49 protein-coding genes and 1 pseudogene (1 of these 50 running past the window's edge) are annotated in these 57,671 nt (G+C 45.2%); 27 read left to right on the top strand and 23 right to left on the bottom strand.

Translation table 11 applies throughout. The annotated features are described in order from the left end of the window. The 3 genes from R8O10_RS11355 to R8O10_RS11345 all read left to right on the top strand — a co-directional run. On the top strand, positions 1–924 hold the 3' portion of the coding sequence (locus tag R8O10_RS11355) for a porin (protein ID WP_318191410.1). The gene continues 54 nt to the left of window position 1, outside the view; only the last 924 of its 978 coding nucleotides appear in the window; its start codon lies off the left edge, out of view; its stop codon occupies positions 922–924. Between the two features lie 464 nt (positions 925–1,388). Further along, entirely contained in the window at positions 1,389–2,246 is an 858-nt protein-coding gene (locus R8O10_RS11350; protein ID WP_005375542.1) for a DMT family transporter, read from the top strand. A gap of 43 nt (positions 2,247–2,289) precedes the next feature. Next, positions 2,290–2,904, top strand: a complete 615-nt coding sequence (locus R8O10_RS11345; RefSeq protein ID WP_005385185.1) for a glutaredoxin domain-containing protein — start codon at positions 2,290–2,292, stop codon at positions 2,902–2,904. 127 nt (positions 2,905–3,031) lie between these two features. Here R8O10_RS11345 and R8O10_RS11340 read toward each other — a convergent pair whose 3' ends face one another. The 3 genes from R8O10_RS11340 to R8O10_RS11330 all read right to left on the bottom strand — a co-directional run bounded on the left by R8O10_RS11340 (position 3,032) and on the right by R8O10_RS11330 (position 5,017). After that, positions 3,032–3,166: a hypothetical protein gene (locus tag R8O10_RS11340; protein WP_017635854.1), complete on the bottom strand. Its 135-nt coding sequence runs from the start codon at positions 3,164–3,166 to the stop codon at positions 3,032–3,034. 133 nt (positions 3,167–3,299) lie between these two features. Then, complete coding sequence (locus tag R8O10_RS11335) at positions 3,300–3,647, bottom strand: hypothetical protein (protein WP_005375501.1); 348 nt, start codon at positions 3,645–3,647, stop codon at positions 3,300–3,302. A 176-nt stretch (positions 3,648–3,823) separates the two neighbouring features. Continuing rightward, entirely contained in the window at positions 3,824–5,017 is a 1,194-nt protein-coding gene (locus R8O10_RS11330) for a multidrug effflux MFS transporter (protein WP_318191409.1), read from the bottom strand. A 105-nt stretch (positions 5,018–5,122) separates the two neighbouring features. Between R8O10_RS11330 and R8O10_RS11325 the strand changes: the two genes are divergently transcribed. Next, positions 5,123–6,010: a LysR family transcriptional regulator gene (locus R8O10_RS11325; protein ID WP_025768470.1), complete on the top strand. Its 888-nt coding sequence runs from the start codon at positions 5,123–5,125 to the stop codon at positions 6,008–6,010. Positions 6,011–6,193: 183 nt separating this feature from the next. Beyond that, complete coding sequence (locus R8O10_RS11320) at positions 6,194–8,014, top strand: putative bifunctional diguanylate cyclase/phosphodiesterase (RefSeq protein WP_318191408.1); 1,821 nt, start codon at positions 6,194–6,196, stop codon at positions 8,012–8,014. Between the two features lie 106 nt (positions 8,015–8,120). Here R8O10_RS11320 and R8O10_RS11315 read toward each other — a convergent pair whose 3' ends face one another. Further along, positions 8,121–9,404 (bottom strand): peptidoglycan DD-metalloendopeptidase family protein, encoded by a 1,284-nt coding sequence (locus R8O10_RS11315; RefSeq protein WP_025768471.1) that lies wholly within the window; start codon positions 9,402–9,404, stop codon positions 8,121–8,123. Between the two features lie 124 nt (positions 9,405–9,528). Continuing rightward, positions 9,529–10,158: a hypothetical protein gene (locus R8O10_RS11310; RefSeq protein WP_318191407.1), complete on the bottom strand. Its 630-nt coding sequence runs from the start codon at positions 10,156–10,158 to the stop codon at positions 9,529–9,531. 201 nt (positions 10,159–10,359) lie between these two features. On the opposite strand from R8O10_RS11310, the gene R8O10_RS11305 reads away from it, so the two are divergent. The 4 genes from R8O10_RS11305 (at position 10,360) to R8O10_RS11290 (ending at position 15,714) form a co-directional block, all read left to right on the top strand. Beyond that, on the top strand, positions 10,360–10,761 hold the full coding sequence (locus R8O10_RS11305; protein WP_025768472.1) for a GFA family protein: 402 nt from the start codon (positions 10,360–10,362) through the stop codon (positions 10,759–10,761). 153 nt (positions 10,762–10,914) lie between these two features. Beyond that, the gene (locus R8O10_RS11300; protein WP_005375484.1) at positions 10,915–11,586 is read left to right on the top strand and encodes a YoaK family protein; all 672 of its coding nucleotides are present in this window, start codon (positions 10,915–10,917) and stop codon (positions 11,584–11,586) included. A gap of 455 nt (positions 11,587–12,041) precedes the next feature. After that, positions 12,042–13,406 (top strand): YjiH family protein, encoded by a 1,365-nt coding sequence (locus R8O10_RS11295; RefSeq protein ID WP_017635848.1) that lies wholly within the window; start codon positions 12,042–12,044, stop codon positions 13,404–13,406. Positions 13,407–13,842: 436 nt separating this feature from the next. Then, entirely contained in the window at positions 13,843–15,714 is a 1,872-nt protein-coding gene (locus tag R8O10_RS11290; RefSeq protein WP_025768473.1) for a methyl-accepting chemotaxis protein, read from the top strand. Between the two features lie 144 nt (positions 15,715–15,858). On the opposite strand, the gene R8O10_RS11285 is transcribed toward R8O10_RS11290, so the two are convergent. The 3 genes from R8O10_RS11285 to R8O10_RS11275 form a co-directional block, all read right to left on the bottom strand. Then, complete coding sequence (locus tag R8O10_RS11285; protein ID WP_017821612.1) at positions 15,859–16,206, bottom strand: hypothetical protein; 348 nt, start codon at positions 16,204–16,206, stop codon at positions 15,859–15,861. 232 nt (positions 16,207–16,438) lie between these two features. Beyond that, positions 16,439–17,596 (bottom strand): amino acid permease, encoded by a 1,158-nt coding sequence (locus tag R8O10_RS11280; protein WP_136976483.1) that lies wholly within the window; start codon positions 17,594–17,596, stop codon positions 16,439–16,441. Positions 17,597–18,319: 723 nt separating this feature from the next. Then, positions 18,320–18,631 carry a hypothetical protein gene (locus R8O10_RS11275; protein WP_005375472.1) on the bottom strand — a complete coding sequence of 104 codons (312 nt, stop codon included), beginning with the start codon at positions 18,629–18,631 and terminating at the stop codon, positions 18,320–18,322. Between the two features lie 141 nt (positions 18,632–18,772). Here R8O10_RS11275 and R8O10_RS11270 point away from each other — a divergent pair, with 141 nt between their 5' ends. Continuing rightward, the gene (locus R8O10_RS11270) at positions 18,773–19,105 is read left to right on the top strand and encodes a helix-turn-helix transcriptional regulator (protein ID WP_318191406.1); all 333 of its coding nucleotides are present in this window, start codon (positions 18,773–18,775) and stop codon (positions 19,103–19,105) included. 111 nt (positions 19,106–19,216) lie between these two features. Here the strand turns inward: R8O10_RS11270 and R8O10_RS11265 are convergent, their stop codons facing one another. The 3 genes from R8O10_RS11265 to R8O10_RS11255 form a co-directional block, all read right to left on the bottom strand. After that, on the bottom strand, positions 19,217–19,597 hold the full coding sequence (locus R8O10_RS11265; RefSeq protein WP_005375467.1) for a hypothetical protein: 381 nt from the start codon (positions 19,595–19,597) through the stop codon (positions 19,217–19,219). 167 nt (positions 19,598–19,764) lie between these two features. Continuing rightward, positions 19,765–20,151, bottom strand: coding sequence for a heme-binding protein (locus R8O10_RS11260; protein ID WP_318191405.1), 387 nt, complete (start codon positions 20,149–20,151; stop codon positions 19,765–19,767). 9 nt (positions 20,152–20,160) lie between these two features. Further along, positions 20,161–21,129 carry an aldo/keto reductase gene (locus tag R8O10_RS11255; protein WP_318191404.1) on the bottom strand — a complete coding sequence of 323 codons (969 nt, stop codon included), beginning with the start codon at positions 21,127–21,129 and terminating at the stop codon, positions 20,161–20,163. A 167-nt stretch (positions 21,130–21,296) separates the two neighbouring features. Here R8O10_RS11255 and R8O10_RS11250 point away from each other — a divergent pair, with 167 nt between their 5' ends. Continuing rightward, positions 21,297–22,172, top strand: a complete 876-nt coding sequence (locus R8O10_RS11250; protein ID WP_318191403.1) for a LysR family transcriptional regulator — start codon at positions 21,297–21,299, stop codon at positions 22,170–22,172. Positions 22,173–22,181: 9 nt separating this feature from the next. Here the strand turns inward: R8O10_RS11250 and R8O10_RS11245 are convergent, their stop codons facing one another. After that, a complete protein-coding gene (locus R8O10_RS11245; RefSeq protein WP_025768478.1) occupies positions 22,182–23,939 on the bottom strand; it encodes an SgrR family transcriptional regulator in 1,758 nt (585 codons plus the stop codon). Positions 23,940–24,504: 565 nt separating this feature from the next. On the opposite strand from R8O10_RS11245, the gene R8O10_RS11240 reads away from it, so the two are divergent. Both R8O10_RS11240 and R8O10_RS11235 read left to right on the top strand, forming a co-directional pair. Further along, positions 24,505–25,044 carry a redoxin domain-containing protein gene (locus R8O10_RS11240; protein ID WP_005385152.1) on the top strand — a complete coding sequence of 180 codons (540 nt, stop codon included), beginning with the start codon at positions 24,505–24,507 and terminating at the stop codon, positions 25,042–25,044. A gap of 512 nt (positions 25,045–25,556) precedes the next feature. Further along, the gene (locus R8O10_RS11235; protein WP_138939625.1) at positions 25,557–26,240 is read left to right on the top strand and encodes a hypothetical protein; all 684 of its coding nucleotides are present in this window, start codon (positions 25,557–25,559) and stop codon (positions 26,238–26,240) included. Positions 26,241–26,435: 195 nt separating this feature from the next. On the opposite strand, the gene R8O10_RS11230 is transcribed toward R8O10_RS11235, so the two are convergent. Together R8O10_RS11230 and R8O10_RS11225 are read right to left on the bottom strand one after the other, a co-directional pair. Beyond that, positions 26,436–26,801, bottom strand: a complete 366-nt coding sequence (locus R8O10_RS11230) for a winged helix-turn-helix transcriptional regulator (RefSeq protein WP_005375456.1) — start codon at positions 26,799–26,801, stop codon at positions 26,436–26,438. A 167-nt stretch (positions 26,802–26,968) separates the two neighbouring features. Continuing rightward, a complete protein-coding gene (locus R8O10_RS11225) occupies positions 26,969–27,553 on the bottom strand; it encodes an NAD(P)H-dependent oxidoreductase (RefSeq protein WP_017635228.1) in 585 nt (194 codons plus the stop codon). A gap of 270 nt (positions 27,554–27,823) precedes the next feature. Between R8O10_RS11225 and R8O10_RS11220 the strand changes: the two genes are divergently transcribed. Both R8O10_RS11220 and arsB read left to right on the top strand, forming a co-directional pair. After that, the gene (locus R8O10_RS11220) at positions 27,824–28,165 is read left to right on the top strand and encodes an ArsR/SmtB family transcription factor (protein WP_005375451.1); all 342 of its coding nucleotides are present in this window, start codon (positions 27,824–27,826) and stop codon (positions 28,163–28,165) included. 85 nt (positions 28,166–28,250) lie between these two features. Continuing rightward, a complete protein-coding gene (arsB, locus tag R8O10_RS11215) occupies positions 28,251–29,306 on the top strand; it encodes an ACR3 family arsenite efflux transporter (protein ID WP_042521522.1) in 1,056 nt (351 codons plus the stop codon). Between the two features lie 36 nt (positions 29,307–29,342). Here the strand turns inward: arsB and R8O10_RS11210 are convergent, their stop codons facing one another. Together R8O10_RS11210 and R8O10_RS11205 are read right to left on the bottom strand one after the other, a co-directional pair. After that, positions 29,343–30,122, bottom strand: coding sequence for a helix-turn-helix domain-containing protein (locus tag R8O10_RS11210; RefSeq protein WP_005375447.1), 780 nt, complete (start codon positions 30,120–30,122; stop codon positions 29,343–29,345). A 19-nt stretch (positions 30,123–30,141) separates the two neighbouring features. Then, on the bottom strand, positions 30,142–30,675 hold the full coding sequence (locus tag R8O10_RS11205; RefSeq protein ID WP_318191402.1) for a YbhB/YbcL family Raf kinase inhibitor-like protein: 534 nt from the start codon (positions 30,673–30,675) through the stop codon (positions 30,142–30,144). Between the two features lie 187 nt (positions 30,676–30,862). On the opposite strand from R8O10_RS11205, the gene R8O10_RS11200 reads away from it, so the two are divergent. The 4 genes from R8O10_RS11200 to R8O10_RS11185 all read left to right on the top strand — a co-directional run bounded on the left by R8O10_RS11200 (position 30,863) and on the right by R8O10_RS11185 (position 34,840). Further along, positions 30,863–31,654, top strand: a complete 792-nt coding sequence (locus tag R8O10_RS11200; protein ID WP_042521526.1) for a PhzF family phenazine biosynthesis protein — start codon at positions 30,863–30,865, stop codon at positions 31,652–31,654. Positions 31,655–31,861: 207 nt separating this feature from the next. Continuing rightward, positions 31,862–32,812, top strand: coding sequence for an HlyD family secretion protein (locus R8O10_RS11195; RefSeq protein ID WP_412035164.1), 951 nt, complete (start codon positions 31,862–31,864; stop codon positions 32,810–32,812). Between the two features lie 4 nt (positions 32,813–32,816). Continuing rightward, positions 32,817–33,743, top strand: coding sequence for an ABC transporter ATP-binding protein (locus R8O10_RS11190; RefSeq protein WP_054822160.1), 927 nt, complete (start codon positions 32,817–32,819; stop codon positions 33,741–33,743). After that, positions 33,743–34,840 (top strand): ABC transporter permease, encoded by a 1,098-nt coding sequence (locus R8O10_RS11185; RefSeq protein WP_017635233.1) that lies wholly within the window; start codon positions 33,743–33,745, stop codon positions 34,838–34,840. The genes R8O10_RS11190 and R8O10_RS11185 overlap by 1 nt, the downstream gene beginning before the upstream one ends. 109 nt (positions 34,841–34,949) lie before the next feature. On the opposite strand, the gene R8O10_RS11180 is transcribed toward R8O10_RS11185, so the two are convergent. Both R8O10_RS11180 and fdhF read right to left on the bottom strand, forming a co-directional pair. Next, on the bottom strand, positions 34,950–35,321 hold the full coding sequence (locus tag R8O10_RS11180) for a hypothetical protein (RefSeq protein WP_005375433.1): 372 nt from the start codon (positions 35,319–35,321) through the stop codon (positions 34,950–34,952). A 377-nt stretch (positions 35,322–35,698) separates the two neighbouring features. After that, positions 35,699–39,937 (bottom strand): formate dehydrogenase subunit alpha, encoded by a 4,239-nt coding sequence (gene fdhF / locus R8O10_RS11175; RefSeq protein ID WP_213916951.1) that lies wholly within the window; start codon positions 39,935–39,937, stop codon positions 35,699–35,701. 304 nt (positions 39,938–40,241) lie between these two features. Between fdhF and R8O10_RS11170 the strand changes: the two genes are divergently transcribed. The 7 genes from R8O10_RS11170 to R8O10_RS11140 all read left to right on the top strand — a co-directional run bounded on the left by R8O10_RS11170 (position 40,242) and on the right by R8O10_RS11140 (position 50,389). Beyond that, positions 40,242–40,664 carry a hypothetical protein gene (locus R8O10_RS11170; protein WP_205461304.1) on the top strand — a complete coding sequence of 141 codons (423 nt, stop codon included), beginning with the start codon at positions 40,242–40,244 and terminating at the stop codon, positions 40,662–40,664. A gap of 135 nt (positions 40,665–40,799) precedes the next feature. After that, positions 40,800–42,191, top strand: coding sequence for a TolC family protein (locus R8O10_RS11165; RefSeq protein WP_065275409.1), 1,392 nt, complete (start codon positions 40,800–40,802; stop codon positions 42,189–42,191). A gap of 146 nt (positions 42,192–42,337) precedes the next feature. After that, a complete protein-coding gene (locus R8O10_RS11160; RefSeq protein ID WP_318191401.1) occupies positions 42,338–44,056 on the top strand; it encodes an efflux RND transporter periplasmic adaptor subunit in 1,719 nt (572 codons plus the stop codon). Positions 44,057–44,058: 2 nt separating this feature from the next. Next, positions 44,059–47,238, top strand: coding sequence for an efflux RND transporter permease subunit (locus tag R8O10_RS11155; protein WP_318191400.1), 3,180 nt, complete (start codon positions 44,059–44,061; stop codon positions 47,236–47,238). 76 nt (positions 47,239–47,314) lie between these two features. After that, a complete protein-coding gene (gene copI, locus R8O10_RS11150) occupies positions 47,315–47,881 on the top strand; it encodes a copper-resistant cuproprotein CopI (protein WP_318191399.1) in 567 nt (188 codons plus the stop codon). Positions 47,882–48,205: 324 nt separating this feature from the next. Further along, positions 48,206–49,057, top strand: coding sequence for a carbenicillin-hydrolyzing class A beta-lactamase CARB-42 (locus R8O10_RS11145; protein WP_005375420.1), 852 nt, complete (start codon positions 48,206–48,208; stop codon positions 49,055–49,057). A 282-nt stretch (positions 49,058–49,339) separates the two neighbouring features. Next, positions 49,340–50,389 (top strand): sensor domain-containing diguanylate cyclase, encoded by a 1,050-nt coding sequence (locus R8O10_RS11140; RefSeq protein ID WP_213915536.1) that lies wholly within the window; start codon positions 49,340–49,342, stop codon positions 50,387–50,389. A 112-nt stretch (positions 50,390–50,501) separates the two neighbouring features. Here the strand turns inward: R8O10_RS11140 and R8O10_RS11135 are convergent, their stop codons facing one another. Then, positions 50,502–50,654 (bottom strand): hypothetical protein, encoded by a 153-nt coding sequence (locus R8O10_RS11135; protein WP_005375418.1) that lies wholly within the window; start codon positions 50,652–50,654, stop codon positions 50,502–50,504. Positions 50,655–50,900: 246 nt separating this feature from the next. On the opposite strand from R8O10_RS11135, the gene speG reads away from it, so the two are divergent. Beyond that, a complete protein-coding gene (gene speG / locus R8O10_RS11130; RefSeq protein ID WP_005375417.1) occupies positions 50,901–51,440 on the top strand; it encodes a spermidine N1-acetyltransferase in 540 nt (179 codons plus the stop codon). Between the two features lie 47 nt (positions 51,441–51,487). Here speG and R8O10_RS11125 read toward each other — a convergent pair whose 3' ends face one another. From R8O10_RS11125 to vmeP, 4 genes and pseudogenes are all read right to left on the bottom strand, one after another. After that, the gene (locus tag R8O10_RS11125; protein ID WP_213893310.1) at positions 51,488–52,285 is read right to left on the bottom strand and encodes a hypothetical protein; all 798 of its coding nucleotides are present in this window, start codon (positions 52,283–52,285) and stop codon (positions 51,488–51,490) included. Positions 52,286–52,461: 176 nt separating this feature from the next. Then, entirely contained in the window at positions 52,462–53,547 is a 1,086-nt protein-coding gene (locus R8O10_RS11120; protein WP_318191398.1) for an OmpP1/FadL family transporter, read from the bottom strand. A gap of 120 nt (positions 53,548–53,667) precedes the next feature. Further along, on the bottom strand, positions 53,668–56,808 hold the full coding sequence (gene vmeQ, locus R8O10_RS11115; protein WP_005459706.1) for an efflux RND transporter permease subunit VmeQ: 3,141 nt from the start codon (positions 56,806–56,808) through the stop codon (positions 53,668–53,670). A gap of 10 nt (positions 56,809–56,818) precedes the next feature. Next, positions 56,819–57,607, bottom strand: a pseudogene (vmeP, locus tag R8O10_RS11110) (efflux RND transporter periplasmic adaptor subunit VmeP); the annotation flags it as partial. Between the last annotated feature and the right edge of the window lie 64 nt (positions 57,608–57,671).

Below are 57,671 nucleotides of genomic sequence, written 5' to 3'. Positions count from 1 at the left end.
TCATTCGCAGCAACTGTATACAAAAACGACGGTACTGAATTAAAAGTTGGCGGCCGCGTTGAGTTTCGTGGTGACTTCATCGGTTCAGACGGTGCTGAAGTTGAAGGTTCCATGGAAGATAAAAGCCGTGCTCGTCTTAACCTAAAAGGTAAAACAGACATCGGCAACGGCCTTTCTGCTTTCGGTGTTTACGAAGCCGAACAAAAAACGGGCAAGAGTGAATTCAAAAACCGCTACATGTATGCAGGCGTCGACTCTGATATCGGTGCTTTCTCTGTAGGTCGTCAAGACATGGCTGCAGTCATCATCTCTGACATGACGGATATCACTGAATTCTCTGGTGTTCAGCAAGTTATTGATTCGTCTTCTGATAAGCAAGACAGCGTTTTCGCATACCGTGGTGCGTTTGATGCACTACAACTTCAAGCAACCTACCAAGCAAACTCTAGCGATAACGAAGATAAATACGGCATCTCTGGAATGTACTCACTACCAATGGGCCTCGACTTTGGTCTTGCATACTCTGGTGGCGATGTAGATAAAGATAACTCTGAAGATCAAATTCTAGGTGGTATCGCTTACTCGATGGACAACCTTTACCTAGCAGGTACTTATTCTCAAGGTTCCCTGACTGACTCTGAAGACTTTACGGCTTACGAGCTAGTCGCAAGCTACAAAGTAGCAAGCAAAGTGACACTTGCAGCTCTATACACAGCTCAAGAGAATGATCCAGACAACGGTTCAAAGTACGACACTGTTGAAGGTATCGAGCTTGTTGGTTACTACAAACTAAACAGCAACTTCCGTACTTACCTGTCTTACTACATCAACCAACTCGATGAAAAGAAGGATGTAGTAGATGGTAAAGTGAAAGTGGTTCAAGGTGAAGACACACTACGCCTAGGCGTACGTTACGATTTCTAATTCACTCTTGTCCTAAGAGCGAGTCCACTTGGCCAGCACCTTTGCTGGCCATTTTTTATGTACCCCAACACAACTCGATAAGTTTTCACACTATCCAAGCATCGCTCAGCAATGAAAAACGACCGTAACGACGCCTACTTCTGCCCTCTTTTAATGCGATTGATCACTAAGTTAGTGCATTTCATCTAATCGACAACATAGAAAAACCAAAAAACCATTTAAAATCAAATATATAAAAGTTGGCACGTGTTCTGCAATATTATTTATGCAAATGCATGGCAGCGTTTGTGCTTCTCGTTCTTTGTACCTGTTATAACAGGCACGTCCTTTGAATTGGTAATGTCGCCTCCCTCTGGGAGGCATTTTTTTATTGGCGCGAAAAACAATAGGACGTATGATCCCGCCACCTCTATCAAACTGGAATTTTTCAATTGAATCATCATCCTGTTCAAGGTGCGTCCTGGATGCTAACAGCTGGCTTGGCATTCGCCATAGTGAACAGCTTCGCCCAAATTGCTAGCATCAACTTTGGTGTCTCTTCCACCACATTTGCGTTATTCCAATATGCAATCGCCTTGTTTGTTATTCTGCCCTACCTACGTACACTTGGGATTAGGCGTTCTTTAAGAACCCAACACTTTGGCTGGCATGCATTCCGCATTTTTCTCTCTGTTATCGGGATTCAACTTTGGTTATGGGCTCTCGCTTACCCAGTTCCAATTTGGCAAGGCATTGCACTTCTCATGACCTCTCCGTTATTTGCCACAGTTGGTTCTGGCTTGTTACTCAAAGAGAAAGTAGGTACTGCACGCTGGCTCGCTACGTTGACGGGGTTTGTTGGTGCCATGATCATTCTTGAGCCTTGGGCAGACTCATTTACATGGGCGACCCTGCTCCCTGTTGGCGCCGCATTTTTCTGGGCAGCGTATTCATTAATGGTTAAAAAAATGTCGGTAAACGATCCGCCTTCAACCATGGTCGTCTATTTGTTACTGCTGATAACGCCATTTAATATCTTGTTAGCGATACCGACGTTTACTATGCCAGATACGTGGACGATATGGGGTGTGCTTTTAGCCGCAGGTGCACTTACAGCACTCGCTCAGTGGGCTATCGTTAAAGCATATGCAGTAGCAGACGCCTCATTTGTGCAACCATTTGATCACGCCAAACTGCCTTTGAATGTTGTTGCTGGTTGGTTGGTGTTTGGTTGGGTGCCACCTGGTCGTTTATGGTTAGGTGCTGCGATTATTATTGCATCTATTGCGTTTATTACGCATTGGGAAGCGAAAAAGACAAAGTTAGTTGAAAGAAAAATCTAATTTAAAAGTTCTATATTTTCAGGAAAGGAAATGAGGAACCCATATGAGTCAACCAATCAAAATTACACTGTATCGCTGGGCTGGTAGTTGGGGCCCATTCAAAGTCAATATTCCTTGTGGTGAATGTACATTAACCAAGGATATTTTAAAGGATACTTTTGAAAACGAACTAGCCGATGTGCCCGTTGAACTTGAAGTAAAAGATTGGTTATCGCACTGGTGGGAACCATTAAAAGCTGGTGCTTGGCATGCACCCATTCTTCTTGTCGAAGGGAAAGTTATCAGTCAAGGAGAAGCATTGAATCGGGGTGTGCTTGTACAGTCTGTTATTGCTGAGTGGGTAAAACGCGATGAGCTAAAAGGCAACATTGTTTATGGTAAAGCAACTTGCCCTTACTGTGTCAAAGCCAAACAATTACTTGACGAGGCTGGCGTTCAGTATGAGTACCATGATGTAGTTAAAGACAGCGCCGCCTTATACCGCATGATTCCTGAAGTAAAAGCCATCATTGGCGAAAAAACACCGGTAACAGTGCCGCAAATCTGGTTAGATGGAAAATATATTGGAGGCGCTGACGATTTAGAAAAGTGGTTATCAGCAAAGGGGCTAGATAAAGTGCCTAACAATGTTGTGGAGATACCAAGCCAATCCGCGTAATTCTAGATTTAAATGTCATCAGTCTTTGAGTAGCGTTTTGCCAATGTTGTGCAATATGTTGGCTACTTACTAACAACAAAACAGAGAAAAGCAAAAAGCCCTGATTTTTCAATCAGGGCTTTTTAAATTATTTCGCCAGTTTTTTAATAACACGAGCAAAAACAGAAGCTTTTTTCTTCTTCGCTTTACCGTAAAGCGCTTTGTGCATCGCGTCTTTTGCAATCATCTGGCCAATATAAGCACCACCAAGTTCGTTACCCATGACCTTCTCCTGAATGTATTGACTTAACTATGTTGTAATTTTACACCACAATTAGATAAAAACAAGACTCCAGTCACATTTATTTTGTAATTAACTTTCAGTTTGATTTTCGTGGATTTCTTGAAATGAGCGTCTATCGCTTAGGTTGTTGGTATGTTTTACCCGCTGCGACGTACGTATCTTTCTGTTTGATTTCAAAGAATGTTTCAAAGAACCACGCAGCAAACTTGATCAAGTGATCGCCTTCATTCATGACGTGCTCTACGTATTCTTGCTCTTCTCCGGACTCATCTTCTTGAGTGGTAATATGGTAAATACGTTTCTCACCATCAACTTCTGCAAGGCCAAACTGACCCGTTAGGGATTGCGCCGCTTGTGCAACTTCTTCTTCCTCACACGCCTTCAAGATTTCAAGTGCCTTTGGCATGCTTTCTTGCTGAGTAATTTCTTTTACCAGTGTTTCAAATTCGTTTTGTTGCATTCTTTCACCTAACGATTAGAGATCGGATAGCCATTGGGCAGAAATGTATTCCAAGCTTGAGAGAAGTATCAAGGTTCGCCCTCTTCCTTTCAAACCAAGTCATTCAGTATACACAACAGGCCAGACTTAATTTAGCTGCGCATTTTAGAAAGCCGACCTTCTGGTTGCAAGTATATTCAGATGGAAGTTTCTGCTTGAACCGTCCCTTCTGGCACTTTACGAAATTGGCTTAGTACAAGAACAAAGCAAGAAAGTAACGCAATAAACAAATAAAACACCCCAAGCTGCTGCTGATTCGTAACCCATGAGTCTACTAAGTACCCACCAAACAAACCTGCTAAACACATTTGAATAGAACCAGATAGCGCAGAAACCGCGCCTGCCTGTTGCTTATGTGGTGAAAGTAGCAAACTGATCGATACCGGGAATGACATTCCTTGAGCAAAACTTAAACACGTGAATGCCGTCAGCAATGAAAATACACTGAAGGGGATAACCAACAACATGAAGCCTGCAACAGCAACAATCGCGAAACTCATCAGCAAGATTTGCTGAGCTTTGTAACGAGCATTGATCAAGTTCAGCACTAAGCTACCCGTCAGCAAACCAACTGATGGTATGATCATCAAAGAGCCGTAATCTGCCGCCGTTAATCCTAACTCTTGTTGCATTAAAAATGGATACAAGGAGAGAGTAACCAGAGCCGATAAATAACTAAGCCAGTTGTAGCTCGCACTACCAATCACTTGTGTATTCGTTAACAGACGCAAATAGTTCGCGCTTACTTCGCCTACTTTAAATTTTCTCTTCGGATAAGGCAGCGTTTCTGGCAGCACCAATAAACCAAGTGTAAAAATTGCCATTAAGTAAATCAGTACAAACACGAAGACAGCATGCCAACTCAGGTGAAAAGCAATCCAGCCACCAAACAGCGGAGCAATAATTGGCATCACAGATGCCGTGACTGAAATATAAGATAGCGCTTTGGTTAATTGCATACCGTCATAACTATCACGCAGTACTGACCGACCAAGTACCGAAGCGCTGCCCGCTCCTAGGCCTTGCAGTAACCGTCCCGCTTCAAGGGCAACAATGTTGTCCGAAAACGCGATGCAAATAACCGTACCAACTAGATATACACTTTGCCCCAGAATAAACACCGGCCGACGACCAATCGCATCAGACAATGGGCCGTAAAAAAGCTGAGAGATACCGAAGCCAACGAGAAATAGCGTGACGAGATTCTGAATCGAATGTTGCGGCAAATTCAAGTCATGACCAATCAACGGCAAAGAAGGAAGATAAATACTAACGCCAACTTGGCCTGTGGCAATGATCATCATCGCTAATAACAATGGTGTTTTACGCAAACGTTCCTCCTACTTTGTGACAGATTGATGGCAAACAGTGTATATTTGATACTCAAAGATGATAATCAGCTAAGTTGGAAAGGAATTAATTCCCAAGGAGATACAATGGACTGGATTCAGAGCGTGAAGAGTTATATTCGTGTGGTCGAAGAAGGTAGCTTTAATGCAGCAGCGCGGAAACTCAATACCACCAGCTCAGCTATCAGTAAGCGAGTTCAATGGCTAGAAGATAAAATTGGCGTTCAACTACTCAAACGTACGACCCGCTCAATTAGCCAAACTGAAGCTGGTGCGCTGTTTTATCAACGAGCAAAAAGTCAGCTTGATTCATGGCAATCGGTATTAGATGAAACTCGCTCAGTCAACCAATCACCAGCGGGGCTATTAAAAATTGGGGCAACGCTGGCCGTTGGTTCTAAATTTCTAGTTCATTATCTTGATGATTTTCTTGATAAATATCCAGACATCACACTTCAATTAACAACAACGCTACCAGGCCAATTGCCAGAGCTAAGCTTAGACCTGTTTATTAGCCGGGAATTAGAGCAACTGAACTCTCTAAGTTTCAAAGCTACTGCACTTTTCGAACATAAAGCCCAGTTTTACGCCGCGCCTAGTTATCTAAAGAAATATGGCACACCACAATGCGTTGAGGATCTGACAGAGCATAATGTCCTGATTTGGGGAGAAAAACCCTCACGAGAAATCAAAACAAATCGAGGCAAACGTATCAGCTTGTCCGGTAACTTTGCCACGACCAACCCAGAAGCGCTGTTTCATGGTGCCAAAAGAGGCATGGGTATTTTGATGACGAACAACGTCATGATCAAAGATGATCTCAAATCCGGCGCGTTAGTCCCTATCCTGCCCGATATCACAGCGGATAAAGCCACTGTATATGCCTACTATCCAAAGCTGGATTATCAGCATACCCGAACTAAGCTATTCCTCGATTATCTCAAATCACGATTGGAAGAGGAGAAGCGCGCCTAGCTTAGCGTTTTTATCGTTATAGCTTTAAAAGGTTCAAGCATAAAAACATGAAAATAATGATTTGTTCGTTCACAAAATTTGAAAAATCTGCCTTAGTAACCGATAGTTTATTTGATGCATATCAAATAATAATTCGTCGTGTCTTACACGATATGTTAATAACAACGCTAGGTGAAATGCTCAATGGGTCAGGTACAAATCAGTTTCCACAAAATTGATGAGATATTGAAGCTAAACGGCACGGCTCAGCTAAACCGAGTCACGCTAGATATTCATCAACACTTGCAGAGCCATTGCACTTGCGTTGTAGAAGTTGCGCATCTTCAGCATTCGGCTCATACCATCTCCTTCGCCAGCAATGGAAAAATTACAGACAACCTAAGCTACCACCTTTCAGGCACCCCCTGTGAAAAAGTGGCGAAAGACATTGGCGAACATATTTTCTATCAAGACCAGGTATACAAGCGTTTTCCTGAAGATCAGATGTTTCAAGAAGATGGCATTCAAGCTTACATTGGCCTGCCATTGAAGACACAAAATGGCGAAGTTCTGGGAATTTTACTGTCTACCTTTACCCGAAGCATCCACGCGAAAGAAGCGCAAGATATCCTCGACTTCCACCGATTTTATGCCAATGTCATTATTCATAGCTTACGTGAAAAGTGGGTCAGTGAACGTTCAGATAAGCTTCTTAATCAGCTTAGCTATGAGGTATCGCATGATAACCTAACTGGACTGCTCAACCGTAGCTGTTTAGCTGATACCTTGGAGACATTAACGCAGCAGGCGACTCGCCCATTCAGTTTGGCGTATCTTGATATCGATAATTTCAAATCGATCAATGATATCAACGGAAACTATATCGGCGACCAAATCATTAAGTTCACAGCTAACGCCATTCAACAGAGCTTGTCGTCGCCAAACAATGCGTTCCGTGTTGCAGGAGATGAATTCGCCTTCATCACGTACGACGAAGATCCTGTCGCCGTGTGTCAGGAAGTACTCGACAAAATTGAAAGCGGCTACAGCGACAAATCTAACCGGATTTCTTTCACCGTTAGTATTGGTATTGCACGTGCCCCAGTACATATGTTGAACAGCGATGAGCTGATTTTGAATGCCAGTCTCGCTCTCAAAGATTGTAAAAAACACCGCGATACACGGATTCAGCATTACGACACACACCTTAGTGCGTTATACCACCGTAGGACGCAGCTTATTGAGGCAATGCGAATCCAGCTAAGTACTGATATACAAGACAGCGATGAGTTATATGTAGTGGTTCAACCGATCGTCGATATCACGAGCGACCGCTGGAATTACTTTGAAATTTTGACTCGTTGGAATAGCAATATCTATGGAAATATCTCTCCAGCGGAGTTCATTGAAGCTGCCGAGCAATCAGGCCTGATTATCGAGTTAGGTGAACGGATTATTGAACTCGCGTGTATCGCAAAGCAAGAACTCGAAGCGAACCTAGGCTATAAAGTCAAACTCTCCATCAATTGCTCAGCGTATGAGCTGGTTGATTCCAACCGTTATATTAATCACTTAACCAACATGGTTGAAAAGTATCAGCACGAAGCAAAAGACTTTGTTATAGAGCTCACCGAGACCGTCTTACTCTCACAAAGTGGCCGTGAACAGATGGTACTTAACTCGTTGCGATACTTGGGTTTTAAAGTCGCACTGGATGATTTTGGTACGGGATACTCAAGCTTGAACTATATACACAATTATCCGATTGATAGCATCAAAATCGATGCTACCTTTGTGCAGAACGTGCTCTCAAATACAACCTCTGAACAAGTAGTGTTTTTGATAGCGCAATTGGCAGAGCTGCTTGATGTGGATTTGATTGCCGAAGGCGTAGAAGACGATAGAGCACTACAAAAGTTAATTGAAATGGGCTGCCACTACATCCAAGGTTATTTTTACTCTCGTCCACACAGTGTTGAAGAAATCGTACACCTGATAAATGAACGTGAAGTGCGGAGTGCCTAACGTACTGAACAGACTGCTGTCATAGAATTCAAATCTAGTTAATGCACAAAGTAAAAGAGACCAAGCTATGCTTAGTCTCTTTTTGTTTTTTGAGCGAAGTACTTTATTACAGCACTGCTTTCTCTTTATCGCGTAATAGTCTATCCATTTCATCTCTGTTCGCGACAAAAGTAGCCATCTCTTTCTTAGGAACAGAACTCGCCATTGGGATATTTGCTCGCATAGCGTTAACTGGACGGCCGTATTCAATCAACTCATAGTGAAGGTGTGGCCCAGTCACTCGACCTGTTTTACCAGAAAGACCGATACGCTGGCCTCGAGAAACCTTTTGCCCTTTCTTCACCAAAATCTTACTTAGGTGTAAGTAACGGGTTTTGTATTTGCTGCCGTGCTCAACAACCACGTAGTTACCCGCATAAGGGTGTTTACGAGTCATGATCACTGTACCATCACCAGTAGAAACGACTGGTGTACCGGTTGGTACAGCAAAGTCAGTGCCGTTGTGCGGCGCAACACGCCCCGTTACTGGATGTAAACGATTAGGATTAAAGCCAGAACTGATACGCCAACGGCTACTTACAGGGTAACGCTGGAATGCGCGCTGTAAGCTTTCACCTTTGGCATTGTAGAATTGACCATCAGTATGAAGGTAAGCGGTGATCTCGCGGCCGCGATTATAAATCTTAATCGCCTCAATTTCGTTCTTACCTGTTGGTACACCATTGATGCTTTGTGAGCGACGAACAACTTCAAATCGATCACCTGCACGAAGATCACGTCCAAAGTTAAGTTGTTCTTTGAGTAAGCTTACGACTTGACTCACTTCCGCCGACGTTAAACCTAAACGACTCGCAGAAGAAGAAAAACTGCCTTGAATAACGCCAACTAAAGGTTCTTGGCTCCACACGCCAGGAATGGAAATATCAGTAAAGTCATAGCTACCATCACTATTCAGCTTGTAGACCACTTTATCTGCAATAGAAAATTGCAGTTCCATTTTCGCTAACTCGCCTGTCGCATCATCACGCCAGAAACGGAGCGTATTGCCCGGCTTAAGTGTATCAAGTGCCAAGTAGTTCAAATCCGTTTCCATTACTTTCATTAACGAGCTGTAACCGAAACCGAGCTGACTAAAAATAGTGCTTAGGTTGTCACCTGCTTGGATTTGATATTCGAAGTTCGGGGGAGTGACAACTTCGGCAGTTGTCGCATCAAGAATTTTTTCAACGACCTGAGATTCAGGTAGGTTCAATGCGATGGTTTTGGTTAAAGATGACTCTTTGAGAGAGTGAGAAACACCAATCGCAACTAAAACTGGCAAGGAGTATAACAGCAGCGCTCTACGACTTGTCAGATTCGGCAACCGTCTTGTAATTTCATTTGTAGACACGGGAATTACTATCTCCTTTCAAACAAGGCTCATAGCTTATGCATTCCCGAATAAGAAATCACTAGGAAATTTCGAGATCTAGCGCAGAAAATACTGAATTTTTACAGAACTCAAAAAAAATTCATCACTGTTGCATATGTAAGTTATTCCCTACACGCTGTAATGTGGATGAATTGAATTGATTTGGCTTGTCTGCCATTGCTTGATCGTCACCGTGCGCTAAATATGAAAGCGTGATAGTTGTATCACTTTTCCATTCGAGCTGAGTAAATTTCACGCGGTCACCAACAAAAATACTGTCTAAAAGGACAACTCGGCTCGGCACGGGGTCAAACTTGAACAAGCCAACATAGTTAAACGAACCGCTACCTTGTGTCGTTACAATCATCGGTGCAACAACCCATGAAACACCTTCAATCTCACGCTGACTAATCGACGCAGTTGGAACAAGTACCTGACCTTTCGTCGCACCTGCATCATAGTCACCTATCAAATAGCCGTTTTCTTTATCCCACTCATCAAGAAAAGTGACCGCACCCTGCTCGGGGACTTGTATCGTCCAAGGATTACGTGCAGTGATACCAAGCGTCTCTTGCACAATAACGTTCGTTTCTACTTTTGTTTGAGGAAACTTAGCCATGATCTCGTCATCAGACAAACTAAAACGATAAACACCTGCGATCACAACCACAACTAATAAAACGATTGGAATAAGTAGAATAAGTGGTATCGGCAGGATTTTTTTGTGAGTCATGAAAGCTTCCTTGTTTCAAGGTATAAACGAAAAAGCGAGTATACCATTGTATACCCAAATGATTTCACCTCTTCAAGTGTTTCAAAATTAAACTAAACTGATTGTATCCAAATAGTTTCAAGTCCAGAGCTCATAACGAGCTAGTGACACAAGCTCTGTGCTCTAGGTCTATTGGTGTATTGGGACAAATAGGTAATCACGATGACAAAAACCATTCATACATGCGAGTGCGCCTGCGGTTTAGTTGAGATCCGTTGTAAGGGAGAGCCCACCCACACGTCTGTCTGCCATTGCTTCGAATGCCAAAAACGAACTGGCAGTGTTTTTGGGGTACAAGCTCGCTTTGAAAAAGAGCACGTCACTTTAAACGGTGAAGTCACTAGCTATACCCGAATTGGCGATGATGGCAGTGAGGTTCAGTATGACTTTTGTCCATCCTGCGGCACGACAATGAGGTTGTTCGTTGCTGCATACCCAGAAATCATGATCATTCCTGTCGGTCTATTTACCGATAAAGAGTTCCACCAACCTACCGTTTCAGTCTATGAACAAATGAAACACGGGTGGGTGAGTTTCGAATGCACAACGGAACACATCTGCTAGCGGGCAATCCACGTTCACATATTTACTTTGGCTCGGACAAACACCCTATAAGTGAGATTTTTTTGAGAATGATCAATCGAGTTTTACTGTAAAGGGTTTCGTAACTCGGTGTGAGCGTTATAATCGGCTCCTAATATTTGGTGGGGGTTTATTGTGATTTCCAGACTTCCTCGTTGGGTGGAATATGGCGCGTTTCTACTAGCTCTTCTCGCGGGCTGCGTCAACGCCGTTGGTCTTCTCGGCTTTCAACACCAAGCGATAACTCATCTTTCGGGAACCGTAACTCAGCTAGGGAACAGCTTGCTAACAGGTGTGGATAGCTCCATTCACCTGCTCTTCATCGTATTTAGCTTTTTGATTGGTGCTGCCTTTAGCGGCTTTTTTATTGAAAGCAGTGCGTTAAAACTAGGGCGAAGATATGGTGTTGCACTGTGCATAGAAGGGAGCTTGCTCTTACTCAGCTTGGGCTTTTTGGTACAAGGGGATTTGTACGGCCAATATCTAGCATCAGCAGCATGTGGACTACAAAACGCAATGATCACCACGTTTAGCGGCGCAGTAGTCAGAACCACACATATGACCGGAATCATCACCGATCTAGGGATTATGATTGGAGAGAGCTTGAGAGGTCGTCAATTTGACCGACGTAAAGCAAAATTATTCCTATTCATTTTCTTTGGCTTTTTGTTTGGCGGCGTCGCGGGAGCGGCTCTATTTACGGTATATGGTTTATATACGCTGGTTTTCCCAGCAATATTGGCTTTTTCTACGGCTCTGATTTACTGGAGTTACCTATACATACTTAGCCGTCAACAAAAAGCATAAAATTTCGATCCGATTGAAGCGACATGCTTCAATCGGATTTGGCTCAATAGGTTCACACTGCAACGGTACAAGAAACGCTGAACGGTATTTTGACACCACTAAAAACCTTAGAATAGATAAGGCTAACTGAATTTCTGGCTAAGAAGTTAGTCAGATCAAAATCACATTTGTTTACCATTTTATTATTCCAGTCACAATGCGCCCCATAATTCACTGCGCAATTCGCCCCTCGTGCTACAATTTTCTAACACAAGCAACATATTCGCATACACTTAGACGTTATTTGACCAATTACCCGACAAATCGGCTGAATAACTAGATGTATTTAATGAATAGTATTGCAATGGATGCAGTTTGCGGGTACCCTCCGCAAAACTGTGATTAAATACGGATGTTTAGTGAATATTTATGTCATGGAAATGGCAAGTATTGACTAGTAGTAACACGAGACAACTATGCATAACACCACTAATGCTACCGAAGCTCCTAAGGGCAACTTTTGGATGTTTTTCATCCCTTCCCTAATTGGTCTTCTACTCTTTATGGCTCCGATCTCTTACGATGGCGGCCTAACCATTCCCGTTGCAGTGATGGCAAAAGTCATCCCAGCGGTGTTAGGCGATACCTTGATTGCTATCGTCACCAGTATCATCGCTTTCATGGCCGTTGCTTCTGTTCTTTGCAAAATTTTTAAGCCAGCTGCAATTTTACGTAATGGTTTTTTAAACGGTCTCTTCAACCCATCTCCACTTTGGCTCGTTGTTCGTTTAATCGGCGGCGCTGCCGTGTTAATGACGTTCTTCCAAGTGGGTCCAAAAGCAATTTGGGAAGAGAACACTGGCGGGCTTGTTCTTACTGGTCTTCTACCTACTCTGTTTGCCGTTTTCATTTTCGCGGGTTTACTGCTTCCGCTTCTTTTGAACTTCGGTCTTCTGGAGCTATTTGGTGCGTTACTCAGTAAAATAATGCGTCCGGTATTCAACCTACCTGGCCGCAGTGCAATTGACTGTATGGCATCTTGGTTAGGCGACGGAAGTGTTGGTATCTTGCTAACCAGCAAGCAATACGAAAATAAGTTCTATACTCAGCGTGAAGCGGCTGTTGTCGGGACCACTTTCTCAGCAGTATCGATCACGTTTAGCTTAGTTGTTATCGCTCAGGTAAAACTAGAGCACTTATTTTTGCCTTTCTACGGCGCTATCTGTCTAGCTGGTATCGTAGCTGCGATTATCATTCCTCGCCTGCCTCCGCTTAGTCTGAAGAAAGATCGCTACATTGACGGCAGCAACCCAGATAAAGACGCAGATGCAGTGCCAGAAGGCCACACCACATTCTCTTGGGGTATGGATCTAGCTCTTAAGCGTGCTGGTCAAGTCACATCGGTTCAGTCTGTATTTAAAGAAGGCGTACACAACGCAGTCGACATGGTATTTGGCGTACTACCTGTAGTTATGGGTCTTGGTACCGTCGCATTGGTGATTGCAGAATACACGCCTGTATTTGCAATTCTGGGTCAACCGTTTATCCCATACCTAGAGCTACTGCAAGTCCCTGAAGCTGTTGCAGCATCACAGACAATAGTTGTTGGCTTTGCAGATATGTTTATTCCAGCAATTTTAGCGGCCTCAATCGATAACGAAATGACACGTTTTGTTATTGCAGCAATGTCAGTAACTCAGCTTATCTACATGTCGGAAGTAGGTGCCCTACTGTTAGGCAGCAAAATTCCAGTAAACATTGTAGAGCTCTTCGTAATTTTCATTTTACGTACGTTAATCACGTTACCTGTGATTGCTGGCGTTGCTCATCTTATTTTCTAAAATCGAGACGTCAATTAACAAAGGCTCCGCATCGTCGGGGCCTTTTTTATACCTAAAACTCCGTCCACATTAGGCTTTTAGTAAAAAGCTCATAATTTACAAAGACAAAACTTAAACAAAACACCTGTCAGCACCAACAAAATTTTCATCACCTCACCTGTAAAACCAGTTGATACCACTGTTTGTTAAGCAATTCTTTTCATTATGACGATTTCATTAATCGAGCTCGCAAACATGATCACACTCACAAGTTTTAACGTAAATTGTCGGTTTGTTTAAATTTAGTTAAAAAAGACGACAAATGAGTTCATGTTTTTGACAAAGATGTCGATAAAAATATAACCAAACACAATAGGTTTCTCTTTATGCCCAATTCGCTCGGTTTAAAAGAGGCGAAAGCAAAGTGGAACCAACCGGGAGAATCAGAGGAAAGCTCATGAAATTCAGACATAAGGTTGTCACAGCCTCTTCATTTTTGCTGCTAATTACCGTGTCGTTATTGTCGACACAACAAGTTATGACCATCCGCTCCCAAACTCAGGAGCAAATCGACTCAAGTGTAAACGAGATATTGACCAGTGTTGGTAACACTGTGCAATCAGAAATGAATGCAAAGAAGGATCTCGCTCGCTCCATTACTGAAGTGATTGAGCTTGATCCCAGTTCACATAGCTATGTTCAAAACATACTTGAAAGACCGACGCCAAAAAGCAGCTTCCTTGCCATCGGTTTTGGTTATGAAAGTAATGGCTTTGTGATTGAAAATGACGACGGCTGGGATGCGGGTCCAGACTACGACCCACGTCAGCGTCCTTGGTTTATTGCAGCTAAGAGCAAAGGCGATTTGGTCGTAACCGATCCGTACGTCGATGCGTCTTCGAAAAACGTTATCATCTCTGTTGGTACGCCAGTAAAAGAAAATGGCCAGTTTTTAGCCGGTATGTTTTATGACCTCGAATTAACTACCCTTTCTGATCTGGTCAACCAAGTGAATCTGTTTGATGCTGGTTACTTATTTCTGATCACCGCTGATGGCACAACCATTGCTCACCCTCAAAGTAAGTATAACGGCGAGAAGGTCGGTAGCTACCTCCCGCAAATCGAACTTACGCAATCAGCACAACATGTTGAGATTGATGGCAACCGCTACATGGTTAACCTGACTCACATTCCTGGCGAGAACTGGTACGTAGGTTCGGTGATCGATGAAGCTGTTGCCTATTCTGCCGTAGGAGAGCTTCGTAACAACGCTATTATTTATTCAATCATTGCCGTGATTGCATCTATCATCGCCCTAACTCTGTTGATTCGCACTCTCATGCGTCCTTTGGACACGCTAAACAATGCGATTAAAGATGTAGCATCAGGGAAAGGCGACCTTACACAACGCCTCGAAACAGATACTGACCAAGAGTTTTCTGAGCTTGCCACAAACTTCAATACGTTCATGGAGAACTTACAACAGCAAATCATTGAGTCGAAACGTATTTCTGATCAAATTTTAAACGGAACTCAAATCACCGCTGAGGGCGCAAAAGACTCGGCAGGCGCAATTCACACTCAGCTGCAAGAGCTAGAACAACTTGCTACCGCGATGCATGAGATGTCTGTCACCGCGACAGAGGTTGCTAATAATGCGCAAGGTGCGGCAAGTGCAGCTAAAGAAGCCGACCAAGCAACGGTTGAGGGGTCTTCTATCGTTGGTGAATCGACACAAACGATAAACATGCTTTCCGATAGCATTGACCTTGCAGTCGAAGAAGTACAAGTGTTGGAATCTGCTACCGCCAATATCGAAACGATTCTAAAAGTCATCAACGATATTGCGGACCAAACAAACTTACTCGCGTTGAATGCCGCAATCGAGGCTGCACGTGCGGGAGAATCTGGCCGAGGCTTCGCCGTTGTTGCAGATGAAGTACGTACACTGGCACAACGTACTCAAGAGTCGACAACAGAGATTCGTACTATGATTGAGCAACTACAATCTGGCGCTTCATCTGTGGCAAATGCCATGCATCAAAGCAAAGGTAGTGCTATAGAGGCCGTTGAAAAAGCGGGTTTAGCAAATAGTGCGTTACAACGCATTCGTGACGCGATTCAGCGTATTTCCGATATGAACTTGCAAATTGCCTCAGCAGCGGAAGAGCAAAGCCTTGTCGCTGAAGAGATCAACAACAATACGGTGAATATTAAAGACCTATCGACTCAAGTCGCCGAATCAGCAAATCGAACCAACGACGCGATGCAGGCGCAACAAGAAGATGTACATAAACAAGATCAAATCTTAAATAGATTTACTGTCTAACACTCATTTAAGCAAAAACAGCGAGCACCGGCTCGCTGTTTTTGTTTTTAACCCTCAACCCTAGTATTGGTCGATGTTACATGTGCCATGTTGGTGCTATTAAGCTCAACATTACAAGAACGCCGACTATGTGTCCTTTCAAGTTTAATTGAACTCGACATGGATATAACGGTCATTAGAACGACGATAATAGCGGTCGTCCACTTTTAGATAAGTGAAATCTCCAATCTTTATGTAGGTACTATTCCGAGGAATTCGGTCATGGTAATAGTAACTGCGCCTTGGTCGTCGGGTCTCCACATAAATAACGTCACGATGTTTGTGTTTATGCTTGTGCTTGTGCTTGCGCTTGTGTTTATGATGGTGGTGATGCGCATGATGGTGATCGTACCGATGTCCATGCTTATGCTTCGGGTCAGCCACCGCTTCTGTACTCAACACACCTAAAGACAACATAACGCCAACCATGGCAAAAGATAATTGCTTTGACACAACAGAGCCTCTTATTCATATCAACATCGATATAATAGAAGGGTGAATCACTGTACATGTCAGCCTTTCGCTAAGGAGTTTTACTAAAAAGTCAGCGCTAACCGTGATTATCAGAGAAACGTCAAACATCACAAATACTGATGACTTCGAGTGGCCTGGGTTCGGCTATGAACACAAAAAAGCCGCCCGTTTGACTACGAGCGGCTCAGTTTTTAAATAAACTAGCGTGATTCTATACTGCTTGGGCAAACAGCAAGAAACAGCCGAATAGGAAGATCATGCTCATTCCCATTGCGCCGCCACCAGCTTCATAAATATTGTCATCTTCTACCGGCACTCGGCGCACTTTCATGGTCATTGATAATGGGACAAAGACCGCGAGAAACACGAGAATAATCCCCGCGTAGCTGAGAATAGCTAGGAAGTGTTCTGGCGCAAATACAGCACCTAATAGTGGTAGCACAAAAGTAGTAACAAAAATCACTGGCTTACTTGCTTTCAGTAGGTCTGCATTTTGATCGTATAGCGCCATTGCAACACCTAAGAACGACGTTAGTAGTGCCAAACCAGTAAACATGGATAGGATGAAATCTAAGCCCTCGTATTGCTGACCTAGTACCGATATCAACTCTGTTACGTTGGAGTATTGAACAAGCTCATGAGGTGGTAGGTTGCCGACAACCGCTAACAACCATAATAGGTAACAAACAAGCGGAATAGTTGAGCCCACGATAATCATATTACGCAGCTGTGTTTTACTCGCTTCTTTGTTGTAAGTTACAAGCGATGGGATCACGACCATAAAACCGAAACTGGTGAAAAGCACCGAACTGGTTTTGATAAGTGCCATTTTATCGTCGCTCACAACCTCATCAAGTCCTTCAAACGAGACGCTTGGTGCAAGCGCAAAAAGTGTCAGGATCAGCGCTACGATCATGCCTAGGAACAAACCGCGATTCAGCTTATCTACTACCCCTGTACCTGCCGAAACAATGATACCAACTAAAAGAGTAAAACCGACTTGGCTTGAGATCGTAGATGTTGGAAGCCCAAATGAGGCTGTTACTTTTTGTACGAGATCACCCGCACCAATGATGTAAGCCATTAATAGACAAACTAACAGGGCGTAAAGCAAGCTGTTGGTTACCAACTGGCCTCCTTTACCAAGCGTTTCGCGAGCAATTGCATTCATGCTCACACCACCACCTACTTTACAACTGGCTTCAAGAAGGAGCAGCGCAGCATAAGTCGTTCCAGCCCAGATGAACAACATAAGAAGAGTGCCCCAAAGGAGGCCAAATTGAGCAAGCACCATTGGTATAGCAAGCATACCAGCGCCAAGAGCAGTACCTGCAACGATCAGGGAGCTGCCGACAAGTTTTAGGTTCACGGTTAATACCTCTAAATTCAATCCGTTAATTTCTCACCAGTTGTGCTTTATCTAAAGCACACAACAAAACGCTCCGACTTAGTCAAAATTTGGTTACAAGAGCACTATGTTACAAGAGCCCTGTATGGCTAAGAAAACACGCAACAAAAGGTGGTTAATCATTTGCACATGAACACTTGAGAGTCGTTTTTGGCGATGTCATCGTTGATGAAATGTGCGCAACTTTGGGTTCGAAGCAAAATTGTTCATCTTAATTCATCAACCCCATTCGTTATGAATGGATTTGGTTCGAAAAGATTGTAAGGCATAAGCAGGACGATTGAAAAGCAAAAGGTCAATCTTATAGCGATATATTTTAACAACTCTTATCTTTTACCTAAGATGTGTTGTTTTTTTCGTCACTAATTAGTCTTTTATCGCTTAAAGAGAAGGAAGAACGTGCTCAATGGCTCAATTTGGCTGGGTGTACAGATTAATTTACAGTTTAAGTGAAGGTGTTAGATTCCAAGGACGTAGCCTAGATCGGACAATATCGCTATTATTCGCTGCGTACCGACACTGTTCGGTTCACATACCTCTAAACACTGATTTACGGTTCGAAAATATAGGTAAATGAGTGTTCGAATGCTGGGTGTGGTTCCCCAGCATTTGCATCCTTTCTTTTAGATGTCATCAATTGATCGAAATTGCGTAAATCTTGTATCGCCCGACTTTACGACTGTGTTAATACGCTTTATCTAGCGCGCCAATGATATAAGTTAACACTGGAATACCCATATCGGCGACCTGCTTCTCAGTCTCACTCATATTTTCATGCGCCATCCGCAGCTCTACTTCACTTATCGATTCTTTGTGAAGGTAAAGCTCTTTGTAGTTCATCAATCGCTGTTGTGACTGTTGAATCAGTGTCACAACATTCTCTTTAGTCTCACGATGTTGCTGATCAATTTCACTAAATAAATGATCTAAAATGCGTTGCATTTTGCGAATAGAAGCTTTCGTTTCTATTGATTTGTATGATTGATACTTTTCCATTGAGTTAATAACTGACTAAAATATTTACGTTTTTATAAGACAGTTATTTTTATACTGATTGCAAAGCAGGTAAATATGTGGTGGTTAAACTGGTCCACTTCTTGCTCCGTTTAGGTCAAAACTGTCCTTTCAGGAGAGCACATGCAGGTAGACCCTATAATTCAAGCACTGATCGCAAGACGAAAATCGAATGGCCTCTCCCGTGAGCAAATGGCAAACATCGCTGGAATGAGCGTAAAAACATATCAAAGGATCGAGCGCGGAGAGTCCGATCTTAAACTCTCACAATATCGTGCCATATTGCGTTCGCTTCATTTGACTGACCTAGATATTGCTTTAGATGTACGTGATGTTCAGCATGTCACAGCAAATGACCTAACGGCCGTGGCGAGATTGCTCTCACCGGAAGCTCCGTCCCTGCTCGTTCGCCTATTATCGTTAGTCCTTGAACAAAAGAACAAGAAAGGTGATTAACGACATTGCTCATACCCAAACGATGAATGCCCTGTTGAGCGTTGAAACATGAATCGTTTAGACAAAAATAAAACTCGTCAAATGACGAGTTTTATTCTTTATATCAGTCCGTTACTCTAGGCTTTTCAATTCCGATGTATCAACGCCTTTTATTGCATCTTTCGCCACTTTATCAGGATCAAAGACATCACGTTCTTCATATGAATTATCAATCATGCCTTGTCCTATCGCGGTCGCCTGCTTTTGTAACTTGTTACCCTCTACCTCACCAGCATCCCAGCCTTGCCGATAATCGGAGTCGGTTTGATACCTTGTTTCGTCCTTAATATAGTGTTCAAAATCATTCCCTGCCTCTTGCATACCACTATGCCGACCGTCATGAAAGCCTTGGATATAAGCTTCATCATAACCGCTCTCTTTTAACGCGCTGTCACTCGTACCACAGCCTGAGAGGAGAACAAAAAATAGCGAAACGAATACCTTATGAAACATATTTAGGCCTCAAAGCTTTCAAATAAATTAATCATAGTTCGCGATTTCAACTTCTGCTTACTTCAGGCTATTCGATAGCATTGTGACTCGACGAAGCCTGTGAACTTGAGTCCCTACAGTGAGTACAAAGCTGGACAAAGCATCACACCTACTGATAAACATTATACTCAACGCGCGTTTAATACTTCCATCGCAAGTGCTTCATCATCTTGCTCAGCCAAACCACTGATACCAATTGCACCGACGACTTTCCCATCTTGTTCTACAGGTACCCCACCCATAAAGCCTGTGATCTTCGGGTCAGTCCAATAACTCAACTGCTTACCCGTCTCACGAGCCCAAGCACCCAGATTGCCGCTAGGCTGACGGTCTCTAGCCGAGGTGTAAGCTTTGTTTTGTGCCAACAAACCTGCTTGCACGCTCACATCATCCATTCGGGCAAAACCGAGCAATTCACCATGCGTATCAACCACGGCAACCGCAATATTTTGCTTGCGAGTAGTGGCAATTTCCAATGCCGTTTGAATCAGAGTTTGAACTTGTACGTATTTCATTTTTCTCTCCTACGGGATCTCATGGCCAAGAGTTTTCTCAAACAAGCCATACCAATGGCTGCGTGATAGCGTGACGTTCTCTACTTGAGCACAAGCGCGAATACGCTGTGGGTTTGCAGTACCAATAACAGGCTGAATTTGGTTTGGATGACGCATTAGGAAGGCTAAAACAATCGCCTCAGGCGACACGCCATATTCAGCTGCTAGCGCCATCACCATCTCCGCAGTCTGTCTGGTATTGTGATCATCAGAATGTAAGCCACGCTCTGAGAATCTTCCTTGCGCCATACTGCCCCACGCTTGCAGTTGGATATTGTGCTTACGGGCATGCTCCAGTGTTCCCGCAACGTAATCAGATGCAGACGAAGGAAGCCCCATGCCCTGCTTTATGAAGTCAGACTTAGCCAGACTCATTTCCAACTGGTTCGCCACAACAATTTCGCCCGTTGCTTGTTGGAGAAGATCAATTTGAGCACTGTTCATGTTAGAAACACCGAAGTGGTTAACTTTGCCAGCTTGTTTCAGGGCTTGTAGCGCTGTGCCAAGTTCTTCAAACTCAACCAAAGGATCAGGACGATGCAGCATCAAAACGTCAAGATTCTCCACGCCAAGGCGCTCAAGAATGCCCTCAACAGAAGCCGTCACCCATTTAGCAGAGAAGTCATACTGCTTAACACCTTGCTCATCTCCTAGACGGATGCCGCACTTAGATTGCAGATAAATTCGTTCTCGTAAGGTTGAGTCATTGGCTAAGATGCGCCCAAACACTTCTTCAGCCTTACCGAATTTGTAGATATCCGCATGATCAAAGAGATTAATGCCTACCTCTAATGCTGCCTCTACAGCGGCATAAGCTTGGTTTTCATCTTGGGCGGTTAATGGGTTGCGATTCCACTCCCCTCCAAGCCCCATGCAGCCGAAGACCACGCGGCTAACGTTAGGTAAGGTTTTGGCGAGCGGTAGTGTTGGATTGTTCATCGTTGTTCTCACTTTTCCGATTTCTGCATTTTCAATTTCTGAAATTAACTCGAACCATCTTACCGTTCGTAAAAAATAGTTTAATACCGTAAAATCGAATTCATTATCCTCGCTACCGAACAATTAAAGCGAACAATAAAGACGAACAATCAGAGTGAGTAATCAAGATGACAGATTACAAAAGAATTGAAAAACTGATGCTGTTTGCCGAAGTGGCTCAAACACTCAACTTTTCTAGGGCAGCGGAGCAACTTGGCATTTCTAAAAGTTACCTGTCAGAACAAATCAAGCGATTGGAATCGGAGCTCGCCACGCCTTTGATTGTTCGAACCACACGCAGCGTGAGATTGACGGCAGAGGGTGAGTCGATCTTTGCGCAAGCGGAAGAGCTCAAACGCCGCGTAATGGAAATGGAAAAGAGTTTAAGTCAGCAATCTGAACAAATAGACGGTCTGATTCGGCTTACCGCTCCCAAGATGTTTGCTGAAGCGGTACTGCATGATTTGTGCGTGGCGTTTCGCGCTCTTCATCCAAACGTAGAGTTCGAGATCCTTTCTAGCTATCAAGCGTTTAATCTGACGGAAACCAGCGTCGACTTTGCGTTTCGAGCGACAAGAACGCCGCCCGAAAATATGATTGCGCATCATCTTTTGGATTACCACCACTGGCTGGTTGCTTCTCCTCAGTATCTGCAAGAAGAAGGCACGCCGGAAACGTTAGCGGATTTAAAACAACATCAATGCTTAACCACATTGCATCAAAAAGAGTGGCCGTTAAAAACGGGAACAGTTCAAACCCAAGGTTGGCTTTCTAGCAACGAAAACCGCTTACTCAAAGAATCAGCCCTGTCCGGCAATGGCATCGCTCGATTAGCAAGTTACTTTGTCGAGCAAGACGTTGATAATGGCCGACTAGTGCAGGTTCTATCGGAAGAAACCGACCACCAGCACAACGCAGTGTACTTGGTGTATCCGCAACTTATCTATCAATCGGCGAAAACCAAAGCCTTCATTGAATTCGTGAAGCAATACTTTGCTAAATAAGTAAGACAGTTAATCCGCCGACCACACCGAGCGAATATCTGGCCAACCCCAGTTGGTTAAAGCAACATCTTCCAATACACCTTGGAAACGCAAAGTTTGTGTATGGTGGAACATGGGTGCAATCCAATACTCGCTGATCAACGTCGATGCAATTGGCTCCAATGCATTAAGATAGTCCTCAAGTGGAACGAAAGATCTGACTCTCTGTAGTTGTTCATCTAACCATTGTGCGTTCTTTTCTCCCAAAGTGTGGAATAGCACAGCGTTGCTGAAGAAGTTCGTGAACGCAGAGGCATGACGATTATCATCTAGGTTTATGTTCGTTACGACCATTGTCTCATTTAGCTCACCGTTCTTAGCCTTCTCGTTCAGCTCACGGTAGGAATACATAACAATTTCTACTTTACTGCCAACACTCGCCAAACGATTAGAAATAGCCCGCGCACAGCGACGCAACGCGGTATAGTTATATCCTGCTATCGTAATGTGTTTAGGTAACTTAAGCGGCTCACTGAACGGACGGAGCACTGGCTTCCAACCTGGTAGCAGGTTATAAGCGGGTATACTCCCAAATACAATATTCTCGCGGCGCATCACTTCGGCCAAGCGCTCAGGTTGAATTAGCTCACTAATATAACGGCGCTGCGCTAAAGAGAGTTTGTGCTTAGCGTGCTGATTAAATAAGGCGAATAAGCAACCATCTTCTATTCGACTACGCTTGCTCGCCGATGAGTTTTCTCGGTTTTGCGTCGACATATAGTGTCCACACAAATCCTCCTCGGGCGAAGTATCCCTTTGCAACGTATTTGCTGCCAATGACGGGTTCTCCATTTGCTCGTCATTAACAATCCAGATAGTCACCAAATCCGTTAGAACTCTACATGCATAGTAACCATTAAATGCTTGCAGTTTTAAACGACTTTCATTGTGCTCGACAACAGAGAATGGGCCACTTCCGACCACCAGCTTGTTATTCGCTACGTTAACTTGGCTTACTGGTTGAATGCCGTATTTCACACCAGAAATAAGTCCAGCAAAGCCCAAGTCAGCTCGATTAAGCTTAAAAACAACTTTCAATGGCGTTGGCGCAGTAATGTTAGCAACATGTGCCAACTCTTTTTCGTAGTACTGTAATGAACTCAACTTTGCAAACAAGCTAACCACTGTTTCTGCATCAATGGAATTACCATTATGAAAAGTCAGACCTGGACGAAGGTAGAAAGTCCATTCGTAGGTGTCTTCGTCATAACGCCAGTGATGTGCGAGTTCTGGTTGCACTTTCCCATTGTTATCACTCGAAACTAAGCAACAATAGATTTGCCTTAATAAGAAACGTTCGCTGCTACGCTGAAGTTGATGTGGAACGACGCGCTCAAACATTCGCTTATAGGTTAATTGAATATTGAGCTGTCCTTCTTGAACAGAAGCACCAGACGTTGTTTTTAACAAACGGCCAAATGCCATTTCGTCTTCATCTAATATCGCCAGTGCTTTTTCATACTTGCCTAGCTTGATACGTTCAAGAGCCAAGCTCTCTTTTAAAACGTCTAACTCCATATTCAGAATAAGAGTCGATCGTTGGTTCCGCCCAGCTTTCGGGTGCCAGCTCAACCACGCCTTCTGCTGCATTTGCGTTAGCAGGCTACGAGCATGCCGAGAAGAAGTGAACATGATGTCGGCAATGTCCTGTAACGTGGTTTTTGTTTCATCACCAACGCTAAACGAGAGTAATCGTTGGTAATAGCGAAACAAATTGAGATCAGACACTGAATCAACCTTAGAGCTGTGAAGTTTGTGGATAGGAATAGTTTACTTAAGTTGGCGGCAATAAAATAAGAAAACTTCCTAATTATCTGTTCCCCTTTTCCACAATTAACCTCCAAATTCGGCTTTAAAGCCCCAGATATTTACGTTATTAGGAATAAAGTTAACAAAAGCACTCTCTTTTTTATCTCCCCTTTTATACGCATAATTTACTCGTCAGCGTAAAGGAGGAAGAAATGAAGAAGCCAATGATGGCGTACTTTTTTCAGCAACGCCTAGCTCAATCGAGTAATAAAATAGAAGTGATGACTCTGGTTTATCTTAACGATATGTTCCAGTGGTCATAGCCTAACCTCAAGCAGAACTTAGCTCCTGATATTACACCCCCACTTCGTTGTATCTTAAGTTCTGCTTTTTCATCTTTTGCACTCTACTACCTTATTGCAGGTTACTAAAAGTTAACTAGTTGAAACACCGCAAAACAGAGTCTACATTGAAGTCTCATCCCCCAATCGCTTTGTTGAGAAAGGGGCATTCATGGATATACACCACCAATTCGGGAGTCAATATGGCAACTTCAGTGAAACTTAAAGCGGGCGACAGCTTCCCTCATCTTCAAGCCACTTTGCTAGATGGTTCAAGCGTAACGTTGGGTCAGCCGCAAGGTGATGCGACTTGGCAAGCAGTATTCGTTTATCGTGGTAAACACTGCCCTCTTTGTACTAAGTACCTCAATGAGCTTGAGAGTTACAAACAGGCTTTCGCTGATGCTGGCGTCGATATTCTTGCCGTTTCTGGCGATTCAAAAGCACAGCTAGAGGGACATCTAGAGAAACTCGAAATCAGCTTCCCTATCGCTTACGGCCTGACCGAAGAACAAATGAAAACGCTAGGCTTGTATGTATCTATTCCTCGATCTGAACAGGAAACCGATCATAATTTCGCAGAACCAGGTCTGTTTGTGGTGAATGAACACGGCGACTTACACGTGGTGGATATTTCAAACAACCCGTTTGTTCGCCCTGAGCTTGGCGCGCTATCACGCGGATTGGCATGGATTCGCGATCCAAACAATAACTACCCTATCCGTGGCACATTGGATTACTAATATCTTCTGCACCCAAGTAAACTTTCTATCCTTAAATAAGCTAGGATTCTTGCCTTAGTGAGAATAACTTGGAATGCATATCAGATCCGTGAGATCTGATATGTATCAACAAGTTGGAAATAGAGTCCTTGTTCATTATACAACGCCTTGATGAAAAACAAGATCAGTGAAGCCCAGGCTCCCCTCAAACAACGTTAGTTATTTACTTCTAAGTCACTTTCACGATAAATACATGAAATTAAGACTAAAAACTTAGACTTAACGGATATATAAATCATAACGGTACCTACACAAGTAGTTGGCTAGCGATTATTATCCTATTGCAACTCACAATTGTGCAAATCTAATAATTCATACCATAAATGAAAACATAGATACCGTAAGAGACAAAATAAAAGCAAACGATTAAATTACCAATAAAACACCGTTCAATTAAAATAAAAAACATTTCAATTTATAAAAATATAATTAATCGTTATTTGCAATCACACATCTTAATTGAGAAATACAGTATGAATAAAATCTCTTTGCTTTATATGGCCGTTTGTATCGGATTAGTTGGATGCGGTTCAGGAGGAAGCGACAACGATCCAGCAAAAGATATACATCCCACCATTTCAAATCCGGAACAAGTCAACGCAATGACGGTGGACAAAGGTCATTTCTATTGTTCTGTAAACCAACAAAAACTGGAACACGGAGGGACATCTGCAACTATGTCCTACCTGATTGAAAAGAAAAGAAATTCTACGGTTGTCGACGATTATGAATGTACCGAATACGGTTTAAAGAAAGGTGAGTCAATTATCGTCACTAAAAGTGCAATTGAAAACTTTTCATACTCAAAACATTATAAAAGCACGAAGAAGAATGACATTAATGGGTTTAAAATCATCTACCCTACAGGGCTTACGACTCCGATTAATAAAGATTATGAAAAAATTACGATCACGTATAATACGGAGAGACCTGACGTTAACATTAAGATAATTCAATATTTTGACGAAAAGTCTAAATTATATACCATCAAAAAATATGAAAGCCACGTTAACGACAACTCACCAATAGGTTTAGTTGAGAAAGAGGAATTCGATAAATATTCCGATTTTGAAAAGAAACTGGAATTAAATAGTGCTTTTTTAAATTCAACTGAAGTGAGTGATTTATTCTACAACTTACTAAGTATGATAAAATAATAACTAAAAATCAAAAACTTAAAAAGTACGATTATGCTCAAGTAGCTTCGATATGCCTGACTCGAAAGAGTACGTTGTTTTACGAAACAAATTACGATTTGAATGAAGTACATCTAAGTTACTTGGGTATAAACGGCGATGTATTGTTAATCAGCTTTCAAAAGAGAGTGACGTTTGCGATTAACTACTTTGGTCTTAACGAAGCTCAATTTGATGCTTTTCAGACCAAATTCGCAAATCATCAAGAATCTTAAGTGCGGTACGGCCGAACTCTGTTAGTTCATAGCTGACTGCAATTGGGCGGTCGCTGATCACTTTGCGCACCACCATACCTTCCGCTTCTAACTCTTTCAGGCGTTGGTCGATCATCTTTTTACTTGCACCGCCTAGCATGCGTGCTAAGTCATTGAAACGAACTGGGCCGTCTTTCAAATGATAAATCAGAGAACCTTTCCATTTACCACCAATTAGACGCATCCCTTTCTCGATAGCACATGGCTCCGCACATACGTTCGCCACTGACTTACGACCTTTGCTATCTACACTGATTCTGCTTTCCACAATACACCTCAAGATACGCACCTAATCTAGGTAACGAAAAGTAAGCTAGATACATTTAGTGCTTTAGAGTAATAAAAACGTCACCTCGCCGCAAACAAATAAAAATGGACCGCATGTAGCAGTCCATCTCAATTCATCATTCAGTTCGCACTATCTTTCTAAAAGGATTAGAAGTTTTCGTTAATGTGAGCTTCGAAACGAACAAAATCGTTTTCGATATCTGCGTTCTTCATCACGTCGTAACAAGCGAATGTAGGCAGTGCTGACATACCAAAGAAGCGGAAGTTAGCGTGCATGTGGAACATCAAATCGTCCACGCCTTTACCTTGGAATAGGTATTCGCTCTCATCATCAAACGATTCTTCTGGCGCGTTGAATGTCAGTGACAGCATGTATTTGCTGTTGGTTTGAGTGCCGCCTGTACCATAGTTTTTCTTTGGTTCTTCTGCGCTACGGCCATCGAATGCACATAGTGCGCCGCCCATACCCGCAGTAAACACGTCGTCCATGTATTTTTTGAATGACCAAGGCACAGACATCCAGTTGATTGGGCTTTGGATGATCACGCGATCAGCCCACTCAAAGTGTGCGAGTTGCTCATCTACGTTGATCTCATCTTGCATTGTCACAACGCGAACCTCATGGCCTTTTGCTTGCAGAAGCGTCTGTGCTTTGTCGACAAGAGAAGCATTTAGACGACCTTCTGAATATGGTGATGGTTCGTGTGCATTGATGATCAGTACGTTGCTCATGGGATTACCTTTAAATAAGTTCACAAGATGACGCAGTAACCATTGTGCGTCGGATGTGGTTTATTATGGTAACCTAGAAATATAGTGCAATTAGTTAACTTTTAGTAACCTACTTAATTTTTTATTATATCACTGTTTTTAAAACATATATTTTTTCAATTTTTTATTCATCGTTATTTTACGATTAATTTTTTCATCGAGTTGTTGCATCTTCCACAGAGCAGGCGTACACTTTATCGTAATTCGACGATTAACTATTAAGGCCAGCGAATGAGTGATAAGTGCAAGGACACGTGCGAAGTTGTTTTTCAGACAACACAACAACAGCTCGAGAAAGAACAAACTCTAGCCGCACAAGCAAAAGCTTTGTCACACCCAGCACGTTTACGCATTCTGCATATCCTGCACACGCTTGATACAATGGGCGGTTGTTTGAACAGTGATTTGGTTTCTGAACTGGGTCTTGCGCAATCTACTGTTTCCGAGCACTTACGTATTCTAAAGCAAGCTGGCTTTATCAGCGCCGAGCCAAACCCACCTAAGGTGTGTTACCGCATTCAACGCGACGCGTTTGATCAGTTCAATCTAGGATTTTCCAAGTTATTTGATTAATGCCCTTTGCACGCTGTTCAGGCGTGCAGAGATAAACTATACCTTTAAATATCGCCTTTCGACGATAAACGAATAAGAGAACACTATGACTACTCAAGTTTTAAATAGTGCCAGCGACAAAATGAGCTTCTTGGACCGTTACCTAACGGTGTGGATTTTTGTGGCAATGGCAATCGGTGTAGGTATTGGCGCAGCATTCCCTCAAGTTGCTGAGTGGAACGAGTCAATGTCAGTTGGTAGCACAAACGTACCGCTAGCGATTGGTTTGATTTTGATGATGTACCCGCCACTCGCAAAGGTGAACTACAACTTGCTAGGCACAGTGACGAAAGACAAAAAAGCGATCACGCTGTCTTTGGTCATGAACTGGATTGTCGGCCCTATTTTGATGTTCATCCTTGCATTGACTTTCCTAGGTGATCATCCGGGTTATATGGTTGGTATCATTCTGATCGGTCTTGCTCGTTGTATTGCGATGGTATTGGTATGGAACGATATCGGTGGCGGTAACAAAGAATACGGCGCAGCCCTAGTTGCACTAAACAGCGCTTTCCAAATCGTGACTTACAGTGTGATGGCATGGTTGTTCATCACAGTGTTGCCACCAGTCTTTGGCTACGAAGGTTTCGTGGTTGATATCTCGATGATGGACATCGCGGAAAGTGTTCTGATTTACCTTGGTATCCCATTCCTAGCGGGATTCCTAAGCCGTAAATGGCTAGTCGCTGCGAAAGGTGAACAATGGTACAACGACGTGTTCATCCCACGCATTTCACCGATTACGCTTATCGCCCTGCTTGCAACCATCGTACTGATGTTCAGCTTGAAAGGTGAAATGATTCTTGAACTGCCAATGGATGTATTCCGTGTAGCAATTCCACTGGCTATCTACTTTGTGTTGATGTTCTTTGTCAGCTTCTTCGTCGGTAAGAAAATGGGCATCGACTACGACAAAAACGCGTCGATTGCTTTCACGGCAACAGGCAACAACTTTGAATTGGCTATTGCGGTTTCTATCGCGGTGTTTGGCCTAAACTCAGACCAAGCTTTTGCTGGTGTCATTGGCCCGCTGATCGAAGTGCCTGTGTTGATTGCTTTGGTGAATGTAGCATTGCGAATGAAGGCCAAATATTATGACTAACCTAAAAAGCACAAAAAATACAAAAGCGGTAAAACATTAACTCACTACCGTTTTAATATACTCGCTGGGCGTTAGGCCGAACTTACTTTTAAAGCGTTGGCTAAAACGCCCCTCTGACTGATAACCACACAACTGTGCGAGCAGCGCAACGTTATACGAGCCATTTTGCATCAAGTAAAGTGCGTGATTTAAGCGCACTTCTGCCAATACTTCACGATACTGGGTACCTTCTTGTTTCAGTTTTCGTATCAATGTTGCTCGGCTCATAGCAAAGTGCCCCGCGACCATATCTAATGGATGCTCCTCCCCTGGAGAGCGCGATAAGTAACGACTAAGTTTCTGACTAAAAGAGATATGTGAACTCGAGAACAACCGATGCAATAACCCTCTCTCAGCTAGCTGCTGATATAGGCCCATAATCCAATAGCGTTGTGTCGCTTCACTTAAGCTTTCCCGCTCAAACGAAAACAAAGCATTTAACGTCGCTTGCAATGCTTTATCTGTCTCAACAACGGGTACATAGTTTCCTAATGCGTTGCTCATGCTTAGCTCCAACATTTCATCGCTAGGCACACAGTGAAAACTGAACATTCGAGAAAGAAATCGCCCTTGTAGAGGAAGATTTTCAAAATTTAGGGATGCATTTGCTTCACAAAGCATGATATTTGGATGATGGATGTCGAGTACTCCATCTTTCCAGAAAAGATGTTTACTCCCCTTAACAATCTGAATAAGGCTTGGGGAGTGAATCCTGACATTACGAAGCTTCTGCTGCTGCTCCGCACGAAACAGCGTAACCTGATATTGGTGACCCATTCTCTCCCCTTATATTCAATTATCGCGTGTAAGTCGTGGCTAATGTCGCTTTACCCAAAGCAACACTATTCAAAGTAAACCCTCCAATGGCTGGTGGCGTGTTTTCATCCAAATTCAGTTCTTCAGTTGGCAATGCCCACACCGTAAACTGGTAACGATGCATCCCATCATTCTTTGGAGGACACGCGCCGCCGAACCCCGTTGTGCCGTAGTCAATACGAGATTCTTTGCCGCCTAACTTGTTCATATCAATGCCTCGAGGCAGCTCGCTAACGGTGGATGGAATATTAAACGCTATCCAATGCCAAAAACCACTGCCTGTTGGCGCGTCGGGGTCATACATGGTGATCGCAAAACTTTTTGTGCCCTTTGGAGCTTCTTTCCACATCAATTGTGGTGATTGATTCCCGCCATCACATCCCCAACCAGAGTATTCAAATGTCTTCGCCATCGGGTGGCCTTCTTGAATATCTCTACTCACGAGTTCAAATGCATGGGCAGAACCGACCGCAAAAACACTCAATGCCAAAACTGATTTGTAGATCGCTTTCATGTTTTTCTTCCTTTCAATGAATTCAACACTAGTGTAAGTACCCAGCAGTCCGAATCCTTGTCAGTAAGTATCAAAAAACACAAAACAATCTATAATTTTGACACTTTAAGATTCTAACACAAATTTCTTACTCTCTTAATTGCACTTGGTTTATGCTAATTAATCGCTCACGGAACAAGGAAGGAAAATGGAATTGGATATCTACGTGGTGGACGCCTTCACCGATACGCAATTCAAAGGCAACTCAGCAGCGGTCGTACCGTTAGAGGAATGGCTAGCCCCAGAGTTGATGCAAAATATCGCGACAGAAAACAACTTATCAGAGACGGCTTTCCTAAAGTCCATTGGCGCAAACCAATATGAGATTCGTTGGTTCTCTCCGATTACTGAAATCGATTTCTGTGGACACGCGACACTGGCCTCGTCGTTAGTTCTGTTTGATGAGTTTGGCATTAATGGCACGATTGAATTTCATACTCTGGAAGTAGGAACCCTCACCGTAGAGAAGAATGCGCAAGGTAAGATCGAGATGACGTTCCCTGCTCGTCCTCCAAAAGCCGTTTCTGATATTCCCTCGGCATTGATTGAAGGCCTAAGTTGCGATGTGGAACGCGTACTGCTTAGCCCTCAAGCGTATTTCGTGGTGGTCGGCAACCAGCAGGAGGTACTTGAGGTTCAATACCGTTCAGAGCACCTCAAGACACTCGCTCCTTACGATGTGGTCGTTACCGCGAAAGGCGATCAACAAGACTTTGTATCTCGTTACTTTTGGCCTGCAAATGGTGGTGACGAAGACCCCGTAACTGGCTCGATTCACGCTGGGTTAGCACCGTTCTGGGCAGAAGCGTTAGGCAAAACATCACTGGTCGCTTACCAAGCTTCTCAGCGCGGAGGCATTTTGCACTGTGAAGTTACTGGCGAACAAGTAAGAGTATCTGGCGACGGCGTGCTCTACATGAAAGGCAAGATTTTTGTTTAAATGATATTCATGTAATCAACTTAAAAGAGCCAAGTAAAGCACGGCTTTCGCAGGATCAAGCCAGCTTCAATAATTAATCAATTGATGAATATTGAAGGAATTAACTTCCTAGCCGGACAAAACTGACTCACGTTACACTGAATGCAGTCCCACACTCTTCTATAGCTTGATACGAGTTCGAGCTCACCTTCTTAGAGGAAGCATCGCATGATGAAGCGAATCATTCTTGGCACCCTAGCCCTGACTCTTTTAACTGCCTGCTCCAAAGATGATGGACAGCAAGCCCTTGGCACACTAGAACGTGACCGCGTAACCTTTACTGCTACCTCTAGCGAGATAATTCGTGCCCTACCCATCAAGGAAGGCAGCCAAGTCACCGAAGGAGAAGTGCTGGTTCAGCTCGATACAAAGAACCAAGAAGCCGTTTTAGCTCACGCCGTAGCCGAACAAGCCAAGGCTGACGCTTATCTTTTGAAATTGACCAATGGTGAGCGACCAGAAGACATCGCCGCAGCGCAAGCTCGTGTTGCCAGAGCGGAAGCTCAATTGGTTGAAGCGCAAAAGAACTACCAACGTAAAGCGGAATTAGTTCGTAAAAAGCTCATCAGCCAATCAGAAAAAGACACCGCTTTAGCAGCCAGAGATTCTGCCCGTGCAGAGCTAGACTCCTCACAAGAAGAGTTCAGCAAACTGACCGCTGGCTCTCGTCCTGAAGATATTGAACAAGCGAAAGCCGCACTCATGGCAGCAAAAGCCGATGTGGCACTGCAAGAACAGAAACTAGCAGAACTCACCATCACGGCCACGCGAGATGGCTTGTTAGATAACCTACCGTTTAACCTTGGCGAACGCGTTCCAGTGAATGGTGTGGTTGCTGTAATCCAAGCCAGTCGCGTCCCATACGCTCGCGTTTATGTTCCTGCCACCTACCGAGTCGATTTTGTGCCGGGTAAGACGGTTAACGTGCATGTAGATGGCGTTGAGCAACCATATAGCGGCACTGTTCGTTGGGTTGCGACTGAGCCTTCATTCACACCTTATTTCGCGCTTACCGAGGAAGAACGCTCGCGTTTGATGTACCTAGCAGAAGTCGACCTACAAGACTCCGCACAATCCTTGCCTTCAGGTATTCCAGCGCAAGTAGATTTGGTGGAGTAAGCCGATGACCGAATACGCGATTCAAGCTGAAAATGTAGTGAAAAAGTTTGGTGACTTCACCGCCATCAACAACATCACGCTTAATGTGCCCAAAGGCAGTATTTATGGTTTTCTTGGCCCTAACGGTTGCGGTAAATCGACAACCATTCGTGTGTTGACTGGCTTGCTTAGCCCAAGCGAGGGCAATGTCGATGTACTCGGGCTAGAGATCCCAAAACAATCGGAGCTTCTGCGCCTCAAGATTGGCTACATGACACAAAAGTTCTCCCTCTATGATGATCTGACGGTTCAAGAGAACCTTGAGTTTATTGGACAAATCTTTGGAATGGAAACCAAAGCTCTAAAAGCTCGCATCGAAGAACAATTATCAACCTACGGTCTCGACCAACTGCGCAAACAGCGCGTCGGTGGAATGAGTGGAGGTCAGAAGCAGCGCTTGTCTCTCGCGGCAGCGACCATGCACAAACCAGAACTGTTGTTTCTCGATGAGCCCACATCTGCGGTTGACCCAGAAAACCGACGCGATTTCTGGGAGCAGTTGTTTGATCTCTCTGACCAAGGCACGACGATTTTGGTCACAACGCACTACATGGATGAAGCAGAGCGCTGCCATCGTCTGGCGATTATGGAAGCGGGGGAAATCCGCGCCGATGGTGAGCCAGAAGAACTCATGGCGCAAATGGGCGTTAACATCGTCGAAGTCAAAGCGGATAACTTACGCGAGCTAAAAGAGAAAGTCATTCGACGCGAAGAAGTCCGTTCTGCCGCACAGCTAGGAATCCGCTTACGCATTTTGATCCACCAGCACATCGAACAACCGATCGAATGGTTAACCCAAACCTTTCCTGAGCTTGATGGCTGCGAGATGAACATTGCTCGTCCTAGCTTGGAAGATGTGTTTGTCAGTGTTACGGGAGAAGGTCGCCAATGATGAAATCTATTGCCCGTATGAAAGCGGTAATGATCAAAGAGATCCGTCAGCTTTCACGCGACCGCATTACCTTTGGCATGGTCGTGATGATCCCGTTGATTCAGCTCCTGCTGTTCGGCTTTGCCATTAATACCGATATTCGCAACATTCCCGTTGGCGTCGTCGATCAAAGTGGCAGTACTGCTGGGCGTGTGATCACCGAGTCCGTCAAAGTCACGCAAGTGGTCGATGTGGTCGAAACCTTCGCTACCGCATCAGAAGCCGAGCAAGCCATTCAAGACGGCTTGGTACGAGCGGCTTTAATTCTGCCTAGCGACTTAACCCAACGTATGGTGCAAGGCAGAGAGCTTGGGCAGTGGATTGTGGATGGTTCAGACACCATGATCAGTTCTGCGATTCTCTCACTGCAAACCATGCCGTTAACGGATTTTGATTTTGAGATACGCCCTGCTCCAACCAAAACCTTTGAAGTTGCGCTGTATTACAACCCGAGTCGGCGCTCGGCGGTGAACATTGTCCCCGGTCTATTGGGCGTGATTCTGACTATGACGATGATCTTGTTCACCAGTGCGGCCATTGTTCGGGAACGGGAACGAGGCAATTTGGAGTTATTGATTACTACGCCAATCCACTCCATCGAACTCATGGTGGCGAAGATCATTCCCTACATCTTTGTTGGTCTGATACAAGTGTTTATCATTTTAGGCTTGGGGCACTGGATATTTGGTGTGCCGATAAACGGCGCCATTAGTCAGATACTGTTTGGCACGCTGCTGTTTATCGCCGCGAGTTTAACCTTAGGTTTGGTGATATCCACCATTGCGACGACACAGCTTCAGGCCATGCAGATGACGGTGTTTATTCTTTTGCCGTCGATTCTTCTGTCCGGATTTATGTTCCCTTATGAAGGAATGCCCGTCGCCGCACAATGGATATCAGAAGCCCTACCAGCCACTCACTTTATGCGCATTATTCGTGGTGTTGTGCTGCGTGGTGCAGACCTAATGGAGCTATGGCGAGATACAGTTTGGTTACTTGGATTCACCGTTATCGGCCTTATTGTCGCTTCATTTCGCTTCAAAAAATCACTCGACTAATTCCACGATATTACGTTCATTCCTTAAAAACAAAAATAGCCCCAACGAAGGGCTATTTTTTGTTTCTGTATTCATACACTGCGCTATCGAGCTCAACTCTCAGACAATATTAATAGTACTCACCGTAGGAACAATCTCGTAAATCGGAAATATTGTAGTTTTTCAAAGAGTTTATTTTAAAGTTGAACACTACCTGTTTACAGACAACGCCTTCGCGATCCGTGTACGTGATAATACCTTCACTGTACGCACGCTGACCATCAGAGGATGTCACGTCAGCAACAAGTTCCAAATGGCCCTTGTGCGCGTCTACGCGATTCATCATCTCAAACACATCGACCCACTCTTCGCGATTTGCCATTTGTATTAGCATGGACTTCGCCTGTGTTTCCAACTGCTGGGGGTATACATAATAACGGTTGTAACCAAAGTATGCGCACATAAGTAATAAAACGAGTGCAAATGAGGTTGTTCTTGTCATACAAGCTTCCTCTTGTTGTTATAAAAATCTTGCTTCGTTAATTCAGTATAGGAAGCGAGCAAAGTTTAGGTTATAGAACTTGCCCAAATAACAGAGGACAGTCAGAGACAGTCAATTCTATGACAAGCTCAACAACAAACTTTATTGCACTCTCATCATGGGCTTGAACAAAAATACGCCACAGAGACAGCAAGAAGTAAGAAGTAAGAAGTAAGAAAGGAAAACTAACCGGAGCGCGGTGATAACAGAAAAGTAAAAGGAGTTGGAAGAAAAAGACAATCCGAGTGAATGTAGTGAGAGCGGAAATCAAGATTAGATTATCCGCCCATCAACTAGGCTCAAATTGTCAGTGACCACAACAATGTGACTCACCGAATTTAAACGTGTTGGTAACTATCTTCGAGAGACTCTGTCTGCGTTGTTTTTTCGCTCACTTCCACTTTAACCGCAGCGACCTTGAACTCAGGGATCTTCGCATGCGGGTCCGTCGCCGTTGTCGTTAAACGGTTGACTGGCGATTCAACAAAGTGAAATGGAATGAACACCACACCTTTTTGAATCCGCTTAGTCACAAAGGCATCAATCTCAATGCTGCCGCGACGTGTAGACACCGTCAGACGCTGACCATTACTGATGCCAAGCGCTTCTGCGTCTTCCACGCTCACCATCGCACGTGGACCAGCCAGGTTATCCAACCCTTTGGTTTTGCGCGTCATAGTGCCGGTATGGAACTGCTCAAGCACACGACCAGTCGTTAACACAAGCGGATACTCCTCATCTGGCAGTTCAGCCGCATAACGGAACGGTACGCCCACCATTTGCCCTTTACCACGAGTAAACTGGGTTTGGTGCATGATGCGAGTACCTGCCGGGTTGTTCTTGTTGCTCGGCCATTGCACACCGTTTGGCGTAATGGCATCCCAACGAAGACCCGCGTATTGAGGTGTCACTCGTGTGATTTCATTGGTGATATCAGACACGCAGTGGTAATCCCAATCACTGCCCATGGCATTGGCAATTTCTTGAATAATCCACCAATCTTCTTTCGCTTCACCCGGTGCCGTTACGACCGGATTCACACGCTGAACACGACGCTCCGTATTGGTGAAGTGACCCGCTTTCTCTGCAAACGAGCAAGAAGGTAGAACCACATCCGCGTATTGTGCAGTCTCCGTTAGGAAGATGTCTTGAACCACCAAGAAGTCGAGCGTTTCTAAACCTTCAATCACATGCGCTTGGTTCGGGTCACTCAACACTGGGTTCTCACCCATGATGTACATACCACGAACGTCACGATGGCAAGCCGCATCAATGATTTCTGTCAGGGTTAGACCTTGCTCAGAAGGCAGATTTGGTGCGTTCCATTCAATCGCAAACTTCTGACGCACAATTGGGTTGTATACCTTTTGATAGCCCGGGAAGCTGTTTGGCAAAGCGCCCATATCACACGCGCCTTGCACGTTAGATTGACCACGTAGCGGGTTAATACCACCACCTTCAATACCGATGTTGCCACACAGCAATTGCAGGTTAGCGATAGAACGCACGTTGTCATGACCTGTCGTGTGCTGAGTGATACCCATCGAGTAGTAAACAGCCGTACGATCTGCCGTACCGATCATGCGCGCCATTGCTTGAATGTCTTCAGCTTTAACGCCCGTAACCAACTCCACTTTATCGAGGTTGTAAGCTGGTGACATTACTTCTTGCAACAAGGTATCAAAGCCATCGACACGTTCTTCGATGTACTCTTGATCGTACCAACCGTTCTTGATGATCTGCTGCATGACGCCATTTAGGAGCATCACATCCGTACCCGGACGGTGCGCCATATACAGCTCAGCATGCTCTGCCATATCAACACGTTTCGGGTCAGCCACAATCAAGCGAGCACCGTGGTGACGAATTGCTTGTTTGATATGTGAAGCGATAATCGGGTGCGCCGATGTGGTATCCGAACCAATAATGAAGATCACATCCGAGTGCTTAATGCTAGGAATGTCGTTGGTCATTGCACCACTACCCAGTGACGCCTCAAGACCGGTTACACTCGATGCGTGACACAAACGCGCACAGTGGTCGACATTGTTAGTGCCCAGTTCACGACGGACAAATTTTTGGAATGCGTAGTTGTCTTCGTTAGTGGTTTTCGCTGAAGAGAAACCCGCCAATGCGTTGCTGCCAAAATCTTGCTTGATGCCAGAGAACTTGTTCGCAATCAGTTGAATCGCCTCTTCCCAACTTGCAGGCTGCAACCAACCGTCTTTACGAATCAATGGCGTGGTAAGACGCTCTTCACTGCCGATGAAGTCAAAACCAAAGCGCCCTTTCACACACAGCATGCCTTGGTTAACCGGCGAGTCACCGCCTTTCACGTAACGAATCGTATTGGTTGCTTCGTCCACGAACATAGTCAACTTACAACCCACACCACAGTATGTACAAATGGTGTCGACCGCTTTCAGATCTTCAGTACGACCTTGCGAACGGTCACGACTATCAACCATCGCGCCCGTTGGACACACTTGAACACACGCACCACATTGCACGCAGTTCGAATCGCCCATTAGGGTTAAGCCATTCTTGTTACTTCCAAAGTGTGGACGATCGTCAGGACGTAATGCAGGGCGACCTTGTTTGTCGCACACAAAGTTCAGTACACCGTGCACGGCTTTGTCGCGGCACGCTTGGATGCACTGACCACAACTAATACAGCGGTTGGCATCAAACTCAATAAACTCAGAACTGCGGTCAACTTCGTACTTATGACGCAAGTCTTTCGCACGAAGATCTAACCAATCTTGGTGTGATTTAATCTGCAAGGAGAAGTCAAAGCTTTGCTCAGCTTCATATTCGGTGGAGTAATCACGCAGCGCACAATCAGTATTTGCCTGACAGCCACATTCTAGACAGCGCGCAGCTTCCTTCATTGCTTCTTCGTTATCAAAGCCCAACTCCACTTCAGCGAAGCTTTGCTCGCGTTGTGCTGGAGTCAGTTCAGGCATGATAGATCGAGCGACTTTCTGGATGTTCTCGAAGTGAAGCGGATCAACTTGAGAGAGTTTCTTCTCTTTGCGCGAGTTGAACGCTGCCTTTGGCATATCGGCCATATCGCCATTCAAAAACAGGTCAATGGCTTTTGCCGCAACGCGACCATCACCCACGGCTTCAACTGCCGTTGCTGGACCACGGCGGAAATCACCGATACTGAAGATGTTACCCGTGCCGGTGTGCATGGTCTTTTCATCGGCATCAGAGGTGTTCCAGCGCGTAAGCGGAATCGACAAATCTTCGCCTTCGAGGAAGCTCAGATCTGGCTTTTGCGATACTGCCGCAATCACGGTGTCGAACTCTTCGGTAAAGAACTCGCCGGTTGGTTTTGGGCTTCGACGACCAGATGCGTCCGGCTCACCCAACGCCATGCGCTCTAGACGAATCGCATTCACGCGTCCGGTTTCATCGGCAAGGTTTTCTGCAGGGTTGGTCAAGAAGTGGAATTTCACCCCTTCGTGTTCCGCTTCGACAATCTCGTAGTCTTCTGCCGGCATTTCGTCACGTGTACGACGATAAATCAACGTGGTGTCTGCACCAGCACGACGCGCAGTACGAGCACAGTCAATTGCTGTGTTACCACCACCGATCACCGCGACTTTATGACCCGTTACATAGTTTTGCTCAGTAACGTAATCTTTAAGGTAATCAACGCCTAAGTAGCAACCTTCAAGGTCGCTGCCTGTGTAATGCATTTCAACCGCTTGAGACGCGCCAACAGCCAAACACACTGCGTCGTATTCTTCACTCAATTGAGAAAGCGTGAAATCCACACCCAGCTTTTGATTGGTGTGAACTTGCATGCCATTGCGGCACATCAGTTCGATTTCTTTATCGAGAATGTCTTTTGGTAAACGGTATTCTGGAATGCCATAACGCAACCAACCGCCCGCTTTTGGCATGGATTCAAAAACCGTAACGTCGTAGCCTTCGTTCGATAGGTAGTAGCCAGCTGTCAGACCACCAGGACCACTGCCGACGACGGCAATGTTCAAACCTTTGCTTGGTTTCTTTTCTGGTACGTAGGCTTCATGCTCAGACAAATCCGCATCCGCGGCATGACGTTTAAGCTGACGAATTGCAATAGGCTCATCGACTAACGAACGGCGACATTCGCTCTCACAAAATGCCGGGCATACGCGGCCAATCGATAACGGCATAGGCAACGTACGCTTAATCACTTCAATCGCTTTTTGATGATCGTTCTGTGCGATGTGATATAGGTACGACTGGATATCCACGCCCGCTGGACATGCTGTTTTACATGGCGCTTCACAATCGGCGTAATGATCCGTCATGATACGGTTAAGTGCTTTTCTGCGGTGCTCGCTTAATTGTTCTGATTGCGTGACCACATTAAGGCCGCGGTAAACTTCAAGTTCACACGCACGCTTAGTACCGCCGCTTTCGACTTCAACCACACACAAGTCACACGGTACTTTTTCATTACTTTTGTTCATTCCGCACAGCGATGGGATCTCGACCCCACACACTTTTGCTGCTTCTAAAAGGGTTAGACCCTCTTCTACAATTCTATATTTTCCATCGATGACAATTTCTATCATGCAACCCCCGCAGCAAAGCAAATCCAAATCTGCACAAGTAAAACCATGCATTTTATAAGGATAATCATTTGTAAGACAAGTTAGTGTGATGTAAAACTTATAAACCACATTTTTCACGTGTCATAAAAAGCGAGAGCTTCTTTCGCTAACTTTCAACACTCGGTGTTTAACAAACGTTTAAGTGCGAAAACAGAAGGGTTGGACTATTTTGATAATAAGAGTAATAAATGATTGACCTTACCCTTAGGTTAACCTTTAGAATCGAAGGGTTTTCATCATTTTCATCAAACACATGGGAAAGGGTATGCACTTAAAATCGCTGCATACAATCTGGTTAACTCTCTTCACGACGCTAGTGCTATTGGTATCTAGTGTGGCGAACAGTGAGCCGTTGATGAATATTCAAATGATGTCTATTGGCATGGCTCACCATCCTTCTATGATGAGTGACAGCGAACACTGCGGTATGCCTGGCATGATGGACGTCTCCATGACAGACGCTTCTATGTCCGAAGATGGCGATGCAAGAGAAACCAGCATGAACTGTGGTGGAGGCTCCGGCATGGTTCATACCTGCTGTACTGCCGCGTGTACGATAGTTTTCGTCCCCCTACCGAATCCTATCAATAGCCCAATGCCCGTCGTCTATCGCGCAACTATTACTCCTGAAGTTGCTTCCCCAGTCGTACACGTCAGCCGCGACCTATACCGACCTCCTATAGCCTAAATCCGTCCTAGCATTCGACCCTGCGCGTGTATCGCAGGTTGTTTTAATGCGCCTGAGCGATGAGGTAACAAGGCTTTACTGTTCCCGCAATAAAATCCGCACCTCCATCGATCCGGCGAACACTGGATTTAGATTATGGATATCAAACCATACCGCTTAGCTGCACCTATTTTTATGGTGGCTCTGGTCGCTGCGCCAACCTTGGTTAACGCCGCTGGTAAAGAGACACACGCAGCGCAAAATTCCGCATCAAGTGAGCGAGCTTCAACGACCAAGCTTGCCCAACTGATCAACGTCGCTTTGAGTAACGATGGCAATCGTAAGCAATACTCTGCGCAATCTGCTGCCATGCGTGAAACGGGCGTCGCGAGCGCGACCTTGATGGACCCAAAACTGAAAGTGGGTTTTGGTGGCTTGCCTGTCGACAGCTTCAAATTCGATGAAGACCCAATGACCAATATCTCCGTTGGTTTAATGCAACAATTTGAGCGTGGGTCGACGCTTGATTTACAGCAGAAGAAAGCCAATCAACAAGCTGACGGCCTTGGGCTTCAAGTGCATGCTCGTGAGCTTGAGGTAGCCAACAGCATGACTCAACTTTGGTTAGAGCTTGGTTACCAGCAACGCGCGGAGCAAATCATGCTTGAGAACCGCAAGTTGATGAAGGAGATGGAAAGCTTTATTCAAACCAACTATTCGATTGGTAAGAGTGAAGCGCAAGACCTACTCAACGCTCAATTACAAGTCAGCAAGTTGGATGAGAAACTGCAAGCCAATGCACAAATGCAACGTCGTCTTATCTCTCAACTCTCCGAATGGTTGGGTTCAGATTGGTTGGCGAATGAACAGGCTCTGCACGCGAGCAACCAACTTAATTGGGACACACTGAACGGCAAACTTGCTGCTAGTCAGGGTTCCACCAAGCATTATCAACAACTCAGCCAACACCCGATGGTTAAGATGGCCGACGTCAGCATCTCTGCCAATAAAACTCAGGTGGAAATTGCTGAGCAAGCCTACAACCCACAATTTGGCGTCGAAGTAATGTACGCCTACCGCCAAGCCGACAACATGATGGGTGAGCCAGCATCAGACTTGGTCAGCGCTTACCTAACCATGGACATTCCGTTGTTTACGGGTGACCGCCAAGATCGCAATCTTGCTGCCGCTCAATACCAAGTTGGCGCGGCACAATCACAAAAAGACACCTTACTAACGCAGATGAATGCCAAGGTGAACACTTTGCTGGTTGATCGCGGCAACTTAACCCAGCGTTTAGAACGTTATCAATCCACCTTATTGCCTCAAGCGAAAGCGCGCATTCAAGCCGTTGAGCGGGGTTATCAAAACAACACAGCGCAGTTTAACGATGTGATTTCTGCCACGACTGACGAGTTGGCTCTGCAATTAGAGCAACAACGTCTGCTGACCGATCTCAACATCGCAAACAGCAATTTAGCCACCCTACTCGGTGGTTTCGACTACCAAGTGGCTTCACCGGAAGCTCGCTCTATTTCGACATATTAATTTGTGATTCCCCAAGACAGTTGGGGCTGCAGCTAGGCGGCAAACGAGAGAATCCCATGAGCATAGATCTGCTATGTGATTTGGGTGAACGAGAGCAGGCAACAACGCTGTAGCGTCAAATGTGAAGGGGAAAATAAGGTAATACAATGAAAACATTAAAAATTGCAACCATCGCGCTGATTGTTGGTGGTGCTTTAGGGTTTGGTGCTAATCATTTTCTTACGGGTTCGGCTCACGACATGAGTGCGATGGGTGGCGAACCTACTGCAAGCTCTAATGATCCGCTTTACTGGGTTGCCCCAATGGATCCGAACTACAAACGCGACAAGCCGGGTAAATCCCCAATGGGCATGGATTTGATTCCGGTTTACGCAGAAGACCTATCCGGTGAACAAGACGCACCGGGTACAGTGACTATTGACCCTTCAGTAGAAAACAACCTCGGGGTTAAAACCGCAAACGCGACACTACAACAGCTATCACCACGCATCGAAACGGTTGGCTATATTGCCTTTGATGAAAGTCTGTTATGGCAAACCAACGTTCGTGTGGCGGGTTGGGTAGAAAAACTCTACATCAATGCCGTCGGTGAGAAAGTGAAGAAAGGCGATGTGCTTTTCACGCTCTACTCTCCTGAACTGGTTAAAGCACAAGAAGAATTGCTAAATGCGTACCGCACTGGCCGCAAAGGTCTTGTAAAAGGCGCGACCGAACGCTTGGTAACGCTTGGGGTTGACCGCGCTCAAATCAAATCCATTACTCGTAGCGGTAAAGCATCGCAAACCATTGAAATCAAAGCGCCTGCTGATGGCGTTATCGCGAGCTTAAACGTGCGTGAAGGTGGCTATTTATCCCCTGCTCAAGCGGTGATCAGTGCAGGTCCTTTGGACAATGTTTGGGTTGATGCAGAAGTCTTTGAGCGTCAAGCGCACTGGATGAAAGCGGGTTCTCAAGCCACGATGACCCTTGACGCGATTCCGGGCAATGAATGGCAAGGTGTTGTCGATTACGTGTACCCAATCCTTGATCCGAAAACACGTACGTTGCGTGTGCGCCTTAAATTCCCTAACCCAGATGGCGCATTGAAGCCAAACATGTTCGCCAATATTGCCTTGCAGCCTGTCACTGACGACGCAGTATTAACGATTCCTAAATCATCTGTTATCCGCTCTGGCGGTATGACTCGCGTTGTTCTGGCGGAAGGTGATGGCAAATACCGTTCTGCTCGAATTGAAGTTGGCCGCGAAGCTGGCGAACAAATCGAAGTATTACAAGGACTTAAAAAAGGCGACAAGATCGTTACTTCATCTCACTTCATGCTCGACTCTGAATCAAGCCAGTCGGCGGATCTGTCTCGCATCAATGGTGTAGAAGCAGCGGCGGAAACAGCATGGGCCAAAGGTGAGATCACAGACGTAATGAAAGATCACCGCATGCTGACCATCAACCACCAGCCTGTACCAGAATGGGATTGGCCGGGCATGGTAATGAACTTCACTTTTGCAGATGGCGTTGAGATGGGTGACTTGAAAAAAGGTCAGGCTATCGAATTTGAAATGCAAAAGACGGAGTCCGGTCAGTACCAAATCGTTGACTATAGGGCAGACAACAGCGTCATTGCAGCAGAAGTTTGGCTAACTGGTGACATCACGATGCTGATGGCTGATTTTGGCATGATCACCTTAAACCACCTACCGGTTGCAGAATGGAACTGGGATGCTGGCGAGATGAACTTCTCTGTGGGTGAAGATGTTGATCTATCGGGTTTTGAAGAAGGACAGAAAGTTCGATTTCTAGTTGAAAAACAAGGTTCTGACTACGTTCTTAAACAGCTAGTTCCTGCAACAGCAGCCGTCGAGGGTTAATTATGATCAATGCTATTATTCGTTGGTCACTGAGCAACCGATTCCTAGTGTTGGTCGCGACCTTAGCCCTTATATTAGGCGGACTTTACAGTGTAAAGAATACGCCTGTTGATGCGATTCCGGATCTTTCTGATGTGCAAGTGATCATCAAGACAAGCTATCCGGGGCAAGCTCCTCAAGTCGTCGAGGATCAAGTTACTTACCCGCTCACCACCGCCATGCTTGCCGTGCCGGGTGCTGAGACGGTTCGTGGCTACTCTTTCTTTGGTGACTCTTACGTTTATATCATTTTCAACGATGATACCGACATGTACTGGGCACGTTCACGCGTGTTGGAGTACTTAAGCCAAGTAGCACCCAAGCTGCCACCGAACGCAAAACCAACCCTAGGTCCTGATGCAACGGGCGTGGGCTGGGTTTACAGCTACGTATTACAAGACAAAACCGGCAAGCATGATTTGGCGGATCTTCGCAGCCTGCAAGACTGGTTCTTGAAGTACGAATTGCAAACCGTTGATGGCGTTTCTGAAGTCGCTACCGTGGGCGGTATGGTGAAGCAGTATCAAGTGCAGGTTGATCCTGCCAAGCTTCGTGCTTACAACCTCACTCTGCAACAAGTGAACATGGCAATCCAAAACGGTAACCAAGAGACCGGCGCGTCCGTTATCGAAGTGGCCGAAGCCGAACACATGGTTCGTACCACGGGTTACCTAACCAGCATTGAAGACATAAAATCACTGCCGCTAAAAGTCACCGAGAAAGGCACGCCGTTGCTATTAGGAGACATCGCAGACATTAACCTTGGTCCACAAATGCGACGAGGTATCTCAGAGTTGAATGGCGAAGGTGAAGCAGTGGGTGGCGTTATCGTAATGCGCTTTGGCGAGAACGCGAGTGAAGTGATTGCGAAAGTCAAAGACAAACTCGCCGACCTGCAACGCAGCCTACCAGAAGGCGTGGAAATTGTTGCAACCTACGACCGCTCTACCCTTATCGATTCAGCGGTAGAAAACCTATGGAAAAAGCTCGCAGAAGAGTTCATCGTCGTCGCGATTGTGTGTGCGTTGTTCCTGTTCCACATTCGTTCTTCGTTGGTTATCGCTCTGAGCCTACCGGTTGGTATTCTTAGTGCGTTTATCGTAATGCATTGGCAAGGCATCAACGCCAACATCATGTCTTTGGGTGGTATTGCGATTGCCATCGGTGCCATGGTGGATGGTGCAATCGTGATGATTGAAAACGTTCACAAGCACATTGAACGAACGCCACTGACCGACAAAAACCGCTGGCAAGTAATTGGCAAAGCCGCAGAAGAGGTCGGCGCACCGCTGTTCTTCTCGTTGCTGATCATCACTCTTAGCTTCGTACCGGTGTTCGCCTTAGAAGGCCAAGAAGGCAAAATGTTCTCGCCGCTTGCGTTCACTAAGACTTACGCCATGGCAGCGGCAGCAGGTTTGGCAATCACGCTCGTGCCTGTACTTATGGGCTACTTCATTCGCGGTAAGGTGTTACCGGAACACAAAAACCCTGTTAACCGCGGCTTGGTCGCGTTGTACCGCCCGTTGTTGAACACCAGCTTAAAATACCCTAAGACCATGATTGTTATCGCATTAGGTCTAATGGCATCGGCTTACTACCCAACCAGTAAACTGGGTAGCGAGTTCATCCCGCCGCTGGATGAAGGCGACTTGATGTACATGCCAACGACCTATCCGGGTATCTCAATTGGTAAGGCGCGTGAGCTTCTACAGCAAACCAACAAACTGATCAAAACCGTTCCAGAAGTGAAAACCGTATGGGGCAAAATTGGCCGAGCTGAGACCGCAACCGATCCAGCGCCACTCACCATGATTGAAACCGTGATTCAGTTGAAGCCACGCGATCAATGGCGTGAAGGGGTAACAACCGAGTCACTGCGCAAAGAGTTCGACAAGCTGGTTCAGTTCCCTGGTCTTACTAACGCTTGGGTAATGCCGATCAAAACGCGTATCGACATGTTGGCAACGGGTATCAAAACCCCCATCGGTATTAAGATCGCCGGACCTGATCTGAAAGTGATTGAGAAGATCGGTTCTCAGCTAGAGCCAATTCTTAATGGCGTACAAGGCACGGCATCGGTTTACGCAGAACGTGTAGCAGGTGGTCGTTATGTCACGATCGACATTAAACGTCGTGCCGCAGCGCGTTATGGCTTAAGCATCAAAGACGTTCAGCAAGTGATCTCCACTGCAGTGGGTGGCATGAATGTGGGTGAAACCATCGAAGGCTTGGAGCGTTACCCAATCAACGTTCGTTACCCACAAGACTACCGAGATTCAGTGGTTAAACTGCAAAACCTACCATTGGTGACACCAAATGGCGCTCGTATTGCGCTGGCTGACGTAGCGGACATTCGTTACGAAGATGGTCCTCCAATGATCAAGACAGAAAACGCACGTCCAAACGGCTGGGTATTTGTCGACATCGATGGTCGTGACCTTGGCTCTTACGTCGTGGAAGCGCAACAGGTTGTTGCTGATCAATTGGAACTTCCTGCGGGTTACTCGCTGGCTTGGTCTGGTCAATACGAATACATGGAGCGTGCGAAAGACCGCTTGAGTGTCGTGGTACCAATCACCATCGCTATCATTATGCTGCTGCTTTACTTCAGCTTCCGTCGTGTCGGTGAAGTGATGATCATCATGCTTACCCTACCCCTCGCTATGGTCGGTGGTTTGTGGCTCATGCATATCCTCAACTACAACTTCTCGATTGCCGTTGGGGTCGGCTTTATTGCCCTAGCAGGCGTCGCGGTTGAGATTGGGGTCATCATGCTCGTCTACCTCAACCAAGCATGGCACTACAAGAAGCTAGATGCGGAAGAGAGCCAACAGAAGCTTGAGGCGAAAGACCTAACCGATGCCATTCGTGAAGGTGCAGGCCTGCGTGTTCGCCCAGTAATGATGACGGTACTGACGGTCATTATTGGTCTGATTCCGATCATGTACGGCGAAGGTACAGGGTCAGAAGTGATGCAACGTATCGCTGCACCAATGATTGGCGGTATGGCATCGGCACTGCTGCTGACGCTGTTGGTGCTTCCAGCCATCTTCAAGCTGTGGAAACAACGTGAGTTGCGTCCTAGCAATGCGACTAATCACCAAGCTAGCACTCAAGCTAGTGATGTAAACAACAAGGCTTAATCCCTACCTTCCCCTCAATCAATTCGTTTGAGGGGAAGCAACCAAGTTATTAATGAATTAAAACAAGGATATAAAAATGAAAAAGACACTAATCACTCTTGCTCTAGCCCTAACAACAACGACTGCGTTTGCCCAAATGGATCATTCAAACATGGACCACGCGAACATGGATCATAGCAACATGAAGCATGAAAATATGGACCACGGCAGCATGAAGATGGACCACAGTAAAATGGACCATTCAAACATGATGGATATGCCGGGCATGTCGGCAGTAGGTATGCCAGCAAAAGGGGCAAAGCCAGACAAGGTGGTACACGTTATCTTGGGTGATGACATGAGCATCAAGTTCAAAAAAGACGTTAAGATTGAGCCAAACGATGTGGTGCAGTTTGTAGTCATGAACACAGGTAAGATCAACCACGAGTTTACGATTGGTTCGGCTAAAGAGCAGCTAGAACATCGCGAAATGATGAAGACAATGAGTGGTGATCATATGCACGACTCGGGCAACTCTGTGACGGTAGAACCGGGTAAAGCGAAGCAGCTGTTGTGGCATTTCCACGGAGACAACAAGGTTGAGTTCGCTTGTAACATCCCGGGCCATGCAGAATCGGGCATGGTTAAAAAGATTGAACTGTAAGTAATTATCCAAATAGACAAAGGAGCTGATGATTCAGCTCCTTTTATTTCTGGATCAAACTATTCGTTAGCTCATGATAAGAAATTCTGAGCCAGTGTCTCTCGCTAAGATATTTTTGTGACCGAATCACCGACGTAATATATAAGCCAAACTACAGGCCTTGATAGCAACACTCTTCTCCCCATATTGAGACCGTTTAAGCGTATTGCAAAGAATCCTACATAAAATAGACATAGATTTAACAGTGTTTAGAGTATTGGCTCGTTATAGTTTACGTGACATCGCTACCGTGCGAACTAAAACTAAAATTGAAGAACACGATCCATGAAAAAGTTATTTTTGTTGGCTGGGCTAATGGTTTGCTCAACCCTAAGTTACGCGTCCCAACTGAATGAGGACATTTCTCTCCTCGAGCAACAAACCTCAAGCAGAATTGGGGTGTCAGTTTGGGATACCCAAGCAGACGAGCGTTGGGATTACCGTGGCGATGAACGCTTCCCACTCATGAGCACATTCAAAACCCTAGCTTGTGCCAAAATGCTAAGTGATATGGACAGCGGTAAGCTAAGTAAAAATGCGACCGCAAAAGTCGATGAGCGCAGTATCGTTGTATGGTCTCCAGTGATGGATAAGCTCGCAGGCCAAAACACACGCATAGAGCACGCGTGTGAAGCCGCTATGTTAATGAGTGATAATACCGCAGCCAACTTAGTATTAAATGAAATTGGCGGCCCTAAGGCCGTAACAATGTTTCTGCGAACAATTGGAGATAAAGCAACGCGCCTAGACAGAATAGAACCTCGCTTGAACGAAGCCACACCAGGCGACAGCCGCGACACAACCACACCTAACGCCATACTAAACACTCTTCGAACTTTGGTCGAAGGCGAAACGTTGTCTTATGAGTCTCGTGTACAATTAAAAATCTGGATGCAGGACAACAAAGTTTCAGACTCGTTAATGCGTTCTGTATTACCAACAGGTTGGTCTATTGCAGACCGTTCTGGTGCGGGAGGTCATGGTTCGCGTGGCATTAACGCGATTATATGGAAGGAAAATCATCGACCTGTTTACATTAGTATTTATGTCACAGAAACCGAGCTCTCACTTCAAGCTAGGGACCAACTCGTTGCGCAGATAAGTCAGTTGATTTTACAAAAGTACAAAGACAATTAAGTCACCACTCACCTGACCCTATTTGTATCCTTTTCTAGCCCTTCTATTCCAGAAGGGCTCATTCTGTACTTCCATCTTAAAAACACCACTTATTGAGTAATGACTTACTTATAAATAGGTATAAGATTTACTTATTTAGGGTGAGTTAACGCCCACATTAAGCAACCAAATGCACACAAACGGCGATAATTAAACCATACTCTTACCAAGAAGCACATTTTCTACAAAATAGCTTCACGTAATTTATTGTTGGTATTTGCAACATTGCCAAGGAGATGTCTATTGAGACTTGAAAGAACTTTTAACCCTGATGACTTATCGATGCAAAACATGGAAAGTCCGATATGTATGCCGATAGGGTTTGTTCACTTTTTAGCTCAATCGGAAACACTACAGCAAGTACTTGATACGGTGGCAGAATGGATAAATCGTATATTTAATTCTGACCGTGCGAGTATCACACTTTATGAAAACAATGATCATTTAAAGGTCTACTCTTTCTCTGGTAGTAAAGCGATTCCCGCTGAATTTTTAGTGCCCATTCATCAAGCGTTTGTTGGCCGAGTGTTCAAAAAGCAACAACTGATGATCTGCGACGATGTTACGCAATCTGATGAGATCGATTGTGTGATGCTCGCATCCAATGGTATGGGTACGTGTATGGACGCGCCTTTAATGCACGGTAAAGTCTGCCTAGGAACGCTTAATGTTGCGCATCATCAAACGCACATTTACACAAACGAACAAGCGGCACAGCTTCAGTGCATCGCTAATTGGATTGCTTTGAACATTGCCCTTCATATACAGATTATGAAAATGGAGCACCTCGCCACGACGGATGATCTAACAGGTATTCCAAACCGCAGAGAGTTCATGCGACAAATCGAAAGCCGCCTAAATGAATACCGAACCCAGGGCATTGACTTCCATGTTGCTATTTTAGATCTCGACAATTTTAAAAGCCTCAATGACCGATTTGGTCATGACGCAGGCGATAAATCACTGATCCATGCAGTTAATACTATTAAAAGTCATCTACTTGATTGTGACTTACTTGCCAGAGTTGGTGGTGAAGAGTTTGCCATCGTATTAAGAAGTCGCTCATCACAGCAAGCTCTAGACACATTAGAAACGATTCGTAATGCACTAGAAACGACGACCGTTCAACATTCAGGTTGTGATATGAGCTTCACCGCGAGTATTGGGGTAACTCAAGTCTGTCGTCTCGACGACTCATTTGAACCACTTGTTAAACGCGCAGACTTAGCACTTTACAAGGCAAAGGAAACCGGAAGAAATCGCGTTGAGCTTCATATTGGTGAAGAAAGGTAGAAAAAATAAAAAAAGGTAGCGACTCATTGCGCTACCTTTTATCGATTCTAACCCGCTTAAAATAACTAGTACGAACTTTAAGCCAGTTAAAAATAAGAATGAGCAAATTTAATTATGCTTTCTTAAGATCTTTAGCTGGGTAAGTTAGTGTTTTTTCGCCTGCTTTTACATGTGTGTAAAAACCGCCACTGCTTAAACCTGTAACAACCATTTCGCCAAGATCGATACCTTTAGTCGCTACTACTACGTCACCGATTGAAAACATATTGAATACCTTGTTTGTTTAGATTAAGACACTAAGTCGTTGCGCGGTATTTAATACGATATTAGGCAAAGCACCTAATCGAGTTTTTTATCGTAAAGATTAATTTATATTTGTCGTGAACTCTAAGTTTCCACATTGAAAATCACAGGATATTTTCCAAAAAAAGATGCGCGATTCTTGTGAAATACGGTAATATTTTCTAGCATCAAGTGCGGAGGTATTCTCCGCCCTCATTGGAGAAAAATGATGAAGAAAGGCCTAAAAATGCGTGCATTAGAGCGTTCTGATTTGCGCTTTATTCATGAACTGAATAACAACCGAAATATCATGGCCTACTGGTTCGAAGAACCTTACGAGTCTTATGACGAGCTCGAAGAACTTTATCGAAAACATATACATGATGACGCTGAAAGACGTTTTGTCGTCGAAGATGAAGACGGCATCGTAATTGGCTTAGTTGAGCTGATCGAGATTAACTACATTCACCGCAGCGCGGAATTTCAGATAATCATCGCCCCAGAGCATCAAGGCCGAGGTTATGCGACAGAGATGATTAATCGTGCGTTAGATTACTCATTCTCAATTCTTAATCTACGTAAAATCTACTTATTAGTCGCAGTGGATAACGAAGTCGCTATTCACTTATACAAAAAGTGCGGCTTTATCGAAGAAGGTCACCTTGTAGAAGAATACTTTATTAACGGCGCTTACAGCGATGTTAAGCGCATGTATATATTAAAACACCAGTACCAGAAAAAGATCGAAGAAAACAACTCAATTCACTAGTTCATTCTATCAAAGTAAAAACGCAGCTGTTTGGGCTGCGTTTTTATTTATTCAAATTGATATTGATATGATAATACGATGCGCTTGTCTGCTTCATCCAAATAGGTGTTGTTGTCCATGACAAACGTCATTACGTTAAAAGAGTGGCGTTTGTTCACAAGGTAACCAAGGCCGATACCACCAAAGAAGCCTTTGTAGTTCTCTCCTTCACTGTTTTCTGAGCCGTAAGTGCCTGCAGCGAAGCTGATTAACGTCAGTTCTTTGGTAAACGATTTCAGCGCAAATGCACCAACGTAACCGCTGCTGCCTGAAGAGCTCATCATATTGAAGCCATTCTCTGCACTTGGAGTGCCCGTAAAGTTAGGCTCGCTACAGTGGCTACTTTCTGCACCGTCACAAACAGGAACATCACCAGTGTTGTACGTATAGCCTGCCATTGGGAAAATTTGGAAGCCTGCTGGCTCAATCCCGAAATAACTTAGCGGCATAAAGGTACCAACGCTGTAGTTGGTTTGATCCGCGCCGTTTACGTATTCATTTTTACCGAAGTTGAAGTTCACGATACCGACCGGAAACAACCACGAGCCACCAATACGCCACTCGCTCGCATCATCATTGATACGCAGGTTAATTTTGCGCGCTTGGTCAAGCGCAAGTGAGCCCGAGAATGAGATGTTTTGATCATCAAAATCGTAGTTGTTTGCGTAAGACGCGCCAAATTTCGTGATGACTTTTGTTGGGTCATCCGCCAACTTGTTTTTATTGTCTTTTACTCGATGCTCGGCACCATGAGCCAGCGTACTGACCAACAAAGTCGTACACACTAACGCTAGTTTGTTTTTCATTTTTTAGTCCTTTGAGATGTTGAATACCCGCACTTAGCTGCGCAGATATTTTTTGAATCATCACTCACTGGATGTGACAAAAGCGCCCTAACTACCTTAGATGGCGTGACAGCATCCAGTGCAGGTAGTTAGGGTAGAATGGCCTGTAAGGAAGGCGTTTTAGCGATTAGGAATGATTAGTTTTTCCAGTTGTGGCTCATGCTCATGAAGTACAGCGCAGGCTCATCAAAGCCAGCTTGTAAGCGTGGCGTTTCCGACGATTCCATCAAGATCGCTTCCAACGCGAAACCAATTGAGTTTTCTGAATCCAATTTGTAATCAATGCCTGTACCAATGCGGTACGCCTTGCCAGTAGGAACGGTAATGTCACCGTTTGATTGACTTTCATACATGCTGGTATCGAATGCAAAACCTGCATTCCACATCATTTTTTCATTCAGTTTGTACTGAGTACCTAATGCGATTTGGTAAGTGTCTTGTGTCTCTACGTTCAGCGTGGTTGTGTATTCGCTCCAGTCTTGCCAGTTCACGTTCCACATCACCGCTAGGTCATCATTCACTTCGTGGTAAGCACTGAAGATCAGTTGTTGTGGAGCAATGGAGTTACTCTTGTCGAATTCAAATTCGGCTTCAGAAGAGTAAGACAGACCAAGACGCGTGCCTGATGTTGCCTCATAAAGCACACCTACTCGGCCGTTGACCTGAGTATCTTGGTCTTCGTCATTGAAGTTCAAGACTCCCTTCGTTTCCACTTCATACATACCGTACTGAATACCAAGCGCCGCACCCACAGACCAGTGATCATTGATGCGGTAAGAAGCGGAAGGTTGAATGGTTAAGGCTTGCGTCGTTGCTGTAGGAATATCTAAATGATTATCCAAAAGACCTTCGTACTCGAGGCCAAGGCCGTAGTTGCCATACAGACCAATACCCAGCGTCCATTTGTCGTTTACTTGTTGGCTGTAAAATGCCGACGCCATAGGAACAAAACCAATCACGTTGCCCGCATCGCCAGTCATCGTGTCTAGTTGCGCGTCACCGTAAAGGCCAATCAGGTTACCAGAGAAAGATTTACCAGAAACATTCGCCAGACCAGCCGGGTTTGCTGCCATTACTGAGGCATCTTGCGCACGAGCCGCCATACCAGCGGATGCCAAACCAATATCCGATGCAGTTGTTTCGTAAAGGTATAACCCACCCGCTTGCGCAGCAGCACACGTCAGTAGAGAGCTCGCTACGACGATTTTTGAAAGATTTTTCATGCTAAAACCTATTATTGTTTGGGGAACCCACGCTGCGACGGTGGTTGTATATCAATGAAAGGCATTGGCCAATCGCACACAGCGTGGGGGTGTTGTGGAGTCAGTCAGTTGAAATCAGCGTTATTGCTCGCTCACCTCAAGTTCAGTGGGTTTCTTTCGCTTAAACTTCTCGCGCAGAGATTGCATCATCACGAAGAACACCGGCGTCAGCAACGTGCCTACAAACGTAGAGAGAATCATGCCACCGAATACCGCAAAGCCCAGTGAGTGACGAGATGCCGCACCGGCACCCGATGCAATCACCAACGGGAATACCCCCCAGATGAAGGCGAACGCAGTCATCTGTACTGCACGGAAACGGATTCGAGCAGCTTCTTTGGCAGCATCAATGATTGATAAGCCCTTTTCTTCTCGCAGAACTTTGGCAAATTCCACGATAAGAATCGCCACTTTGGCGGACATACCGATCAAGATGACCACACCAATCTGCACGTACAAATCGAACGGTTGTCCCACCAGCAGTAGCGTGCCCATTGCGCCGAGAATCGCGACTGGAACCGCCATCATTACCGCAGCAGGAATAGTCCAACTTTCGTACTGAGCCACCAAGAACAAGTAGGTGAATAGCAAAGACAATGCGAACGCGATTGGCGCCATGTTGCCTGCTTTCATCTCTTGGTAAGTCATGCCTGACCACTCGTACGAGTAACCACTTGGCAAAGATTCCGCAGCCAGTTTTTCAATGGCCTTTACAACATCACCCGAGCTGTAACCTGGCGCTGGCGCACCGTTCACGGTTGCAGAACTGAACATGTTGTAGTTCGATAAGGTATCAGGGCCGAAGATCGGCTTCACTTTCACTAGCGTTGCCAGTGACACCATTTTTCCAGAGCTTGAGCGAACAAACAGATGGTCGATGTCGTCGATGTTGTCACGGTATTGCTCTTCTGCTTGCACTTTCACTTGGTACGAACGACCAAACAAGTTGAAGTCAGAAATGTATGCACCGCCCAACTGTGCTTGCAGTGTGCTGAAGATTTCATTCAACGGTACGCCCATCGAAATCGCTTTATCGCGGTCAATATCGATGTAACGTTGCGGAATGTTCGCACGGAAAATCGAGAACGCACGCGCCACTTCAGGCAGTTGGTTGATTTGGGCAACAAAATCAGCGGTTGTTTTTGCCAACTCTTGTGGAGAACGGCCCAAGTTGTCTTGCAGCACAAGGTTGAAACCATCCACCGCACCCATGCCTTTGATTGCCGGCGTCGCGAAAACGAACGAAGCGGCATCTGGCGTTGAGTTCAGCATTTGGTTAACTTTGTTCATCAACGCACGTTGGTGTAGCTCAGGGTCTTTACGTTTGCTCCAGTTATCCAGTTTGATGATCAACATGCCCGAGTTTGGAATCGACGCCATGTTAATTACCGAGAAGCCCGCAACCGAAACCACGTTCTCCACACCTTCCATCTGTTTTAGCTCATCAACGTACTTCTTCATTAATGGTGCAGTACGCTGCAATGCTGCTGCGTCTGGCAAACGCATTTCGACCATGAACACGCCTTTATCTTCGTTTGGTACGAAAGATGAAGGTACGGTCATGAACGCAAATGCCAGCACCGCAATAAGCGCGCCATAAACACCGATACTCAGCACAATGCGGCGGCTCAAGAAGCCAACTAAACCTTGGTATTTGCGCGTTATTGCTTCAAAACCTCGGTTAAACGCACGCAAAGGCGCAATAGGTTGTGAGTGAGTTGATTTCAACATCAACGCACAAAGCGCTGGCGTTAACGTTAATGCGTTGATCGCAGAGATCAGCACCGACACACAGATGGTGACCGCGAACTGGTTGAACATTCGACCAGAAATACCCGGCAATAGCGCAACCGGTACGAATACCGCCAACAAAATAAGCGTTGTTGCCAATACTGGCCCCGTCACTTCTTTCATAGCTTGGATAGTGGCCGGAATCGGGTCTAAATGCTCTTCATGGATAACCCGTTCCACGTTCTCTACCACGATGATCGCATCGTCCACCACGATACCGATGGCGAGGATCAAGCCAAACAACGAGATCGTGTTAATGGTCATGCCCATCACGCCCATGATTGCGAACGTCGCAATGATGGAAACCGGAATCGCTAAGGTTGGAATGATGGTCGCTCGCCAGTTCTGCAAGAAAACGTACACAACGAAGGTTACAAGAAGTACCGCAATCACCAGCGTCTCGTACACTTCATCAATCGACGTCTCTACGTATTCGGTAGAGTCATACGCGATGTCGTAGACCAAATCATCTGGGAACGATTTCTCGTACTCTTTCATGGCCTCTTTCACGCGTTCCATCACGTCTAGCGCGTTCGCTGTCGGCAACTGGTACAAGGCCAGAACGGCGGCTGGTTCGTTATTCATACGACCATCAGCTTCGTAGCCTTGTGCGCCAACTTCGACACGAGCCACATCTTTCAAGCGAATCAAAGAACCTTTCTTGCTCGCACGGATGATGATGTTCTCGAACTCTTCCGCAGAAGTAAGGCGGCCTTTGGTTTGCAAAACATATTGATATTGCTGGTCACCCGGAGCTGGCATACCACCGATCTTACCCGCCGCCACTTGGATGTTTTGCGTTTTAATTGCGCCGATAACATCGCTAGCAGAAAGCTTCAAGGTGGCCAATTTATTTGGGTTCAACCAAATACGCATTGAGTAGTCTTTCTTACCCAGCAGCGTAATGTCACTCATACCTTCGATACGTTTTAGACGCTCAACGATATTGAGATCCGCGTAGTTAGAAAGGTAGATACTGTCGTAAGACTGTTTCGGGGAACGCAGTGTGATAACGCCCAGCATGTCGGAAGATTTCTTCTTAACCGTCACACCGATTTGGTTTACTTCTTGTGGTAGAGACGACGTCGCCTGTGCCACCAAGTTGTTCACACGAACCTGCGCCATATCGCCATCTGCGCCCACTCGGAAGTAAATACGCAATGTGTATGAGCCATCGTTACCAATCACAGAAGACATGTAAATCATGTCTTCAACGCCGTTGACTTTGGCTTCTATCGGTTGTGCTACCGTCTTTTTAACCACGTCCGCGTTTGCACCCGGATACATGGTGCTCACCGTAATTACCGTTGGAGAGATTTGAGGATACTCAGAAATTGGCAAGACTTTCAGGGCGATCATACCCATCAATGTCATCGCCAGTGAGATCACCAAAGCAAACTTCGGCCGGTGAATGAAAAATTTACTTAACATCAGTACTCACTCAGCCTTGTTCACTCTGTAGTTCAACGTCTTTCACCGTTGCACCCGGACGCACTTTTTGTAGACCATTGACGATGACTTTTTCGTTAGCCGCCAAGCCAGTCAGCACAGCACGTTTCACACCGTAGGTCTGACCGAGTTCAACGTTACGACGAGACACCACGTGATCATCACCAACCACCATGACGTAGTCACCCGCTTGGTCTTGTTGAACAGCCGCCGATGGGATAAGCAAACCATCAATGGTTTTGTTGCGCAGCTTGATGGTCAAGTTGCCATATTCACCCGGCATAAGCGCGTAAGTTGGGTTATCGAATTGTGCTTCTGCTCGAATTGAGCCTGTTTCTAAATCGATCTTGTTGCCAACGGCGTAGATCTTGCCATCAAGCGGATACAATGAACCGTCTGAAAGCGTCAGTGTTAAATCAACATCCAGTTTGTCATCGTTACGATGAGCCACATCAATGGCACTTCTTACGCGGCGGTAGAGCTTCTCATCCACATCAAAGCCAAAGCGAATTGGGTCGATTTGAGTGATCGAAACAAGAGGAACGAGTTGAATTTTCGAAATACGGTCACCCACTCGGAAGTTGCTGAAACCCACGCGGCCAGAGAAAGGAGCACGCACAGAGCTAAATTCAAGATCGAGCCTTGCTGAAACCAGCGTCGCTTTCGCCTCTTCTACCGAAGCAATCGCTGCGGCGTGCGCAGCAATGGCGTCATCGTATTGCTGCTCACTGATACTTTTATCTTTGATGAGTTTCTTCACACGTTCTGCGGCTTTGTTGCTTAATTCGGTGAGAAGACATGGTAGCCCCATGTTGATCAGTTCTTAAACAACATACCGAGTTTCA

The sequence above is a fragment of the Vibrio sp. 1727 genome (assembly GCF_033344415.1).
Classification (GTDB): Bacteria; Pseudomonadota; Gammaproteobacteria; order Enterobacterales; family Vibrionaceae; genus Vibrio; species Vibrio alginolyticus.
The sequence above is the reverse complement of the archived record's forward strand: the minus strand, read 5'-3'. Positions and strand labels throughout refer to the sequence as shown.

What these genes read in the sequence shown, in the direction of transcription:
- R8O10_RS11325 (WP_025768470.1), top strand. Translation starts at nt 5,123, where the DNA reads ATGGACTGGATTCAGAGCGTGAAGAGTTATATTCGTGTGGTCGAAGAA.
- R8O10_RS11145 (WP_005375420.1), top strand. Translation starts at nt 48,206, where the DNA reads ATGAAAAAGTTATTTTTGTTGGCTGGGCTAATGGTTTGCTCAACCCTA.
- fdhF (WP_213916951.1), bottom strand. Translation starts at nt 39,937, where the DNA reads ATGATAGAAATTGTCATCGATGGAAAATATAGAATTGTAGAAGAGGGT.
- arsB (WP_042521522.1), top strand. Translation starts at nt 28,251, where the DNA reads ATGACTACTCAAGTTTTAAATAGTGCCAGCGACAAAATGAGCTTCTTG.
- R8O10_RS11155 (WP_318191400.1), top strand. Translation starts at nt 44,059, where the DNA reads ATGATCAATGCTATTATTCGTTGGTCACTGAGCAACCGATTCCTAGTG.
- R8O10_RS11125 (WP_213893310.1), bottom strand. Translation starts at nt 52,285, where the DNA reads ATGAAAAACAAACTAGCGTTAGTGTGTACGACTTTGTTGGTCAGTACG.
- R8O10_RS11200 (WP_042521526.1), top strand. Translation starts at nt 30,863, where the DNA reads ATGGAATTGGATATCTACGTGGTGGACGCCTTCACCGATACGCAATTC.
- R8O10_RS11185 (WP_017635233.1), top strand. Translation starts at nt 33,743, where the DNA reads ATGAAATCTATTGCCCGTATGAAAGCGGTAATGATCAAAGAGATCCGT.
- R8O10_RS11250 (WP_318191403.1), top strand. Translation starts at nt 21,297, where the DNA reads ATGACAGATTACAAAAGAATTGAAAAACTGATGCTGTTTGCCGAAGTG.
- R8O10_RS11160 (WP_318191401.1), top strand. Translation starts at nt 42,338, where the DNA reads ATGAAAACATTAAAAATTGCAACCATCGCGCTGATTGTTGGTGGTGCT.
- R8O10_RS11210 (WP_005375447.1), bottom strand. Translation starts at nt 30,122, where the DNA reads ATGGGTCACCAATATCAGGTTACGCTGTTTCGTGCGGAGCAGCAGCAG.
- R8O10_RS11190 (WP_054822160.1), top strand. Translation starts at nt 32,817, where the DNA reads ATGACCGAATACGCGATTCAAGCTGAAAATGTAGTGAAAAAGTTTGGT.
- R8O10_RS11335 (WP_005375501.1), bottom strand. Translation starts at nt 3,647, where the DNA reads ATGCAACAAAACGAATTTGAAACACTGGTAAAAGAAATTACTCAGCAA.
- R8O10_RS11295 (WP_017635848.1), top strand. Translation starts at nt 12,042, where the DNA reads ATGCATAACACCACTAATGCTACCGAAGCTCCTAAGGGCAACTTTTGG.
- R8O10_RS11320 (WP_318191408.1), top strand. Translation starts at nt 6,194, where the DNA reads ATGGGTCAGGTACAAATCAGTTTCCACAAAATTGATGAGATATTGAAG.
- R8O10_RS11310 (WP_318191407.1), bottom strand. Translation starts at nt 10,158, where the DNA reads ATGACTCACAAAAAAATCCTGCCGATACCACTTATTCTACTTATTCCA.
- R8O10_RS11340 (WP_017635854.1), bottom strand. Translation starts at nt 3,166, where the DNA reads ATGGGTAACGAACTTGGTGGTGCTTATATTGGCCAGATGATTGCAAAA.
- R8O10_RS11265 (WP_005375467.1), bottom strand. Translation starts at nt 19,597, where the DNA reads ATGTTTCATAAGGTATTCGTTTCGCTATTTTTTGTTCTCCTCTCAGGC.
- R8O10_RS11220 (WP_005375451.1), top strand. Translation starts at nt 27,824, where the DNA reads ATGAGTGATAAGTGCAAGGACACGTGCGAAGTTGTTTTTCAGACAACA.
- R8O10_RS11255 (WP_318191404.1), bottom strand. Translation starts at nt 21,129, where the DNA reads ATGAACAATCCAACACTACCGCTCGCCAAAACCTTACCTAACGTTAGC.
- R8O10_RS11180 (WP_005375433.1), bottom strand. Translation starts at nt 35,321, where the DNA reads ATGACAAGAACAACCTCATTTGCACTCGTTTTATTACTTATGTGCGCA.
- R8O10_RS11260 (WP_318191405.1), bottom strand. Translation starts at nt 20,151, where the DNA reads ATGAAATACGTACAAGTTCAAACTCTGATTCAAACGGCATTGGAAATT.
- copI (WP_318191399.1), top strand. Translation starts at nt 47,315, where the DNA reads ATGAAAAAGACACTAATCACTCTTGCTCTAGCCCTAACAACAACGACT.
- R8O10_RS11225 (WP_017635228.1), bottom strand. Translation starts at nt 27,553, where the DNA reads ATGAGCAACGTACTGATCATCAATGCACACGAACCATCACCATATTCA.
- R8O10_RS11170 (WP_205461304.1), top strand. Translation starts at nt 40,242, where the DNA reads ATGCACTTAAAATCGCTGCATACAATCTGGTTAACTCTCTTCACGACG.
- R8O10_RS11345 (WP_005385185.1), top strand. Translation starts at nt 2,290, where the DNA reads ATGAGTCAACCAATCAAAATTACACTGTATCGCTGGGCTGGTAGTTGG.
- speG (WP_005375417.1), top strand. Translation starts at nt 50,901, where the DNA reads ATGAAGAAAGGCCTAAAAATGCGTGCATTAGAGCGTTCTGATTTGCGC.
- R8O10_RS11205 (WP_318191402.1), bottom strand. Translation starts at nt 30,675, where the DNA reads ATGAAAGCGATCTACAAATCAGTTTTGGCATTGAGTGTTTTTGCGGTC.
- vmeQ (WP_005459706.1), bottom strand. Translation starts at nt 56,808, where the DNA reads ATGTTAAGTAAATTTTTCATTCACCGGCCGAAGTTTGCTTTGGTGATC.
- R8O10_RS11165 (WP_065275409.1), top strand. Translation starts at nt 40,800, where the DNA reads ATGGATATCAAACCATACCGCTTAGCTGCACCTATTTTTATGGTGGCT.
- R8O10_RS11275 (WP_005375472.1), bottom strand. Translation starts at nt 18,631, where the DNA reads ATGGAAAAGTATCAATCATACAAATCAATAGAAACGAAAGCTTCTATT.
- R8O10_RS11240 (WP_005385152.1), top strand. Translation starts at nt 24,505, where the DNA reads ATGGCAACTTCAGTGAAACTTAAAGCGGGCGACAGCTTCCCTCATCTT.
- R8O10_RS11235 (WP_138939625.1), top strand. Translation starts at nt 25,557, where the DNA reads ATGAATAAAATCTCTTTGCTTTATATGGCCGTTTGTATCGGATTAGTT.
- R8O10_RS11290 (WP_025768473.1), top strand. Translation starts at nt 13,843, where the DNA reads ATGAAATTCAGACATAAGGTTGTCACAGCCTCTTCATTTTTGCTGCTA.
- R8O10_RS11305 (WP_025768472.1), top strand. Translation starts at nt 10,360, where the DNA reads ATGACAAAAACCATTCATACATGCGAGTGCGCCTGCGGTTTAGTTGAG.
- R8O10_RS11195 (WP_412035164.1), top strand. Translation starts at nt 31,862, where the DNA reads ATGATGAAGCGAATCATTCTTGGCACCCTAGCCCTGACTCTTTTAACT.
- R8O10_RS11135 (WP_005375418.1), bottom strand. Translation starts at nt 50,654, where the DNA reads ATGTTTTCAATCGGTGACGTAGTAGTAGCGACTAAAGGTATCGATCTT.
- R8O10_RS11120 (WP_318191398.1), bottom strand. Translation starts at nt 53,547, where the DNA reads ATGAAAAATCTTTCAAAAATCGTCGTAGCGAGCTCTCTACTGACGTGT.
- R8O10_RS11350 (WP_005375542.1), top strand. Translation starts at nt 1,389, where the DNA reads ATGCTAACAGCTGGCTTGGCATTCGCCATAGTGAACAGCTTCGCCCAA.
- R8O10_RS11270 (WP_318191406.1), top strand. Translation starts at nt 18,773, where the DNA reads ATGCAGGTAGACCCTATAATTCAAGCACTGATCGCAAGACGAAAATCG.